The 57,671-nt window shown below is 66.1% G+C and carries 49 protein-coding genes (1 of these 49 running past the window's edge); 26 read left to right on the plus strand and 23 right to left on the minus strand.

What is annotated here, in order from left to right; translation table 11 throughout:
• Nucleotides 1-254: 254 nt before the first annotated feature.
• A complete protein-coding gene (locus tag B5X73_RS04530; protein ID WP_079520750.1) occupies nucleotides 255-2,150 on the minus strand; it encodes a M61 family metallopeptidase in 1,896 nt (631 codons plus the stop codon).
• A 139-nt stretch (nucleotides 2,151-2,289) separates the two neighbouring features.
• On the opposite strand from B5X73_RS04530, the gene B5X73_RS04535 reads away from it, so the two are divergent.
• Nucleotides 2,290-2,733 (plus strand): DUF4442 domain-containing protein, encoded by a 444-nt coding sequence (locus B5X73_RS04535; protein WP_036115314.1) that lies wholly within the window; start codon nucleotides 2,290-2,292, stop codon nucleotides 2,731-2,733.
• 37 nt (nucleotides 2,734-2,770) lie between these two features.
• On the plus strand, nucleotides 2,771-3,163 hold the full coding sequence (locus B5X73_RS04540) for an ester cyclase (RefSeq protein WP_036115311.1): 393 nt from the start codon (nucleotides 2,771-2,773) through the stop codon (nucleotides 3,161-3,163).
• Nucleotides 3,164-3,193: 30 nt separating this feature from the next.
• Here B5X73_RS04540 and trxA read toward each other — a convergent pair whose 3' ends face one another.
• The gene (trxA, locus tag B5X73_RS04545) at nucleotides 3,194-4,069 is read right to left on the minus strand and encodes a thioredoxin (protein ID WP_079520751.1); all 876 of its coding nucleotides are present in this window, start codon (nucleotides 4,067-4,069) and stop codon (nucleotides 3,194-3,196) included.
• A gap of 171 nt (nucleotides 4,070-4,240) precedes the next feature.
• Here trxA and B5X73_RS04550 point away from each other — a divergent pair, with 171 nt between their 5' ends.
• The 13 genes from B5X73_RS04550 to B5X73_RS04610 all read left to right on the plus strand — a co-directional run bounded on the left by B5X73_RS04550 (nucleotide 4,241) and on the right by B5X73_RS04610 (nucleotide 20,220).
• The gene (locus B5X73_RS04550) at nucleotides 4,241-4,852 is read left to right on the plus strand and encodes a paraquat-inducible protein A (protein WP_036115305.1); all 612 of its coding nucleotides are present in this window, start codon (nucleotides 4,241-4,243) and stop codon (nucleotides 4,850-4,852) included.
• The gene (locus B5X73_RS04555) at nucleotides 4,849-5,469 is read left to right on the plus strand and encodes a paraquat-inducible protein A (RefSeq protein ID WP_036115302.1); all 621 of its coding nucleotides are present in this window, start codon (nucleotides 4,849-4,851) and stop codon (nucleotides 5,467-5,469) included. Before B5X73_RS04550 ends, B5X73_RS04555 begins: the two co-directional genes overlap by 4 nt.
• On the plus strand, nucleotides 5,466-7,145 hold the full coding sequence (locus tag B5X73_RS04560) for a PqiB family protein (protein WP_036115299.1): 1,680 nt from the start codon (nucleotides 5,466-5,468) through the stop codon (nucleotides 7,143-7,145). Before B5X73_RS04555 ends, B5X73_RS04560 begins: the two co-directional genes overlap by 4 nt.
• Nucleotides 7,142-7,732: a PqiC family protein gene (locus B5X73_RS04565; RefSeq protein WP_036115296.1), complete on the plus strand. Its 591-nt coding sequence runs from the start codon at nucleotides 7,142-7,144 to the stop codon at nucleotides 7,730-7,732. Before B5X73_RS04560 ends, B5X73_RS04565 begins: the two co-directional genes overlap by 4 nt.
• Before the next feature lie 518 nt (nucleotides 7,733-8,250).
• Entirely contained in the window at nucleotides 8,251-10,998 is a 2,748-nt protein-coding gene (gene leuS / locus B5X73_RS04570; protein WP_079520752.1) for a leucine--tRNA ligase, read from the plus strand.
• A 2-nt stretch (nucleotides 10,999-11,000) separates the two neighbouring features.
• Nucleotides 11,001-11,558, plus strand: a complete 558-nt coding sequence (gene lptE / locus B5X73_RS04575; protein ID WP_079520753.1) for an LPS-assembly lipoprotein LptE — start codon at nucleotides 11,001-11,003, stop codon at nucleotides 11,556-11,558.
• A gap of 12 nt (nucleotides 11,559-11,570) precedes the next feature.
• Complete coding sequence (gene holA, locus B5X73_RS04580) at nucleotides 11,571-12,581, plus strand: DNA polymerase III subunit delta (RefSeq protein WP_079520754.1); 1,011 nt, start codon at nucleotides 11,571-11,573, stop codon at nucleotides 12,579-12,581.
• The gene (gene nadD / locus B5X73_RS04585; protein WP_043692708.1) at nucleotides 12,578-13,219 is read left to right on the plus strand and encodes a nicotinate-nucleotide adenylyltransferase; all 642 of its coding nucleotides are present in this window, start codon (nucleotides 12,578-12,580) and stop codon (nucleotides 13,217-13,219) included. Before holA ends, nadD begins: the two co-directional genes overlap by 4 nt.
• A 122-nt stretch (nucleotides 13,220-13,341) precedes the next feature.
• The gene (gene rsfS / locus B5X73_RS04590; RefSeq protein WP_036115271.1) at nucleotides 13,342-13,731 is read left to right on the plus strand and encodes a ribosome silencing factor; all 390 of its coding nucleotides are present in this window, start codon (nucleotides 13,342-13,344) and stop codon (nucleotides 13,729-13,731) included.
• A gap of 7 nt (nucleotides 13,732-13,738) precedes the next feature.
• On the plus strand, nucleotides 13,739-14,209 hold the full coding sequence (gene rlmH, locus B5X73_RS04595) for a 23S rRNA (pseudouridine(1915)-N(3))-methyltransferase RlmH (RefSeq protein ID WP_036115269.1): 471 nt from the start codon (nucleotides 13,739-13,741) through the stop codon (nucleotides 14,207-14,209).
• A gap of 10 nt (nucleotides 14,210-14,219) precedes the next feature.
• On the plus strand, nucleotides 14,220-14,777 hold the full coding sequence (locus tag B5X73_RS04600; RefSeq protein ID WP_079520755.1) for a Maf family protein: 558 nt from the start codon (nucleotides 14,220-14,222) through the stop codon (nucleotides 14,775-14,777).
• Nucleotides 14,778-14,832: 55 nt separating this feature from the next.
• Nucleotides 14,833-16,317 (plus strand): ribonuclease G, encoded by a 1,485-nt coding sequence (gene rng / locus B5X73_RS04605; RefSeq protein WP_079520756.1) that lies wholly within the window; start codon nucleotides 14,833-14,835, stop codon nucleotides 16,315-16,317.
• A 30-nt stretch (nucleotides 16,318-16,347) separates the two neighbouring features.
• Nucleotides 16,348-20,220, plus strand: coding sequence for a YhdP family protein (locus B5X73_RS04610; RefSeq protein WP_079520757.1), 3,873 nt, complete (start codon nucleotides 16,348-16,350; stop codon nucleotides 20,218-20,220).
• A gap of 44 nt (nucleotides 20,221-20,264) precedes the next feature.
• Here B5X73_RS04610 and B5X73_RS04615 read toward each other — a convergent pair whose 3' ends face one another.
• Complete coding sequence (locus B5X73_RS04615) at nucleotides 20,265-21,461, minus strand: sterol desaturase family protein (protein ID WP_079520758.1); 1,197 nt, start codon at nucleotides 21,459-21,461, stop codon at nucleotides 20,265-20,267.
• 154 nt (nucleotides 21,462-21,615) lie between these two features.
• Between B5X73_RS04615 and tldD the strand changes: the two genes are divergently transcribed.
• Together tldD and B5X73_RS04625 are read left to right on the plus strand one after the other, a co-directional pair.
• A complete protein-coding gene (gene tldD / locus B5X73_RS04620) occupies nucleotides 21,616-23,058 on the plus strand; it encodes a metalloprotease TldD (RefSeq protein ID WP_176167742.1) in 1,443 nt (480 codons plus the stop codon).
• 393 nt (nucleotides 23,059-23,451) lie between these two features.
• Nucleotides 23,452-30,585: a beta-1,3-glucanase family protein gene (locus B5X73_RS04625; protein WP_176167722.1), complete on the plus strand. Its 7,134-nt coding sequence runs from the start codon at nucleotides 23,452-23,454 to the stop codon at nucleotides 30,583-30,585.
• A gap of 489 nt (nucleotides 30,586-31,074) precedes the next feature.
• Here B5X73_RS04625 and yjgA read toward each other — a convergent pair whose 3' ends face one another.
• The gene (yjgA, locus tag B5X73_RS04630) at nucleotides 31,075-31,629 is read right to left on the minus strand and encodes a ribosome biogenesis factor YjgA (protein WP_043692717.1); all 555 of its coding nucleotides are present in this window, start codon (nucleotides 31,627-31,629) and stop codon (nucleotides 31,075-31,077) included.
• Nucleotides 31,626-31,874, minus strand: a complete 249-nt coding sequence (locus B5X73_RS04635; protein WP_036115254.1) for a DUF1653 domain-containing protein — start codon at nucleotides 31,872-31,874, stop codon at nucleotides 31,626-31,628. The genes yjgA and B5X73_RS04635 overlap by 4 nt, the downstream gene beginning before the upstream one ends.
• A gap of 123 nt (nucleotides 31,875-31,997) precedes the next feature.
• On the opposite strand from B5X73_RS04635, the gene pmbA reads away from it, so the two are divergent.
• Nucleotides 31,998-33,347: a metalloprotease PmbA gene (gene pmbA, locus B5X73_RS04640; RefSeq protein ID WP_079520760.1), complete on the plus strand. Its 1,350-nt coding sequence runs from the start codon at nucleotides 31,998-32,000 to the stop codon at nucleotides 33,345-33,347.
• A gap of 105 nt (nucleotides 33,348-33,452) precedes the next feature.
• Entirely contained in the window at nucleotides 33,453-33,893 is a 441-nt protein-coding gene (locus B5X73_RS04645; protein WP_079520761.1) for a DUF4870 domain-containing protein, read from the plus strand.
• Nucleotides 33,894-33,996: 103 nt separating this feature from the next.
• Here the strand turns inward: B5X73_RS04645 and ispA are convergent, their stop codons facing one another.
• From ispA to B5X73_RS04670, 5 genes are read right to left on the minus strand one after another with little or no spacing between them, the layout of a single operon-like run.
• Nucleotides 33,997-34,881: a (2E,6E)-farnesyl diphosphate synthase gene (gene ispA / locus B5X73_RS04650; RefSeq protein ID WP_139382664.1), complete on the minus strand. Its 885-nt coding sequence runs from the start codon at nucleotides 34,879-34,881 to the stop codon at nucleotides 33,997-33,999.
• Between the two features lies 1 nt (nucleotide 34,882).
• Complete coding sequence (locus tag B5X73_RS04655) at nucleotides 34,883-35,143, minus strand: exodeoxyribonuclease VII small subunit (RefSeq protein ID WP_036115247.1); 261 nt, start codon at nucleotides 35,141-35,143, stop codon at nucleotides 34,883-34,885.
• Between the two features lie 48 nt (nucleotides 35,144-35,191).
• Nucleotides 35,192-36,481: a tRNA lysidine(34) synthetase TilS gene (tilS, locus tag B5X73_RS04660; RefSeq protein ID WP_079520762.1), complete on the minus strand. Its 1,290-nt coding sequence runs from the start codon at nucleotides 36,479-36,481 to the stop codon at nucleotides 35,192-35,194.
• Nucleotides 36,478-37,218: an NYN domain-containing protein gene (locus B5X73_RS04665; RefSeq protein WP_079520763.1), complete on the minus strand. Its 741-nt coding sequence runs from the start codon at nucleotides 37,216-37,218 to the stop codon at nucleotides 36,478-36,480. Before B5X73_RS04665 ends, tilS begins: the two co-directional genes overlap by 4 nt.
• Before the next feature lie 52 nt (nucleotides 37,219-37,270).
• A complete protein-coding gene (locus B5X73_RS04670; RefSeq protein WP_079520764.1) occupies nucleotides 37,271-38,230 on the minus strand; it encodes an acetyl-CoA carboxylase carboxyltransferase subunit alpha in 960 nt (319 codons plus the stop codon).
• A gap of 251 nt (nucleotides 38,231-38,481) precedes the next feature.
• On the opposite strand from B5X73_RS04670, the gene B5X73_RS04675 reads away from it, so the two are divergent.
• Nucleotides 38,482-39,234: a hypothetical protein gene (locus tag B5X73_RS04675; protein WP_079520765.1), complete on the plus strand. Its 753-nt coding sequence runs from the start codon at nucleotides 38,482-38,484 to the stop codon at nucleotides 39,232-39,234.
• 36 nt (nucleotides 39,235-39,270) lie between these two features.
• On the opposite strand, the gene dnaE is transcribed toward B5X73_RS04675, so the two are convergent.
• Complete coding sequence (gene dnaE / locus B5X73_RS04680) at nucleotides 39,271-42,816, minus strand: DNA polymerase III subunit alpha (RefSeq protein WP_079520766.1); 3,546 nt, start codon at nucleotides 42,814-42,816, stop codon at nucleotides 39,271-39,273.
• Between the two features lie 298 nt (nucleotides 42,817-43,114).
• Between dnaE and B5X73_RS04685 the strand changes: the two genes are divergently transcribed.
• Complete coding sequence (locus tag B5X73_RS04685; protein ID WP_079520767.1) at nucleotides 43,115-43,756, plus strand: hypothetical protein; 642 nt, start codon at nucleotides 43,115-43,117, stop codon at nucleotides 43,754-43,756.
• Between the two features lie 48 nt (nucleotides 43,757-43,804).
• Here B5X73_RS04685 and B5X73_RS04690 read toward each other — a convergent pair whose 3' ends face one another.
• The 7 genes from B5X73_RS04690 to B5X73_RS04720 all read right to left on the minus strand — a co-directional run bounded on the left by B5X73_RS04690 (nucleotide 43,805) and on the right by B5X73_RS04720 (nucleotide 48,052).
• Nucleotides 43,805-44,389: an NUDIX hydrolase gene (locus B5X73_RS04690; protein WP_036115229.1), complete on the minus strand. Its 585-nt coding sequence runs from the start codon at nucleotides 44,387-44,389 to the stop codon at nucleotides 43,805-43,807.
• A gap of 61 nt (nucleotides 44,390-44,450) precedes the next feature.
• A complete protein-coding gene (locus B5X73_RS04695; protein ID WP_255364055.1) occupies nucleotides 44,451-45,341 on the minus strand; it encodes a 5'-3' exonuclease in 891 nt (296 codons plus the stop codon).
• A complete protein-coding gene (locus B5X73_RS04700) occupies nucleotides 45,338-45,910 on the minus strand; it encodes a nitroreductase family protein (protein WP_079520769.1) in 573 nt (190 codons plus the stop codon). Before B5X73_RS04700 ends, B5X73_RS04695 begins: the two co-directional genes overlap by 4 nt.
• Nucleotides 45,911-45,924: 14 nt before the next feature.
• Entirely contained in the window at nucleotides 45,925-46,503 is a 579-nt protein-coding gene (locus tag B5X73_RS04705) for a DUF3106 domain-containing protein (protein WP_051943903.1), read from the minus strand.
• A 5-nt stretch (nucleotides 46,504-46,508) separates the two neighbouring features.
• On the minus strand, nucleotides 46,509-46,886 hold the full coding sequence (locus B5X73_RS04710) for a hypothetical protein (protein WP_036115221.1): 378 nt from the start codon (nucleotides 46,884-46,886) through the stop codon (nucleotides 46,509-46,511).
• A complete protein-coding gene (locus B5X73_RS04715; protein ID WP_036118197.1) occupies nucleotides 46,883-47,464 on the minus strand; it encodes an RNA polymerase sigma factor in 582 nt (193 codons plus the stop codon). The genes B5X73_RS04710 and B5X73_RS04715 overlap by 4 nt, the downstream gene beginning before the upstream one ends.
• 141 nt (nucleotides 47,465-47,605) lie before the next feature.
• Nucleotides 47,606-48,052 carry a hypothetical protein gene (locus B5X73_RS04720; RefSeq protein WP_079520770.1) on the minus strand — a complete coding sequence of 149 codons (447 nt, stop codon included), beginning with the start codon at nucleotides 48,050-48,052 and terminating at the stop codon, nucleotides 47,606-47,608.
• A 194-nt stretch (nucleotides 48,053-48,246) separates the two neighbouring features.
• Here B5X73_RS04720 and sufT point away from each other — a divergent pair, with 194 nt between their 5' ends.
• Nucleotides 48,247-48,804: a putative Fe-S cluster assembly protein SufT gene (sufT, locus tag B5X73_RS04725; protein ID WP_079520771.1), complete on the plus strand. Its 558-nt coding sequence runs from the start codon at nucleotides 48,247-48,249 to the stop codon at nucleotides 48,802-48,804.
• 17 nt (nucleotides 48,805-48,821) lie between these two features.
• Here sufT and B5X73_RS04730 read toward each other — a convergent pair whose 3' ends face one another.
• Nucleotides 48,822-49,271, minus strand: coding sequence for a DUF4279 domain-containing protein (locus B5X73_RS04730; protein WP_176167724.1), 450 nt, complete (start codon nucleotides 49,269-49,271; stop codon nucleotides 48,822-48,824).
• A gap of 248 nt (nucleotides 49,272-49,519) precedes the next feature.
• Here B5X73_RS04730 and B5X73_RS04735 point away from each other — a divergent pair, with 248 nt between their 5' ends.
• Together B5X73_RS04735 and B5X73_RS04740 are read left to right on the plus strand one after the other, a co-directional pair.
• Nucleotides 49,520-51,373 (plus strand): M4 family metallopeptidase, encoded by a 1,854-nt coding sequence (locus B5X73_RS04735; protein WP_079520773.1) that lies wholly within the window; start codon nucleotides 49,520-49,522, stop codon nucleotides 51,371-51,373.
• Between the two features lie 229 nt (nucleotides 51,374-51,602).
• On the plus strand, nucleotides 51,603-52,949 hold the full coding sequence (locus B5X73_RS04740; protein WP_079520774.1) for a S8 family peptidase: 1,347 nt from the start codon (nucleotides 51,603-51,605) through the stop codon (nucleotides 52,947-52,949).
• Between the two features lie 37 nt (nucleotides 52,950-52,986).
• On the opposite strand, the gene B5X73_RS04745 is transcribed toward B5X73_RS04740, so the two are convergent.
• The 4 genes from B5X73_RS04745 to wrbA all read right to left on the minus strand — a co-directional run bounded on the left by B5X73_RS04745 (nucleotide 52,987) and on the right by wrbA (nucleotide 56,241).
• Entirely contained in the window at nucleotides 52,987-53,472 is a 486-nt protein-coding gene (locus B5X73_RS04745) for an asparaginase domain-containing protein (protein ID WP_036115212.1), read from the minus strand.
• 37 nt (nucleotides 53,473-53,509) lie between these two features.
• Entirely contained in the window at nucleotides 53,510-55,150 is a 1,641-nt protein-coding gene (locus tag B5X73_RS04750; protein WP_079520775.1) for an acyl-CoA dehydrogenase family protein, read from the minus strand.
• A gap of 93 nt (nucleotides 55,151-55,243) precedes the next feature.
• A complete protein-coding gene (locus B5X73_RS04755) occupies nucleotides 55,244-55,642 on the minus strand; it encodes a DUF2069 domain-containing protein (RefSeq protein ID WP_343124639.1) in 399 nt (132 codons plus the stop codon).
• On the minus strand, nucleotides 55,639-56,241 hold the full coding sequence (gene wrbA / locus B5X73_RS04760) for an NAD(P)H:quinone oxidoreductase (protein ID WP_079520776.1): 603 nt from the start codon (nucleotides 56,239-56,241) through the stop codon (nucleotides 55,639-55,641). Before wrbA ends, B5X73_RS04755 begins: the two co-directional genes overlap by 4 nt.
• Nucleotides 56,242-56,323: 82 nt before the next feature.
• Between wrbA and B5X73_RS04765 the strand changes: the two genes are divergently transcribed.
• On the plus strand, nucleotides 56,324-57,595 hold the full coding sequence (locus B5X73_RS04765) for a YihY family inner membrane protein (RefSeq protein ID WP_036115203.1): 1,272 nt from the start codon (nucleotides 56,324-56,326) through the stop codon (nucleotides 57,593-57,595).
• A protein-coding gene (locus B5X73_RS04770) for a TlpA family protein disulfide reductase (protein WP_079520777.1) crosses the window boundary here: on the plus strand, nucleotides 57,592-57,671 show its 5' portion. It continues 388 nt past the right edge of the window; the window shows 80 of its 468 coding nt (coding positions 1-80); its start codon is at nucleotides 57,592-57,594; its stop codon lies off the right edge, out of view. The genes B5X73_RS04765 and B5X73_RS04770 overlap by 4 nt, the downstream gene beginning before the upstream one ends.

Below are 57,671 nucleotides of genomic sequence, written 5' to 3' on the forward strand. Positions count from 1 at the left end.
GGAGCCCGACCCGGCCGAAGGCCATTGATACACGGCCGCGGTAGCGGCCTTTCATTGAGGGGTCGCCGCAGGCGTGGACGCGAGGGTGGCACCCGCCGGCTCTTCCATGCGACACCACACGCCGCGACAAAGCCAAACGCGAAGGCGACAGCCGAGCCCTAAAAAACGCCACCAGCGGCGCAAAAAAAAGCCAGAGCGAATGGCGGAACATACACCGCCATTCGCTCCGACCCTATGTCTCCCCGCGCGCCTCGTTACTTCTTAGGCGTAGCGATCGCGCCGATCAGGTCCTTGCCCTCACCACGCACGAGATGCGGATGCTTCAGCCCCTCGTGGTAATCGACCTTGATCGTGGCGTAGTCGTCGGTGCTCTTGATCAGGAACTCGATCGGTGTGCTCGTGCCCTTCGCCGCGGTCACGGCGTCCTTCAGGACCTGCGCCGAGTAATCCTTGCCGTTGATCGCGACCAGCTGCACGCCCGGCACGAGACCGGCCTTCGCGGCCACGCCGTCCCACTGCGCGTCGGTGACCGAGCCTTTGTCGTTCACGACGATGCCGAGTGAGTAGGCGAGGTTGACCGAATTGCGGATCTTTTCCGCTGTCTTCGCGAACGCGGTCGGCTTGTCGTCGTAGACGAGTTTCCAGCCACCGCCCTCGATGCCGTGCTCAGGCAGGGTGTCGCCCGTGTAATCGAGGCGCTGGCGCAGGAAGCTCGCCCAGTCGAACGGCTGGATGCCGTTGAGTGTCGAGACGACGTCCTCGAACGTATAGGTTTTCGGCGTGTAGCTGCCGTTGTCCATGCCGTAGAAGGCCTTCGCGAATTCGTCCAGCGTGTGCTTGCCGCCAGACAGGTCGCGCATCTTCGTATCGACGTCCAGCCAGAGCAGCTGGCCTTCCGGATAGTAGTCCGAGCTGCGACGCAGATTGCCCCAGCCCGGGCTGCCGCCACGCGAGGACAGCGGGATGCCGTCGGCCGTGTCCTGCAGCGAGCGCCACGAACGGCCCGTGCGTGCGGACATGTCGGCGGCGATACCCGCCAGCGAGTCACGCCACTGGTCGGTGGTCCAGATGCCCGAGCGGGCGGTCAGCACGCCGGCCCAGTAGTCGGTCAGCCCTTCGTAGACCCAGAGCAGGTCGTCCTGCATGGGCTCGGCGAAGGTCGGCGTCCACAGGTCCGCCGGACGACGGAACTTGCCGTTCCACGAATGGATGTACTCGTGCGGAAGGAGGGTGCCCGCGGCCACGTTGACGTCGGCGTCGGTGAGGAAGTTGGCGAAGAGGCGATCGTCGCTGGACTGGTGGTGCTCGAGCCCGAAATGGCCTGTGTGATCCGAGGTCACCAGCAGGAAGTCGTAATGACCGTAGTGGTGCGCACCGAACAGTTTGTTGGCCTGCACGATGAGGTTACGCTGTACTTCGATCTGCTTGTCGGTGGCCTTGACGCCCGCGGCGGTATCGCCGGTGATGTCGAGGTGCACCTGCGTTTCCTGGCCCGGAGCGAGGTCGATCCGGTTGAAGTACTTGCCGCTCATGACCGGCGAGTCGACCAGGTTCTCGTAGCTCACGGTCTTGAAACTGACCGTGTTGCCGCTCTGAGACGCGGTCTCCAGTGCGGATGCGTACTTCCAGCCGGCAGGCAGGGTCACGCTCGGATCGACCTTGATCTGGCTGGCGTAGTAGCCGGCCGGATAGAACGACACTTCATTAAAGGAGAGCGGCACGTAGTTCGGCGTCGCCGGGGCGAGATAAACGAACGAAAGCTCGAGCTTGTCGGTGCCTTCGGGTACGTCGACGTGGAAGGCATACATTTCCTGCAGGTCGCGACGCCACGGGATCTTCTTGCCGTTGGCGGTAACCTGGATGCCGGCGACGTTGGACAACGGGCCCGAAGGGCCGTGCACGCCCGGGATCCACTTCGGGTAGTGCAGCACCACGTGTCCGGCGGTCACCGGGATGGTTTCCTTCACCCGGAAGATGTTCTTCGCGGCGTCGGACAGGTCGACGTTGAGCGTGAGATTGCCGGCGTAAGGTTTGTCCACGGCGGCGGGAATGGGTGGCGAAACGGCCGGGGCTGCGGATGCGGCGGCGGAGATAGCCATCGCCGACAAGACGGCGGCGGCGAGGGTGGCACGACGAAGCGGCAGGCGCATGGCTCTGGGTTCCCCTTGGCGGACGAGATCGTTGTCGCCCGATAGTCGGGGCCGCGTTCCGGAGCGACCTGTGCCAAAGGTCATACCTGTTTTAAACGGGGTACTTCGCCCACCGCTCAGCCGCGGCTAGCATGGCGCCATGAAAGCATCGACCCTGCGCCGCATCTTCAATGCCTGGCCGCCCTTCCTGTTCGCCGGCATCCGCGTGGTGAAGATGGACGACTACCGCTACGTCAGGGTGAAGCTCAGGCTTGCCTGGTACAACCGCAATTACGTGCGCACACACTTTGGCGGCAACCTGTTCTCGATGACCGATCCGTTCTGGATGATCATGGTGCTCAAGTCGCTGGGGAGCGAATACATCGTCTGGGACCAGGCCGGCGAAATCCGCTTCGTCGCGCCCGGTCGGGAAGATGTCTTCGCGGAGTTCCGTGTCGACGACGCGCTGCTCGATGAGATCCGCGAGATGACCGCCGACGGTGAGAAGCACCTGCGCTGGTTCGACACCGACATCCGCACCGCGTCGGGCGAGCTGGTCGCTACGGTCCGCAAGCAACTGTACGTGCGCCGCAAGCGGCGCTGAGCTACGCTCGGTCGATATTCCCATCGGCATCGTGCTCATGAGTGAATCCGACACGCTTCGCGACCTCTATCGCGCGTACATCGACTGCCTCAATCGGCGTGCATGGCCCGAACTCGGTCGACACGTGCATGACGACGTGCGCTACAACGGCGAGTGCGTCGGCCTGCCGGGCTACCGGGCGATGCTCGAGCGCGACGTTCGCGACATCCCCGACCTGCGGTTCGACATCGCGTTCGTGATGGCGGAGCCACCGCATATCGCCTGCCGTTTGCGCTTCGACGTGACGCCCGCGGGCCGGTTCATGGGCGTCGCGGTCGATGGTCGGCGAATCGCTTTCAACGAAAACGTCTTCTATCGATTCGAGGCCGGCCGAATCGTCGACGTCTGGTCGGTGATCGACAAGGCGGCCATCGAAGCGCAATTGGCGTGAAGCGCGCGGCGAATGCCGCGCGGGTGTCGATCAGAAGACCAGCGACGCCATCTTCCGCCGGTAGACGCTGACCAGCGCCGCGTCGTCGAGGGTGGCGAAGGCGGCGAGCAGGCGCTTCTTTGCCTGGCCGTCCTGCCAGTCGCGCTGGCGCTTGAGGATGTCGAGGAACTGGTCGAGGCCAGCAGCACTATCGCCTTCGATCAGCAGACGCACGCCGAGCAGGTCGCGGGCTTCCCAGTCGTTGTCGTTGGTCTGCACGCGCTCGCGCAGGGCCTCGAGCGGCGGGGCGCCCTCGAGCGCACGAGCCAGCTCGAGCTGGCTGCGCAGGCGGACGGCCCGGGCATCGGTGGCGAGGTTGGCGGGCAGGGCATCGAGCTCCGCCTGTGCCGGGTGCACCTGACCGGCCCGCATCAGGGCCAGCGCGAGATCGAGCTTCAGCTCCGCGCGGTCGGGCTCGGCGGCGATCGCCTGCTGCAGGCGGTTGATCGCGTCCTCGGCGGTTTCCGGCGGGGCCACGTCCGCGGCGACGTCGTCATTGGCGGCTTCCGCCGGCTGGACGCCGTGCTTGGTCAGGAATTCGCGAATCTGGCCTTCCGGCAGCGCGCCGGCGAAACCGTCGACGACCTGCCCGCCGCTGATGAGGATCACCGTGGGGATGCTGCGCACGCCGAACATGGCGGCCAGCTGCTGCTCGGCGTCCACGTCGATCTTGGCCAGGCGGAAAGCGCCGTTGAACTCGCCCGCCAGCTTTTCGAGGATCGGGCCCAGCGACTTGCAGGGGCCGCACCATTCGGCCCAGAGGTCCACGAGGATCGGCGTTTCGAGCGAGGCCTGGATGACGTCGGTCTCGAAACCGGCGGTGGTCGCGTCGAAGACGTGTTCACTGCGGGTCGGGGCACTGCTCACGGGCTAACTCCTGGGACGGTATGTCGATGCCCCCAAGATCGGGGAAGGGCGGGAGCATATCAAGGTCGCACGCGCTTTTAGGATCAGACCTAGGGCGCTCGTCATGCGCCGTTTACGCGGATTTGCGATCATACGCCGGTGGGCCAGCCGGCCCGGAACCGCCGGGTTGGCATGCGTAAGGGTCAGGACCTCATCATCTGCGAGCATTGCGACTCCGTTTACCGGAAGCGTCCGCTGGCCCGTGGACAGGTTTCCGACTGCGTCGTCTGCGGGGCCGTGCTCGATCGCCATCAGTGGCTGAGCGTGGATGGCCAGTTCGCCCTGATCGTCGCCTCCCTTATCGTTTTCGTCATCGCCAACGTGTCACCGATCGTTACCCTGGGTCTTTCGGGGATGACCGCCGCGACCACCTTATGGGGCGCGGTGATCGCCATGTGGCAGGACGGGGCGCAGATCGTCGCGGTGCTGACGGCGCTGACCCTGTTCTTCTTCCCGCTGGCCCAGATCATGATCTTCGGCTGGGTGCTGTTCTTCGCCCGCGACGGTCGGCGGGCGCCGGGGTTCTCCCGGGCCATGTCGTCGCTGGTCCGGGTCAAGCCCTGGAGCATGATCGAGGTCTTCATGCTCGGCACACTGGTCGCCGTGGTCAAGGCTCACACCTATTTCGACGTGGTCACGGGGCCGGGTATCTGGGCGTTTGGCTTCCTTACGCTGCTGATCACGGTCTTCTCCACCCACGATCCGCGCCACCTGTGGGATGTCACGAAGGACGCCAACGCATGAACGCGCCACCCCGGGCCGTGGACATGGGCATCATGTCCTGCCACGTCTGCCGACTGGTCACCGCCTATACCGACGACAAGCACGCCCATTGCCCTCGTTGCGGCAGCCCGTTGCACGGTCGTAAACACGCCAGCGTCTCCCGGTCATGGGCCCTGCTGCTGGCCGCCGCGATGTTCTACATCCCGGCCAACATCTTCCCGATCATGCGCACGCAGAGCCTGTCCTCGAAGGACGACAACACCATCCTCAGTGGCATCATCGAGCTGTGGCGGGCCGGGTCGCCGGGCCTGGCGGTCATCGTCTTCACGGCGAGCATCATCGTCCCCATGCTCAAGTTCATCATCATGGGCTACCTGCTCGTCTCGGTTCAGCGATCGAGCGACATGGTGGCCCGCCAGCGGTCGAAGCTGTATCGCTTCGTCGAGCTGATCGGGTACTGGTCGATGCTCGACGTCTTCGTCGTCGCGATCCTGTCCGCGCTGGTGCATTTCAAGATACTGAGCCGCGTCGAACCCCTGCCCGGCGTGGTGTATTTCGGCATCGTCGTCGTGCTGACGATGCTGGCGGCCATGAGTTTCGATCCCAGGTTGATCTGGGACAAAAGGAAATCGCAATGAGCGACACCCACGAGGGAAACACGCCGTCTCCCGACGAACTTCCGCAGCCGGAGGTGCGCAAGTCCAAGCTGGGCTTCTCGCTCATCTGGCTGGTGCCGATCGTGGCCGCCCTGGTCGGTATCTCGCTGCTGGTCAGCCACGCGCTGTCCGCCGGCCCGCAGATCACCGTGACCTTTCTGACCGCCGAAGGCATCGAAGCGGGCAAGACACAGGTCAAGTACAAGAACGTGGTGATCGGTAAGGTCACGACGATGCGCCTGTCGAAGGACCGCACGCATATCTCGGTCGTAATCGACCTCGAGAAGGATGCGAAGGCCTTCGCGACCAAGGGCACCCGCTACTGGGTCGTGCGTCCGCGTATCGGGGCCAGCGGCGTGTCGGGCATCGACACGCTGCTTTCCGGCGCGTTCATCGGCGCCGACGCGGGCGACTCAGAGGAAGACCAGGCCGATTTCACCGGCCTCGAAACGCCGCCCGCCGTGACCCACGGCGCGCCAGGCCGTCGCTTCGTGCTTCATTCCTCGGATCTGGGCTCGCTGGACATCGGTTCGCCTGTCTATTACCGCCGCATCCAGGTCGGCCGCATCGTTTCCTATGAGCTCGACAAGGACGGTAAGGGCGTTTCCCTGCAGTTGTTCATCGACGGTCCCAACGATCGCTTCGTCAGCAAGGATGCCCGTTTCTGGAACGCCAGCGGTGTCGACGTGTCGCTCGGCGCCGACGGGCTCAAACTCAACACGCAGTCGATCGCCACGGTGATAGCGGGTGGCGTGGCCTTCCAGTCCGCACCGGGTCCGCACGACGAGACGCCGGCCGACGAGATGGCCGAGTTCACCCTCTTCAACGACCAGCAGACCGCGCTGGCGCCGCCCGATGGCAAGCCGCTCTACATCCGGATGACCTTCCAGCACTCCCTGCGTGGCCTCGCACCGGATGCGCCGGTAGAATTCCTCGGGGTGAAGGTCGGCCGCGTGGTGTCGGTCAATCTCGACTACGACCCGGTCAACAAGACCTTCCCGGTGGTCGTGGGTGCCCTGGTATACCCGCAGCGCCTCGGCAAGGCCGACGAGAAACTCCGCGCGGCGGTGGGCGGCAACGAGGAGCAGCAGATGCCGCGCATCCTGCACGGCATGGTCGACCACGGGCTGCGTGCGCAGGCACGCACCGGCAACCTGCTCACCGGCCAGCTCTATATCGCGATCGACTTCGACAAGAAGGCGCCGAAGGTCGCGTTCAACGAAAGCACCAAGCCGCTCGAAGTACCCACGATGGCGGGCGATTTCGATCACCTGCAGGAGCAGATATCCAGCATCGTCGACAAGGTCGAGAAGATCCCGTTCGACTCGATCGGCAAGAATCTCGACGGCAGCCTGCAGGAGCTGCACGGCACGCTGAAGCAGGTAAACGGCGAACTGTTGCCCGAGGCGAAGAAGACCCTGCAGGGTGTGAACAAGACGGTCGGCACGGCCAACGACGCGCTGTCCGAAGACTCGCCGCTGCAGCAGAACATCGCCAATACGCTCGAGGAGTTGCAGCGCACGGTACGTTCCGTGGGCGCCCTCACCGACTACCTCGGCCGTCACCCGGAAGCGCTGCTGCGCGGACGCGGTGCCGATGCGCCGCCGAAGGTCATCCTCCCGTCGACTCCGAAGCAGGGCAAGGACGTACAGCCATGATCCGCACATTCCGCCTCGCCACCGCCGTCACCCTGCTGGGCACGCTCGCCGCGTGCTCTTCGGCGCCCACGCATTTCCATACGCTGATCCCGCCGTCCGCGGCGCTGGCGTCCGCCGCCGCCCCGTTCGTCATCGACGTACAGGCGGTGGCCGTCCCGCCGCAGGTCGACCAGCCGGCCCTGGTGCTCCGTCAGGGTGCCAGCGGCATCGCCGTGCTCGACGGCGAACGCTGGGCGTCGCCACTGGGCGACGAAATCCGCGGTGCCCTCGCGGCCGACCTGTCGACGCGCCTCGGTACCCATGATGTCCATGGGCTGCCGCGCGCCAAGGACAGCAAGGTCGTCCGCGTGCAGTTCGATGTCCGTCGTTTCGATTCGGAGGTGGGCGGCAATGCCACCCTCGAGGCCAGCTGGTCGGTCCGCGCCGCCGATGCCGCCAGCACGTGCGCTTCCCGCGTCAGCGAGCCGGCCGGCAGCACCTACGACAGCCTGGTCGACGCTCACCAGCGCGCGCTGGCCAAGGCCGCCGACCAGGTCGCGGCGGCCGTCAGGGCCGTGGCGGCGGGGCAGGCGGGGGCTTGCCAGTAACGGGGGCGGTTAGCCTCGGCTGCGCCGTCGGGCTTGACGCACAGCGCGTCGAGGCATGGGCGCCGCCGGGTGCCATTCTCGTCGCTAAGTCCTCCTCCGGCCTTCGCCTACGTGCGGAAGCGCTCCGAGAACGACACCCGGCGGCACCCTCCGACCGGTGTCGTTTCGTGTCGAAAAGCTGACGGGCGCAGGGCCCTCATGCGCTCTGGGATTGCGACGACCTCAGGCCGGAGCCGCGCTCGTCGCCGCCGGGCGAGGCACCCATCGTGCCTTGCTCGCCTCGCAACCTGCTGTAGCGCCGGAAGGGGGCGTGGGCTGCCGTTCCTGGAGCGCTTCCGCACGAAGGCGAAGGCCGTAGGAGGACTTAGCGACAGGAATGGCAGCCCACGCCCCCCCTTGCCTCAGTCCCGACGCACCAGGCGCTTTTGCCTTGAACACCCCCCGTAAGCTAGTCTCCCGCGATTGAGCGCCGCGCTTTTTCGTGCGGCCACCTGAGCATCCGACCGGTACCGAACACCATGCAGGACACCCAAGACCAGGGCACGCGCGAGCAGGGCGGTTATACGCCGGCCGCCGTCGAGACCGCCGCCCAGCACTTCTGGAATGAAACGCGTGCCTTCGAAGTCGTCGAAGACGCCGGCAAGCCGAAGTTCTACTGCCTCTCGATGCTGCCGTACCCCTCCGGCGCGCTGCACATGGGCCATGTCCGCAATTACACGATCGGCGACGTGATCAGCCGTTTCCAGCGCCAGCAGGGCAAGAACGTGCTCCAGCCCATGGGCTGGGATGCTTTCGGTCTGCCCGCTGAAAACGCCGCGATCAAGAACAACACCGCGCCGGCGAAGTGGACGTACAAGAACATCGATCACATGCGCGAGCAGCTCAAACGCATGGGCTTCGCGTACGACTGGACCCGCGAGGTCACCACCTGCCGTCCGGAGTACTACCGCTGGGAACAGCAGATGTTCACCCGGCTGATGAAGAAAGGCCTGGTGTATCGCAAGAACAGCGTCGTCAACTGGGACCCGGTCGACCAGACCGTGCTTGCCAACGAGCAGGTCATCGACGGCAAGGGCTGGCGCTCGGGCGCCGTGGTCGAGAAACGGGAGATCCCCCAGTGGTTCCTGAAGATCACCGCTTACGCGCAGGAGCTGCTGGACGGCCTGGACACGCTGCCGGGCTGGCCCGACGCGGTCAAGACGATGCAGCGCAACTGGCTGGGTCGCTCCGAAGGCCTGGAAATCACCTTCGACGTCGACGGTCAGGCTGAGCCGCTGACGGTGTTCACCACGCGTCCGGATACCCTCATGGGCGTCTCGTACCTGGCGGTGGCCGCCGAGCACGCGATCGCCACGCGCGCCGCCGAGGGCAATTCCGGCCTCGCCGAATTCATCGAAAGCTGCAAGGCCGGCGGCGTGTCCGAGGCCGAGCTGGAAACACAGGAAAAGCGCGGCTACTACACGGGCATCGATGCCACGCATCCGCTCACGGGCGAGAAGGTGCCCGTGTGGGTCGCCAACTTCGTTCTGATGGGCTACGGCACCGGCGCCGTGATGGCCGTGCCCGGTCACGACGAGCGCGACTGGGAGTTCGCCCAGAAATATTCGCTGCCGATCAAGATGGTCGTCGTGGATCGTGGCGTCGTCGACGCCGTCGCCGAGCTCAGGCGCGACCTCGCCGCCGACGGCACCGACACCGTGCAGAACGCACTGGACGGCGGTTCGTCGGACGCTTACCAGTCCTCGGCCGCGGTCGAGACGATCAAGACCTTCGAAACCAACATCCAGACGGCCGGCGCCTATACGGATTACGGCACGCTGATCAACTCGGGCGAGTTCGACGGCCTGGAATTCAGGGAAGCGTTCGAAGCCATCTCGGCGAAGCTGGCTGCGGCGGGTCGTGGCGAGCGCCGGGTCAACTGGCGCATCCGCGACTGGGGCGTCAGCCGCCAGCGCTACTGGGGTTGCCCGATCCCGGTGATCTACTGCCCGAACTGCGACGCCGTGCCGGTCCCCGAGGATCAGTTGCCCGTGGTGCTGCCCGAGGACGTCGCGTTCTCCGGCGTGCAGTCGCCGATCAAGGCGGACCCGGAATGGCGCAAGACCACCTGCCCGAACTGCGGCGGTCCGGCCGAGCGCGAGACGGATACGTTCGATACCTTCATGGAATCCAGCTGGTATCCGGCGCGATACACCAGCCCGGGTGCCGACGCCATGGTCGACGAACGCGTCAATTACTGGATGCCGGTCGACCAGTACATCGGCGGCATCGAGCACGCGATCCTGCATCTGCTGTATTTCCGCTTCTACCACAAGCTCATGCGTGACGAGGGCCTGGTGAACAGCGACGAGCCGGCCACCAACCTGCTCTGCCAGGGCATGGTCATCGCCGAAACCTACTTCCGCAAGGCGGACGACGGTCGCCTGACCTGGTTCAACCCGGCGGATGTGGACGTGCAGCGCGACGAGCGCGCGCGCATCGTGGGCGCGATCCTGCGCACCGATGGCGAGCCGGTGGAGATCGGCGGCATCGAGAAGATGGCCAAGTCGAAGAACAACGGTGTCGATCCGCAGTCGATGGTGGAGAAGTACGGCGCCGATACGGTGCGTCTGTTCTCGATGTTCGCCGCGCCGCCGGACCAGTCGCTGGAGTGGAACGAGGCGGGCGTGGAAGGTATGGCGCGCTTCCTGCGCCGCCTGTGGCGGGACGTCTCGGCTCACGCCGAGGCCGCTGCTGGCGATCAGGGCGATAACCCGGCCGGCGAGTCGGTGCGCAAGACCGTCCGTCGTCAGCTGCACGAAACGATCCAGAAAGTCACCGACGACATCGCCCGTCGCCAGTCCTTCAACACGGCGATCGCCGCGCTGATGGAGCTGCTGAACGCCCTGAGCAAGTTCGACGATGCCAGTGTCGCCGGTCGCGCGCTGCGCCAGGAGGCCTTCACGGCCATCGTCCAGCTGATCAACCCGTTCACCCCGCATCTGTCGCATGCGCTGTGGCAGGTGCTGGGTCACGGCGAGACCCTGGTCGAGGACGCGGGCTGGCCCGCCGTCGACCCGGCCGCCCTGGTCCGCGACTCCCTGACCTACGCGGTGCAGGTCAACGGCAAACTTCGCGCTACCATCGCGGTGCCGGCTTCGGCCTCGAAGGATGAGGCCGAGACCATGGCCCGCGCCGAGCCCGCCGTGGCGCGGTTGCTGGAAGGGCAGACCGTGCGCAAGGTGATCGTCGTGCCCGGCAAGATCGTCAACATCGTCGCAGGATAATCATGAGCCCGAACCCGCTTCGCTTGCTTCGTGTCGCCGCCCTTGTCGCCATCGTGGGACCGCTCAGTGCCTGCGGTTTCCACCTGCGACAGTCCGCGGCGCTGCCGCCCGGCATGCAGAAGATCCACCTGACGGTGGCCGGTGGCGGCCGACTCGAGCGCGAACTGTCCCGCGCCCTGTCGAACGCCGACGTCACTGTGGTCGACCATGCGGCGATCGACGCGGCCGAGCTGGCCATCACGTCGAACAACTTCCGCACGGATTCGCTCACTGTCAGCGGCACCGCGCGTGTCACGGAATACGCCGTCCGTTACCACGTCGACTTCAATGCGAAGGCGGGCGACGGCACGGTCATCATCGCGCCGCAGGGTGTCGATATGTCCCGTGAATTCAGCTACGACGCCACCAATACGATCGGTACCGCCAGCCAGACCGAAGAACTGCAGCGCAGCCTGATCGGCGACATGGTCCAGGCCATCCTGTTCCGGCTTGAAGCGGCCACCGTGCATCCGGCGGCGGCAGCCGCGGGTGCGCCGGCCGCGCCCGCATCGTCGAACTGACCGGGTAGCGACGTGCCGTTCAACCCGGCCCAGTGGCAGAAACATCTTGCAGGCGACCGGATGGCTCCGGTCTACCTGCTCGCCGGCGAAGAGCTTCTCGTCCTCGAGGCGGCCGATGCCGTGCGCGCGATGGCGCGCAGGCTGGGCTACAGCGAGCGCGAAGTCCTGGAAGCGGACAGCCGTTTCGACTGGGACGATCTGGCCCGCTCGTCCGCGGGTCTGTCCCTGTTCGCTACGCAGCGTCTGCTTGACCTGCGTCTGGCCGGCGGCCGCGCGGGCAAGGACGGCAGTGCGGCGATCAGCGAATTCGCGGGCCATCCGCCGCCGGATACGACGCTGCTCATCACGGCTACCGAGTGGAGCACCAAGCACGAGGCGGTCTGGACGAAAAACGTGGACCAGGCCGGCATCCAGGTGATCTTCAATGCGCCCCGGCCGAACGAATGGGTGCAATGGGTGGGTCATCGTCTTGCCTCGCGGGGGGTCAAGGCCAGTCCTGACGCCGTCGCGCTGCTTGCCGAGCGTGTCGAGGGAAATCTGCTCGCCGCCGCCCAGGAGATCGACAAGCTGGTCGTCCTCGCCGGCGATCAGCGTCTCGACGCCGCCGCGCTGGAAAGTATGGTCGCGGACAGCGCTCGTTTCGATGCCTTCAAGCTCACCGATTCGGCGTTCGCGGGCGAGGGCGGGCGCGCGCTGCGCATTCTCGCCGGCCTGCATGCCGAGGGCGACGAGCTGATCGCGCTGATGGGCTGGATCGTCAACCAGCTGCAGCTGGCGCTCCGTCTGGCCAATGCCCGCGATTTCGCGGCGCAGGCCAAGGTCGAGCGCCTGTGGCCCGCGCGCGAACAACTGTTCCGCAAGGCGCTGCGTCGTGCGCCGCGCGAGCACTGGATGGCCTGCCTTGCCCGTGCCGCGCGGATCGACCGCATGGCCAAGGGTCGCGAGCAGGGCAATCCCTGGCTCGAGGCCGAGCGGCTCATCGCGGCCATCGCCGAGCCGCGCGCCGCGGTGGCGTTCGCATGAGCGAGGCGCGACCGCTCGCCATTCTTGGCGGCACGTTCGACCCGATCCATAACGGTCACCTGCGTGCCGCCTGGGAGGCCGCCGAAGCCCTGGATGCCGAGGTTCGTCTCGTGCCGGCCCGCACGCCGCCGCACCGTCCGCCGCCGGTCGCGGATGCGGCCGGCCGGGTGGCGCTGTTGCGGGCAGCGCTTTCCGGTCAGGACCGGCTGCGCATCGATACCCGCGAACTCGACCGGGACGGTCCCTCGTACAGCGTGGACACCCTGGCGTCGCTGCGCGCGGAGATCGGCCCGGATCGTCCGCTGGTGTTGCTCGTCGGCGCCGACGCCTTCGCCGGTCTGGCGTCGTGGCACCTCTGGCGCGAGTTGTTCACGCTGGCGCATGTCGGGGTGCTCAACCGGCCGGGCGTCACGCATGAGCCGTCGGCCGAACTTTCGGCGTTCATCGCCGATCGCCGCGCTCCGCGGCCGCATGGGCCCGCGGGACGGGTGCTCGATATCGCCATCACGCCGCTGGATATCGCCGCGACGGCGATCCGGGAGTCGTTCGCGGGCGGGAACGAACCGCGCTTTCTGATGCCGTCGGAGTGTTTTGCCGAAGACGCGTTGCTGGCACCTTACCGAGCCCTCGGGCGCTGATCGCCCGCCAGCTGGGCCCCGCCGGCGCTGCTTTAGCTGCCAAGGCATTTGACGCGCCCCGTGCCCGGCGGAGGTATACTCCGCCCCAGCGCCGGCATTCCGCCGTACGAGGTTTTCGCATCTTGAGTTCGTCCGCATCCCGTAAGGCCAAGTCCACCGTCAGCAACGAGCACCTCCGCCAGCGCGTGGTCGCGGCCCTGGAAGACCTCAAGGCCAAGGACGTCCGCGAAATCGACGTCCGTGGCAAGACCTCCATCGCCGACATCCTGTTCATCGCGTCGGGCACCTCGGCCCGTCACGTCAAGTCGATCGCCGACGAAGTCATCAAGTTCGCCAAGGAAGCGGGCGTCATGCCGCTGGGCGTCGAAGGCCAGACCGAGGCCGAGTGGGTCCTCGTCGACCTGGGCGACATCATCGTCCACGTCATGATGCCGCGTATCCGCGAGTTCTACGGCCTCGAGCGCCTGTGGACCGTCGGCGACGACGGCTACGAAGCCTCGCACCACGCCTGAGTCCGTCGTGCGGGCCCGCCTCATCGCCGTCGGCGAGCGCATGCCGGCCTGGGTGGCGGAGGGCTTCGCCGAATACCGCAAGCGGCTCTCCCACGAGCTGCCCCTGGATCTGACCGAGATCAAACCCGGCACGCGTGGCAAGGGTCGCGATGACGTGCGTGCCACGCTCGACGAAGGCGCGGCGATCCTCGCGGCACTGCCGCGCGACATCCACGTCGTCGCACTCGATGGCCGGGGCAGGACGTGGTCCAGCGAAGACCTCGCCCGGCAGCTCGAACAATGGCGCATGGGCGGTCGCGATCTGGCCTTCCTGATCGGCGGTCCCGACGGCCACGCGCCCGATGTGCTGGCACGGGCCGACCAGCGCTGGTCGCTCGGCCCGCTGACGCTGCCGCACATGCTCGTCCGCCTCGTGCTCGCGGAGCAGCTCTACCGCGCGACCACGCTCGTGGCCGGTCACCCATACCACCGGGCCTGAAGGAACCGCCGTGCTGTACCTGGCTTCGCAATCCCCGCGCCGTCGGGAACTTCTCGCGCAGATCGGCGAATCCCACCGCACCCTCGACGTCGATGTCGAAGAAATCCGTCAGTCCGGCGAATCGCCCGACGATTACGTCTCCCGCGTCGCACTGGACAAGGCCCGTGCCGGTTTCGCGCGGGTGGCCGCGGAGGCGGGCGCCCGTGTCCTGGGCGCCGACACCGAGGTGGTGCTCGGTGACGACGTCTTCGGCAAGCCCCGCGATGCGGCCGACGCGGCCGACATGCTGAGGCGGCTTTCGGGTACCGAGCACCGTGTGGTGTCCGCCGTGTGGCTCGTAGAGGCTGTCGGCGAGCGTCGGGTGGTGTCGGTATCGACGGTGCGCTTCGCGGCGCTCCCGGAGGCCGACATCGCGTCCTACATCGATACGGGCGAGTGCTTCGGCAAAGCCGGCGCGTATGCCATCCAGGGACGTGCGGCCGCTTTCGTGGAACATCTTTCCGGAAGCTACACGGGCGTCATGGGCTTGCCTTTGTTCGAAACGTCCCGACTGCTTCGCGGACCGTGACAGGCGCGGGACGCGCGGGCTATAAAGCACGATGACTCAAGGAAAAGGGCGCGCGGTGAGCGAGGAAATCCTGATTAATGTCACGCCGCGTGAGACGCGCGTGGCCGTTGTCGAAAACGGCATGTTGCAGGAAGTCCACGTCGAACGTGCGACCAAGCGCGGCTATGTGGGCAACGTCTACAAGGGCCGGGTGCAGCGCGTCATGCCCGGCATGCAGGCGGTGTTCGTCGAGATCGGGCTGGAGCGCGCGGCGTTCCTGCATGCTTCCGACATCGTCCGTCCGTCGCTGCCGCCGACCGATGCCACCGAAGGCAAGTCCAACGGCCACGGTCCGGTGCCGCCGATCAGCGAACTGGTGCACGAAGGCCAGGAAATCGTCGTTCAGGTGGTCAAGGATCCGATCGGCAGCAAGGGCGCGCGGCTGTCCACGCATCTCTCCATCCCGTCGCGTTATCTTGTGCTGCTGCCCCATTCACGCACGCTGGGCGTATCCGTGCGCATCGAGGAAGAAACCGAGCGCCAGCGGCTGAAGGACATCATCCTTCCGCTGATTGGCGAGAACCACCTCGGTTACATCGTGCGGACGAATGCGGAAGGCCAGTCGGAAGAATCGCTGGCGTTCGACGTGACCTACCTCAGCAAGGTCTGGCGCGTCGTGCAGGAGAACATTCAGAAGGCGAAGGTCGGCGAGCGCGTCTACGAGGAACTCTCGCTGCCGCTGCGCTCACTGCGCGACTCGCTCAACGACGGCATCGAGAAGGTACGCGTCGATTCACGCGAAACCTACGAGAAAACCGTCAAATTCGTGGCCAAGTTCATGCCGGTGCTGTCCGACCGCATCGAGCACTATGCGGGCGAGCGTCCCATCTTCGATCTCTACGGCGTGGAGGACGAGATCCAGCGCGCGCTGCGCAAGGAAGTCCCGCTGAAATCCGGCGGTTACCTGATCGTCGACCAGACCGAAGCGATGACCACCATCGACGTCAATACGGGCGGCTACCTCGGCAGCCGCAACCTCGAGGAAACGGTGTACCGCACCAATCTCGAGGCGGCGCAGGCGGCCTCGCGCCAGCTGCGCCTGCGCAATCTTGGCGGCATCATCATCATCGACTTCATCGACATGATCGACGACGAGCACAAGCGGCAGGTGCTGCGCATGCTCGAAAAGGGCCTGGTCAAAGACCACGCCAAGACCACGGTCTATCCGATGTCGGCGCTGGGTCTGGTCGAGATGACCCGCAAGCGCACCACGGAAAGCCTGGAGCGGCAGCTGTGCGAACCATGCCCCGCATGCAGCGGCCGCGGTACGCTGAAGACGGCCGAGACCGTGATCTACGAGATTTTCCGCGAGATCACCCGCGCCGTGCGCCAGTTCAATGCGCAGAAACTGCTCGTCATGGCCAGCCCGAAAGTCGTCGGCCGCATTCTCGAAGAAGAATCGGCGGCGGTGGCCGAGCTCGAGGAATTCATCGCCAAGAGCATCCGCTTCCAGGCGGAAGAACACTATTCGCAGGAACAGTTCGATGTCGTTCTTCTTTAAGCCCGGCGATCGTCGCCGGAACGTCGGCCGGTGAGTGCCGGCTGGCGCCATCGCCTGAGACGCCTGCGGTTCTTCCTTCTGGGTCTGGTCGCGAGCGTGCTGGTCGTGCTCGCGCTGATCATGGCGCTTGGCCAGCTGTTGCTGCCGCTGGCGGCGCGGTATCCCGATCGTGTCGCGGCGATGCTGAGCGACGCCTTGCACAGGCCGGTTCACTTCGCGTCCCTGGAAGGATTCTGGCGACCTTCCGGGCCGTTGTTCGTGATGCGCGACGTGACTGTGTCGCCCACCGACGGCGGTGAACCGCTGCGTCTGCCCCAGGCGGCGGTCAAACTCGATTTCGGTGCCTTCATCCTTCCGTCGCGTCACCTGATCAACCTGCGGCTCCGCGATCTGCGACTGGGGCTGCGCCGTGCGCCCGACGGTCGCTGGAGCATCGACGGTTTCGCCACCGGCGGCGGCACGCAGAAAGTCTCGCTGGATAACCTTTCAGCGGACCTGTGGCTCAGCAACCTGCGCCTCGACATCAACGACGAGACCACGAAACGACACTACGGGCTGATCGCCGATCAGCTGCGTGTCAGTCTTGAGGACAACGCGTTGCGCATCGGCGGCACCCTGCGCCGTGAAAACGTCAGCACGGTGCTCACGGCCGCGGGGCGGTTCGCCGCCGATGGTTCGCATGGCCGGGTGTATGTGAAGGGCGCGGACGTGGATTTTGCCGCGCTCACCGGCGACTTCGAGGCCGGTGGCTACGCACTCGCCGGCGGCAAAGGAAATATCGAGACCTGGCTGGACTGGCGCGACGCCAGGGTCGTGCGCATGACGTCGCGTATCGATCTCGATGGTCTCGCGGTACGTGGGCCCGCGCGAACGGTAACCACGGCAGGCCTGCACGGTATCGTCAGCCTGCATCGCACCGCCAACGGTCAGCGCGTGGACTGGGCGGGGCGTGACGGTGGCGATCTCGCGCTGCTGCTGAACACGGTCGGCGACCGGACGGATGGCACCCTGGCGGGGCGCCGTGTCGATCTCGCGCCGCTGCTGCCGTGGGCGGGGATCCTTCCGCAGATGTCGCCCTCGCTCGCCCGATGGCTCGGCGAAGGGCACCCGCGCGGTCGCTTCGACGACCTGCGTGCCGACTGGAATTCCATCGACGGTATCGAATTCGTCCGCGCCGGCTTCTCCGGACTGGGCATCGACGCGAGCGGTACGCTGCCCGGCATCGCATCGCTCAAGGGCGAAGTGCTTGGCGACGCCGAGGCGATGTCGCTCAGCCTCCCGACGCAGACGACGACGATCGACGCCACCGGCATCTTCCGCAAGCCCTTCGTCATGAAGTCACTGGGCGGCGACATCGCCGTGTACAAGGACGAGGGCGACTGGCACATCGGTGTCGATCCGCTCGATTTTCGCGGCGAAGGCTTCGGCGGTCAGGCGCGGGGGGAATTCGTTCTGCCCGCCGCCGACACGGGGCCTTTCATGGATATGTACGTCGCGCTGGGCGAAGGCGACGTGGCCGCGGCGAAGCTGTTCTGGCCGATTCACTCGATGTCGGAAGGCTCGCAGAACTGGCTCAACCGCGCGATCGTTTCCGGGCGTATCGAAAGCGGCTCGGCCCTCATTCGCGGCAACCTGCGCGAGTTTCCGTTCAGGAACCACGAGGGGCGCTTCGAAGGTCGCGCCGTCATCGACGACACCGTGCTCGACTACGGCACGGGCTGGCCACGTGCCGAAGGCATTTCCGCGGTCGCGAGCTTTGTCGACAACGGCATGTCGATCGACGCCACGGAAGGCCATTCGCTCGGCAATGCCATCAGCGCGGCATCGGCGGTGATCGCCGACTTCGGTGAGGGCGTGCTCGATCTGAAGCTGAGCGGCGCCGGGACAGGTGGCAGCTACCTCGATTTCGTGAAGAACAGCCCGGTCGGCACCAGCAGCCGCGAAACGCTGGACAAGATGAAACTCGGTGGCACCGGTGAATTCGGATTCAACCTGCTGTTGCCGCTGAAGGATACGAAGGACTTCACCCTCGACGGCAGGGCGACCATCAAGGATGCGGATCTCGTCGCCGACGCGTGGAAGCTGCGCCTGGATAAAATCACCGGCCCCATGAGCTTCGACGGTAAGGGGTTCACGGCGCAGGGTCTGAAGACGCTGTTCCGCGGCCAGCCCGCGAACCTCGACCTCGCCATCGCGGGCGGCACCGGCGATCCGGCGAAGATCGTCGACGCGACGGTCACCGGCGCGTTCACGATGGACGAACTGGTAGGCCAGTACGAAAACCTCAAATGGTTGGCGGACATCGCCAGGGGCCGCGGCACGTTCCGTGTCGGTTTCGACCTCAGCAAGACAGGGCAGGGGGATGCCACCGCGCAGACCCTGACGGTCGACTCCGACCTGCGCGGCGTCGAGCTGCTGATGCCGACGCCGGTGAAGAAAGCCGCCAGCGTGCCCCAGCCGCTATCGGTGCGCGTCGGTCTGCCGGTCGACGGTGCGCGTCTCGATGTCGCCATCGGCGACGTCGTGCGTGGGCGCCTGCGTCTGCCCACCGACAAGGTTCCCATCGCCGCCGCCTTCAATCTCGGCACCAGTGTGCCGGCCGCCCTGCCTGCACAGGGTTACCTCATCGGTGGACATGCCGCGAAGCTCGACGTATCCGGATGGGTGCAGTACGTCGTGGGCCTGTCGACGGGCGGGACAGGGCCGGGACTGAGTTCGCTCGACCTGGTTACCGATGATGCCGAGGTTTTCGGCCAGCATTTCGCCGACATGCATATCGTCGCCAATCCCGGTCCGCAGGCGCTGTCGCTCAAGGTCGAGAGTGAGGCCCTCGCCGGCCAGATGACCGTACCTAACGAAGAAATGCGGCGCCGCGGTATCACGGCGCGGATGGATCGCATCTGGTGGCCATCGGCCGACGATGCCGCGGACGCCGCGAAGAAGGGCAAGGCCGCCGCGGGTGCGGCCGCTACGGTCGCCTCCACGGCGGCCAAAGCCGAAGAAGCAAAAGACAATGCCGCTGCCGCCAGGAAGCCGGCCGATGCGAACGAGGCGGGTGTCGCGCCGTCCAGCCTGCCACCGATGCATCTGCAGGTCAGCGATATGCGTCTGGGTAAGGCGAAGCTCGGCGAAGCCCGGCTGGAAACCTGGCCGACGGACGAAGGCATGCACATCGACCAGCTGCGCGCGCAGTCGAAGAACGTACAGATCACCGCGTCGGGTGACTGGAACGGTGACGAAAAGCGCAGCAGGACGCATCTGGCGATGGATTTCGCCTCCGAGGACGTGGCGCGCATGTTCGACGCGCTCGGTTTCGCAGGCATCCTGCAGGGCGGGCGCACGTCGGCACGGCTCGACGCGACGTGGCCCGGTGGCCCTTCAGCGCTTGCGCTGGCGAACATGGACGGCACGCTGAAGGTCGACGTGGCCAAGGGCCGGATCCTCGAAGTGCAGCCCGGCGTCGGTCGTCTGTTCGGGCTGGTTTCCGTGACCGATCTGCCGCGTCGCATGGCGCTGGACTTCGGTGACGTGCTCGGCAAGGGCTTCGCGTTCGATTCGATCACCGGCGACTTCCGCTTCGCCAACAGTGACGCGAGCACCAGCAATCTCAAGATTCGCGGTCCCGCCGCGGAGATCACGATCACCGGCCGGGCGGGCCTGAAGGCACGTGATTACGATCAGGAGGTGCTGGTGGTGCCGCACCTCGGCAACAGCCTGCCGGTCGTCGGTGCGCTGGCCGGCGGTCCCGTCGGCGCCGCGGCGGGTCTCGCCGTTCAGGGCATCCTTGGCCGCGGTCTGAACCAGGCGGCGCGCAAGCGATACCACGTCACGGGCAGCTGGGATAAACCCGTGTTCACCCCGATCGAGAAGGGCGAGCCCTCCACGGCCACCAAGCCGTTGTAGGAGCGCGCCCTGCGCGCGAAACGCATGCCGGATGCGGACGCGCTTCAGGTCTTCGTTTTGCTGAACGGAAACAGCTGCTGCCTCACGAACCCATCCGGCATGTAGTCACCCACCACGCCGTATTTCTCCGGAAACTGCTTCGTCGACTTGACGGCGGTACCGAACGCATAGTCGATGAAGGCGTAATGCGCCGCATAGTTCTTGTCGATCGCTTCGTCGTCCGACGCGTGATGCCAGTGATGGAAATCAGGTGTCACGAGGACGTACTTCAACGGACCCCACGGCAGATGCACGTTGGCGTGGTTGAACACCGCCTGGAAGCCGACCACCAGAATGTACGCGTTGGTCACCGCTTCGCTGAAACCCAGCACGTAAAGCGGAGCCAGCACGCAGACGCGGGTGAACAGCAGTTCCAGCATGTGCTGGCGTGAACCGGCCAGCCAGTCCATCGTCTTCACACTGTGGTGTACGGAGTGGAAGCGCCAGAGGAAAGGCACCTCGTGATACGCGCGGTGCGTTGCATACTGCGCCAGGTCGGCGACGAGAATGCACAACAACAGCTGGGGCACGAAATGGATGCTCGCGACCATGCGCTGGAAGTCGCTGTTCACCAGCCAGGTGAACGCGTGGTGGATCAGGAAGTTCACCACGAGCAGCGCGAGGCCCACCGCAAAGTGATTCACGGCGAAGTGCTTCATGTCGGTCTGCCACTCGAAGCGAAACACCGACTGACCACGGTAAAGCGGAAACAGTTTTTCGATCACGACGAACAACACTGTCGAGCCGAGCAGGTCGAGGATGAACCAGTCGAGGCCGATGTAGGGCGTGTGGTCGGGGAATGCGCCTACCGGCACGCGCGACCCGCCGAGCGCGACGGCGGCGAGTACCATGGCGAACGCGGCGATATTGAGGTTGCGGCGGCGGCCGAGGATGACGTTCGCCAGCGACAGGCCGCCGGCGATCAGCAGCGCACCCAGCAGTGCCTGACGCAGGACATCCACCGAATACTTGTGCCGCAGATCGGGCGTGGTCAGGTACTGGGGGAAATGAAAGGCAATGACGGCCAACAGGCAGAGGAAGCCGAGCGACAGCGCAATCGCCGTGCTGACCATGGCCTTGCGGGGGTCGAGGTGACCGCTTTTGTTCAGCAGGTCGCGTGTTTCGTCGACGACCGCTTCCGCACGACGGACAGGCGCCGTCGCGACACGACGGGCGATGGCCCGCTTCTTTCCCCTGCTCATGGAGGCTCCGTTCCGGTGAGTTTGGACGAATCCTAGCACCCGGCCGGCCTGGGGGCTGCCTGGGCCGTCCGCCGCCGGTGACGCAGGAGGGACCAGGGTTTAAGCTGACCCCATCCGACCCCACCTGTGGGGTTCCCCATCTCTACCGGCGAACCTGATGGATTCCCTGATTTCCCTTGCCGAACGGCGCCTGCTCACCCCCGGCGGCCTGGCTTCCACCGACCTCGATCGCGTCTTTTCCCAGCTGATGGGGCCATCGATCGACGCGGCGGATCTGTATTTCCAGCATTCCCGCAGCGAGTCGTGGGTGCTGGAGGAAGGCATCGTCAAGGATGGCAGCCACTCGATCGAGCAGGGTGTGGGCGTGCGCGCCATCTCCGGTGAGAAGACCGGTTTCTCCTATTCGGACGAAATCGTGCTTCCGCAGCTGCTCGAAGCCTCCCGTGCCGCGCGCGCGATCGCGCAGGGCGGAGCGGGTGCCGGCAAACCGCTCGCCATCGCGACAGGGCGCGGGCTGTATCCGGCCATCGACCCGGTCGAGAGCCTGCCCAACGAAGCCAAGATCGCGCTCCTGCGCGAGGTGGATGCCTATGCGCGTTCGCGCGATCCGCGCGTCAGGCAGGTCATCGTCAGCCTGGCGGCCACGCTCGACACGATCCTCATCGCCGGCTCGGACGGCACGCTGGCCGCCGACGTACGTCCGCTCGTGCGTCTCAACGTCCAGGTCATCGCCGAGCAGAACGGCCGCCGCGAGCAGGGTCATTCCGGTGGCGGCGGTCGTTACGGCTATGGCGAACTGATCGAGAACGGTCGCGCCCACGCCTTCGCCGAGGAAGCGGTGCGCCAGGCGCTGGTCAATCTCGAAGCGGTGGATGCGCCGGCCGGCAACATGACCGTCGTGCTTGGCCCGGGCTGGCCGGGCGTGCTGCTCCACGAGGCCATCGGCCATGGCCTCGAAGGTGACTTCAACCGCAAGGGCAGTTCCGCCTTCACCGGTCGCATCGGCCAGCGTGTCGCGGCCGACGGAGTGACCATCGTCGATGACGGCACGCTGCCGGGTCGCCGTGGCTCGCTGAGCATCGACGACGAAGGCACGCCGACCGAATGCACCACGCTGATTGAGAACGGCATCCTCAAGGGTTACATGCAGGACAAGCTCAACGCGCGGCTGATGGGTGTCAGGTCCACCGGTAACGGTCGTCGCGAGTCCTTCGCGCAGCTGCCGATGCCGCGCATGACCAACACCTACATGCTCGCCGGTAACCGTGAGCCGGAGGAGATCATCCGGTCGGTCAAGCGTGGCCTCTACGCCGTGAACTTCGGCGGCGGTCAGGTCGACATCACCAACGGCAAGTTCGTCTTCTCGGCGAGCGAGGCCTACCTCATCGAAGACGGCAAGGTCACGCGTCCGGTCAAGGGTGCCACCCTGGTGGGCTCCGGCCCCGAGGTGCTCACGCGCGTCTCGATGATCGGCAACGACCTCGCGCTCGACGAAGGCGTGGGCGTGTGCGGCAAGGACGGGCAGAGCGTGCCCGTCGGTGTGGGCCAGCCGACGTTGCGTGTCGATGGCATGACCGTCGGCGGCACCGCGGCCTGACCGCCAATACGTTGACGTGGAACGTTTTCGTGACATACCTCGCAAGAGGTATGTCACCAAGGAACGCATGCAACGTGCGTTCCGGTCTTGATCGAAGCAATCCTCTGCCGGGCAAACCGGACGTCCGTCACGGAATGCGAACTCACTCTGCGAAAAGTCGTGCTTCGAGCACCCTCTAGTATTGTGAGTGACATTCAGCAAGCGGAAGATTCGCGCTGACAGCGTATGGATGGCTAAAGCCCGGGGCAAGGCGGGTCCACCTCCACTTACCGCGAAACGAACGAAGACCGCCGGCGCGATATGCGCTGGCGCACGCGTTCGTGCGCGATGGGAAATGTGCTGTCGATCACGCGGCTCACCTCACACGTGGCACATACAGGGGACCTCTCGTCCATGAAGCGACAACCCAGATCACCCCGCGGTACGCCGAGGCTGGCGAGGCTGTCCGCCTTGCTCGCCATCGCGCTCCTGGGCGTGACCGCGACGGCGCAAGCCGTCACGCTCGCGCCCTCGGACCGGCAGGACATCAATCTCGGTGCCCGGCCCTGGAAATACACCAAGCAGGCCATCGCCAACCCGAATGACCCGGTGACCTACGCGCCGCTGCCCAACGGCGACGACGGCGCCCTGGTCAACTACAACGACAGCGCGTGGCTGACCGTCGGCATCCCGCACGCGGCCAACGACTTCACCACCTTCATCAACCAGGAGTCCGGCGGTGGCCAGGGCAGCCTGGACGGCGAGACCAGCTGGTATCGCGTCAGGCTCGACGACTCGGCGAAGTTCGCCGGCAAGAAGGTCATGGTCGAGTTCGAAGGTGCGCACACGGGTGACCGTGTCTACATCAACGGCCATTTCGTTCCCGGCACCGGCGTGCTCAACCAGCCAGGCCAGAAGGATGCGCAGGCGACCCACGTCATCGGCTTCGTGCCGCACATCGTCGACCTGACGCCTTTCCTCAAATTCGACGGCACCGACGTGCTGGCCGTCAAGGTCAGCCGCAGCGGCGGCGGTTTCTTCGAGGATCCGGGTTTCTCCGGTTCCTTCCGTTTTGGCCAGGCCGAAGCGGGCCTGTTCCGCCCGGTAAAGCTGCACGTCACCAACTTCGTGCACATCCCGGAAAACGTCTACGCGGGTCAGAACACCTGGGGTACCTACGTCGGTACGCAGAGCCTGAGTGCCGACCACACCTCGGCCGTCGTACGCGTGCAGACCAACGTCGCGAACGAAACCGCCGCCGCGAAGACGGTCACGCTGACGACCCAGATCGTCGACGCCGACGGCAACGTCGTGACGTCGGACCAGCAGCAGAAGTCGCTGCCGGCCAACTACGTGCCCAGCGACCAGACGCCCGTTTTCGACGAAACATTGCAGGTGAGCAACCCGCACCTGTGGTTTCCAAACAACAGCCTGGACGGCAAGCCGTACCTGTACAAGGTGCTGCACACGGTCAGTATCGACGGCGTCGTGGTCGATGCGAAGCAGAGCACGCTCGGCATTCGCGTGATCACCTGGGACAAGGACTTCCCGTACATCAACGGCAAGAAGCAATACATGTGGGGCGGCTCCGGCCGCTACGACTACCCCGCGCTCGGCTCGTCCGTGCCGGAAGAACAGCAGTGGCGCGATCTGCAGCAGCTGGCCGCCGGTGGCGGCAACCTGTGGCGCCCGGGTCACTCGCCGTCCAGTCCCGAATTCGTCGAGGCGGCGGATGCGCTGGGCGTATTCATCGTGCAGCCCAGCGGCGACGGCGAGAACGGCTTCGCCACGCCCTGCGCGACCGGCGACCGGGCGTGTAACGACATGTGGACGATCAAGCGCGAGGTCCATCGTGACATCGTGATCCGCGATCGCAGCCACCCGTCGATCCTCGCGTGGGAGCACGACAATGGCGTGATGTCGACACCGTTCGCGGTGGAACTTCGCGCGCTGGCACGCACGTGGGACAGCATCGCACCGCGCGCCGCGGCGGACCGCACGCCCGATGCCGCCAATGGCGACATCCTCAGCTGCTCGAAGGCCGGTTGCGAAACCTACCTGCATTCGAACGAATTCCCGAACAAACCGGCCTGGGGCGCGGAATACTGGGGTCCGGGTACGCTGCGTCATTCGTACGACTACGAGCTGGCCTTCGCGCTCAACTACCTCGTGCCGTATTCGCAGGCGCGCAAGGTCGGTACGTTCGGCATGGCGCAGTGGTACATGTCGGATACGCCGGGCGAAGTCATCGAGATGGTTGAAGGTCTCGAGGACGCGACGCACTGGACCTACCAGCGCAACCCGGACGGCAGTATCGCGACGCACGCCGACGGCAAGCCGATCAAGGGCTTCCGCCACAACGTGCGCGGCAACAACGCATCGATGACCGATGCGAACCGCTTTCCGCGCATGCTGTACTACATCTACGAATCGGTGTGGGTGCCGTACGAACTGCGGCCGGTGGTCAAGCTGGCCAATCACTGGAATCGCCCCGGCAATATCCAGGTGAATGCGTTCAGTAACTGCCCGAAGGTGCGCCTGCTGGTGAACGGCGTGCCGCAGGGCAGCGATCAGGTGCCCAATACCTGGGACACCATCGACGAAGCGTCTTACGCGCTCGAGAACGGCCCGGTCGACGAAGAAACCGGCAAGATGGTCGGTGCCGACAAGGCGCAGGCCACCACGAAGCTGCCCGGTCAGGTGCACTGGAACCTCACGTGGCAGTCGGGTACCGCGACCGCGCAGTGCCTCGACGCACTGGGCAACGTGCGCACCGATGCCAATGGTCAGTCCGTGCAGGATACGCTGACCACGGCAGGCACCGCCGATCACATCGAGCTCGACGTCGTGCCGAACGTGGTCAAGCCCGATGGCTCGCGCTTCCAGGTCACCGCCAACGGCTCCGACGCCGCGTTCATCGTGGCGAAGGTGGTCGACAAGAACGGCGTCGTCGTACCGACGGCGGCGCAGAAGGTGACCTTCGAAGTCACCGGCGGCGCGTCCATCGTGACCTATCAGGGCGGTACGCAGCAGTACGTCGATTACAGCGCCGGTGAAGTGCCGGACAACAATGGCGGCATCCCCGAGCCGATTCACAGCTATCACTCACCGGGTTCGCCGGAGCTGCAGTTCGAAGGTGGCCTGCAGAAGATCGCCCTGCGCTCGAAGTTCACCGCCGGCCAGGTCACGGTCACCGCCACGGCGGCCGGCCTCACGGCAGGCACGGCGACGTTCAACATCGTCGACGTTCCCGCGGCTCCGAATGCTTCGGGTCCGCCGTCGATCATCGCGCAGCCCATCGGGCAGGACGTGACGGAAGGTGATGTGGGTCACTTCTCCGTGACCGCGTCCGGCACGCCGCCGCTCACGTTCACCTGGAAGAAGAACGGCGTCGCCATCGCGGGCGCCACCAGCGCGAGCTATGTGACACCGGCGTCGACGCGTGCGGATGACGGCAGCAGCTATACGGTGGTCGTGCACGGACAGGGCCCGGATCAGGAGTCGGCCCCCGCGCTGCTGAAGGTGTTCGCCTTCGGCCCGGTGACCATCACGACGCAGCCCATCGCGCAGAACGTCGACGAGGGCCAGCAGGCGCACTTCCAGGTGGTCGCGTCGGGTTCGCCCACGCTCAGCTACCAGTGGATGAAAGGCGCGGCGGAGATCCCGGGTGCGAATGGCCCGAGCTATGTCACGCCGAGCCTGACCGTGGCCGACAACAACGTGAACTACGCTGTCGTCATCAGGAACTTCGGCAGCAATGCGTCGTCGGTGCCCGCTCACCTCACGGTGAATGCCGCGCGTCCGCCGGTGTTCACCGGTGCGCTGGCCGATGTGCGTGCCAACCCGGGTCAGCCGGCGACGTTCGATGCGTCCACCCTCGTGGCGGGCACCTCACCGTTTCACTACAAGTGGTCGGTTGGTGGCGTCGCGGTGGGCGACGATCTGCCCACGCTCACGTTGCCCTCCGTGCAGCAGAGCGATGTCGGCACCTATACCGTGTCGGTGACCAACATCACCGGCGTTGTCGCGACCGCCTCGGCGAAGCTCACACTGGCACCGCCGGGCGCGAATCTTGCCCGCGAGAAGGCGACCTCGTCCACGGAGGTGGAGAACGTCAACGGCACCGCCGCATGGCAGGCGGTGGATGGTGACGAGACCACCCGCTGGGGTTCGAAGGTCGGCGACGACAACGCGAACATCACGGTCGATCTCGGCTCGTCACGGACGTTCAACCGTGTCGTGCTGAAGTGGGAAAACGCGCACGCCAGCGAGTACAGGATCCAGTACTCCGACAGCCCCGACGGCGGCTTCCAGGACGCGTATCACACCGATACGAGCAACGGTGGCACCGAGGACTTCACCTTCGACCACCCGGTGAAGGGTCGCTATGTCCGCATGCAGGGCGTCAAGCGTGCCACGGACTACGGTTACTCGCTGTATGAGTTCGAGGTGTACAACTCGCCCGGTTGCTGCGCCATCACGGATCGCTACACGTCCGCGACGGGCTCGACGCTGGTAACGGACAACCTCAGTGGCCTGCAGTGGGATCGCGTGCAGCGTGGCTTCGCCGACCAGGGTGCGCAGTTCACGCAGTCCATCGCGATCCAGACCTGCGCGCAGGACGGCATGCGTCTGCCGACCGTCGACGAAGCGCTGGCCATCAGCGGCCAGCATTACTCCAGCGCCGCGTTCCCGGGCGCATGGAATACGTGGACCGATGGCAAGGACCCGACCGACGCGACGTTCGCCTTCCAGGTGAGTTCGCTGGGCGATATCCGTCGCGAAGTGGCCGAGAACAATCCGGGCCATGTGCTCTGCGTCAAGGGCACGAAGGTGGTCGCGCCGAGCATCACTGCTCAGCCGGGCGCCCAGAAGGCCGGTGTCGGTCGTTCCGCGCACTTCGCCGTGACGGCGACGGGCGTGGGTCCGCTCAGCTACGACTGGTACACGGTGACCAGGGACGCCAACGACCAGGACGTGCTCACGTTCGTCTCGAGCACGGCCGACGGTACCTATGCCACGCGTGCCCTCACGGCCGCGCAGAATGGCACGGTGTATCGCGTCAATGTCGTCAGCGCGCAGGGCATCACCGCGGCAAGCAACAACGTCGTGCTGACGGTCGATAATTCGACGGCCGGCTTCGAACCGCCGGCATGGGCCGGTCCGGTGACGCAGCCGGGTGGCGGCAACGACAACGGCGGTGGCAATCCGGCCAGCCCGGGTAAGCCGGGTGACGGCAAGGGGGGCGTGAACATCGCGCTCGCTTCCGCCGGTGCGTCCGCGTCGTCGTCCCTCGGTACGGAGCGTCCGGACCTGAGTCCGTCCGCCGCGATCGATGGGGACTTCGATACGCGCTGGGGTTCGGTGCAGCAGGTGGATCCGGTCGACCTGGTGGTCAACCTGGGGTCGGTGAAGAGCTTCGACCACGTGATCATGCGCTGGGAGAACGCGTCGTCGGCGCAGTACACCATCGATGTCTCCAGCGACGGCAAGTCGTGGAACACCATCGTGGGTCCGGTTGTGGGCAAGGGTGGCGTCGACACGCAGACGTTCCCGGTGCAGACGGCGCAGTACGTGCGCATGAACAGCCTGAAGCGCAACACCGGTTACGGTGTCTCGATGTTCGAGTTCGAGGTGTATGCCGCCGCGCCGCCCCCGTCGTTCATCACCCAGCCGCAGTCGCAGAGCGTGACCGCGGGCCAGGCGGCGAGCTTCGGCGTCAGCGTCAAGGCGAGTAGCGCGGTCAGCTATCAGTGGCGACGTAACGCCGCCTCGGTGGCCGGTGCGACGTCGGCGACCTTCGGCTTCACCGCGACGACCGCGGACGCGGGTAGCTACGATGTGGTCGTGACCGATGCGTCGGGCCGCAGCGTCACCAGCAGCGCGGCGACGCTGACGGTGCAGCAGCCGGTCGCCTCGCAGGATCCGGCACCCGCCAGTGGCAACCTGGCACTGAATCGACCGGTGCTGGCATCGGATACCGAGAACGCCGTGGCGTTCAAGGCAGCCAACGTCAACGACGGTGACGCCGGTACGCGCTGGTCCTCGGGCTTCACGGACGACCAATGGATCCGCGTCGACCTCGGCTCGGTGAAGTCGGTGAACAAGGTGGTACTGAACTGGGAAAACGCGCATGCCATCAAGTATCTGATCGAGGTGTCGATGGATGGCCAGTCATGGAGCACCGCGTACGCGAAGGCCGGCAGCACGGGTGGGGTCGAAACGCTGACCTTCCCGGCCGTCTCGGCCCGATATGTGCGTATGCACGGCCAGACGCGTTCCACGCAGTACGGTTACTCGCTGTGGGAGTTCGAGGTGTACGGTGCGGATGCAGGCACGACGCCGACCGATCCGTCCAATCCGGGCACCGGCACGAACGATCCGTCGACGGGCTTCGACTACGACGTGTACCCGGGCTTCATCGGTACGCAGCTGCGCAACGCGACCAACGGCAAGTGGCCCGACGACAAGGTATTTGTCGCCGTCATCGGCCGCGACCCGACCACCAACGTGTTCTCGTGGGTGAAGCCGGACGGCACGACCGTGCCGCTCGCCGTGGAGGACAACGATGCTACGGGTCACCTGACCAAGAACGGACAGAACTATCCGAACTACTTCTTCACGCTCGCGCAGTCGAAACTGCTCAAGCTGCCGAAGCTGAGTTCGGGGCGTATCTTCGTCTCGGTCGGCGAGCCGATGTACATCAAGGTGCTCAAGGCGGCCGATAACACCATCGGTTTTGCCGGTCCCAACCCGCTCAACGCGACGGACCCGAACATCGACGTGTACTACGACTGGTATGAGTTCACCTGGAACGACGATGCCATCTTCATCAACACGACGCAGGTGGATCAGTTCTCCATCCCGCTGTCGCTCGATGTGTACGGCGGTAACAAGACCCGTCACGTGAACTCGGGTATCACGCAGACACGTGCGCAGATCTTCGCCGAGTACAACCAGGAGGTGCCGGCGGAGTTCCAGATCGCCGATGCCGATCCGATCCGGATCCTGGCCCCGGGTAAGGCGGCGTTCGATGTGGGCAAGCCGCACGAGCATTACTTCGACGATTACATCGACCAGTCGTGGACGTACTACCAGTCCAACGTGCTGCAGATGAGCATCGGTGCCAAGCAGTTCGAAGGTTCCGTGGTCGATGGCGTGCTGGTGTTCAGACACACGAACTGGGCGGACACGCACGAGCCGGACGAGCCGCAGGGCATGCTCTTCAAGGTGCAGAAGCCGACCACGCAGGATGTGCTCGAAGGTAAGGGCACGCTGGCGCGATCGAACGATCCGTGGGGCGTGGAAGGCCAGCTCGAGGCGCAGATCTGTGCGGCGTTCAACCGTCACGTCATGGAAGACAACAGCGAGTGGAAGGACGCCGGTGCGTTCTACCTGCAGTCGCCGGCGAACTACTACGCGCGCTTCTGGCACCTGCATGGGGTGAACGGCAAGGCGTATGGCTTTGCGTATGACGATGTGTCGGATCAGAGCTCGACGCTGATCGAGACCCAGCCGGAGCATCTGGATCTGGGGATTGGTTGGTAAGTTGAGTACGTGAAAAAGAAAAAGGGCGGCGGAGTGATCCGTCGCCCTTTTTTTGTCTTTCTCTGGACGGCTCGGCTCGGCTCGGCTTCGCCATCGCGATTCGTTTCGGAGCGTTCGCACTGAGGGAGGGCGCCGCCGGCTGCCATTCCTGTCGCTAAGTCCTCCTACGGCCTTCGCCTTCGTGCGGAAGCGCTCCAGGAACGGCAACCGACGTCACCTCCGGTCGGTGAGGTATACCGAGCTGAAAGCGACCGCTTGCTCACCCGCTGCCGTCCGCCTGCCACCGCCCGCCCGCCACCGCCCGCCACCGCGCACCCGCTACCGCTGTTGTAGGAGCGAGCCTGCTCGCGACACGGGATTACCGCAGCCCCCGAAATCAGCCGCATTTTTCGGAATTGCCCCAAAGTCAGGGCGCGATCCATGCCGTCATGCATGAAACCAACACACGAACACCTCAAAGAAAAAGCCCGGCATCGGCCGGGCTCATCTTCATTCCGCAGCGTCGTCCGCCTGCGAAGCTTCCAGCTCTTTCAACAACCGATAAATCTCGCGGAACGCATGCAGCGGCTTGTTCGCGTCGCGCTCGACGCGTGCCTGACGCACGATCGATCGTACGTGCTGGCGATCGAGATCTGGGTACTTGTCGAACAGCTCGCCGAGCGCTTCGTCACCACCGGTCAGCAGCTTTTCGCGTGCGGCCTCCAGGCGATGCATGTGCGCGGCTTCCTGACGCTGGCGATCACGGTCTTCACCGAGCGCGGCGCGGGCGTCGACGAAGGCGGCGTCGCCATGGCGGCGCATCTGCTTGGCCAGGTAGGCGAGCTGACGCTTGCGGGCGATGTGCGCCGTGATTTTCCGGGTGCGGCCGATCTCGTCGACGATGTCATCGGGCAGCTTCAGCTTGGGGATGCGGCTGGGCGGCAGGTCCATCAGCTGGCCGGCAAGCTTCAGCATATCGAGCGCGTTGCGGCGCAGTTCGCTGCGGCTGGGGCCGAAGTCTTCTTCTTCCTCGTCCGTGCGCGGACGGTCGTCATGCGGCCTCATGCCTGGGTCTCCTGAATGGCGAGCGGATCGGTGGCGTCACGCTCGAAGGCGAAGCGCGGTACGGTGTTGCCGTCGTGCTGGACGGTCTCGGCGAACATGCTGGCCGGGCGTACCCAGAGGCCGTGTTCGCCATAGAGGGCCTGATAGACGACGAGTTCTTCCATCGTCTCGCTGTGCCGGGCGGTGCCCAGTACGCGATAGGGCATGCCCTTGAAGTGGCGGTAGTAGCCGACACGGATGCTCATAACGGTTCCATGGCACCATGGACGGTGCGCTGCGTTGCTTTTGATCGGGTCACGCGGCCCCATATCCGATGGGTTGGCCGCGTGCGGCCCGTCATTCTAACCCAGCCCTCCGGGAAGCCCTAAGTGAGCCTCGTTTCCACCGCCGACAGCAGCCAGCAGGACCTCGACCGCCTCGCCACCCTCGCCGAGGACACCATCCGCCGGGCCCGCGCGGCCGGCGCCAGCCAGGCGGAGGTCTCCGCCAGCATCGACACGGGACTCAGCGTCAACGTCCGTCTGGGCGAGGTCGAGACCGTCGAGCACACCCGTGATCGCGGCTTCTCGCTGACCGTGTACTTCGGCCAGCGCAAGGGCTCCGCGAGTACGGCGGACCTCAATCCGGACTCGATCCAGGCCACGATCGAGCAGGCCTGCGCCATCGCCCGGTTCACCGAGGAAGACCCGGCGGCCGGTCTGGCCGACGCCGACCGTATGGCCACGAGCTTCCCCGACCTGGACCTCTGGCATCCGTGGGACCTCGACGTGGACCAGGCCATCGCGCTGGGCCAGGCCATCGAGGACGGCGGTCGCGAGGTGGCGGGCATCACCAATTCCGACGGTTCCAGCGTCAACACGGGCCGGAGCCTGTCGGTCTACGCCAACTCGCATGGCTTCCTCGGCCGCGAGCGAGGCACGCGCCATTCGCTGTCCGTCGCGCTTATTGCGGGCGAGGACGACGCCATGCAGCGCGACTACTGGTACGACAGTGGCCGCCGCGCGCAGGACTTCATGGACCCCGCCGAGATCGGTCGCAAGGCCGCCGAGCGCACGCTGTCGCGCCTGAATGCGCGTCGCCTCGGTACACGCCAGTCGCCGGTGCTGTTCGCACCGGAAGTCGCCCGCGGCCTGCTCGGGCACCTGCTCGGCGCGATCAGCGGCGGATCGCTCTACCGCCGGTCGAGCTTTCTTGTCGACCACGCGGGTAAGCAGATCCTGCCGTCGTGGTTCCGGCTCGATGAGAAACCGCTCATTCCTCGCGGTCTGGGCTCGTCCGTTTTCGATGCCGAAGGCGTCGCCACGGTCGAGTCGCCGCTGGTCGTGGATGGCGTGTTGCAGCGTTACATCCTCGGCAGCTATTCGGCACGCAAGCTGGGTCTGCAGTCCACCGGCAACGCTGGTGGCGTGCACAACCTGGTCGTGAAGACGGGCGACGACGACTTCGCCGGCATGCTGCGCCAGCTCGGTACCGGCCTGCTCGTCACCGAGGTGATGGGGCAGGGTGTGTCTATCGTGACGGGTGATTATTCCCGCGGCGCGTCGGGTTTCTGGGTGGAAAACGGCGAAATCGCCTACCCGGTCGAAGAGATCACCATCGCGGCGAATCTGCGTGACATGTACGCCGGCCTGGCGGCGGTCGGTGCCGACGTGGACCGGCGCTCGCACGTGCTGACCGGGTCCTGGCTCATCGAGAAGATGACCATCGCCGGCGAATGAGCGGGTCCGGGCCGTCGTGACGGACGGCCCGACCCTGCCGGAAGTCTGCTTGACAGGCTCACGGCGCTCTCCGACAGTGGGCGCGACATCTTACGGAGCAGCGCCATGAGTACGCCGTCCGACCACATCCCGCCGACACCGCCGCCGCCGACACCTCCGCCGCCGTCGCCGCCCCCGTATGGCGCCCCGCCGTACGAACCGGTGCCGCCCGCCTCCGCGCACACCAACGACGACAAGAACCTGGCGATGCTCACGCATCTGTCCGGGCTGATCCTCAGCATCATCGTGCCGCTGGTCGTCTGGCTGATCAACAAGGACAAGGCGGACAAGGGCTACCTGGTGGCCGAGGCCAAGGAAGCGCTGAACTTTCAGTTGACCGTGCTTATCGGTTACGTGATCTGCTGGATTCTCACGGTGATCCTCATCGGTGCCTTCCTGCATCTGGTTCTGTGGATCGTCAACATCGTCTTCTGCATCCTCGCCGCGATAAAGGTGAGTCAGACGGGAACGTATCGGTATCCGTTCGCCTTGCGGCTGGTGAGCTGATTCGAACCGTTGTGACGGAAAGAAAAAAACCCGCTCAGGCGGGTTTTTTTCGTTCGGCGGCAGGGCAGGCCCTCACCGTCGCGTTGCCTCGCGCCGTGGGCGGTTAGTGGCCGCGGTTGGCGGAATAGCGGGCGAGGTCCGCCAGCCATTCGGCACGAGGACCGAGCGGGGCGATGGCGTCGAGGGCATCGTCGACCAGGGCGGTCAGGTGCGCCTTCGAGGCATCGAGGCCGATGATCGACGGGAACGTCGGCTTGTCGGCTGCCGCGTCCTTGCCGGCGGTCTTGCCGATGACGGCGGATTCGCCCTCGATATCGAGGATGTCGTCGCGGACCTGAAACGCCAGTCCGACGGCATGGCCGTAACGGTCCAGTCGTTGCAGCAAGGCGTCGTCCCGGCACCCGGCCGCGAGGGCGCCGAGGCGAACCGAGGCGCGGATCAGGGCGCCGGTCTTGTAGGCGTGCATGCGCTCGAGCTCATCGAGCGACAGCCGGGTACCCACCGCCGAAAGATCGAAGGCCTGGCCGCCGGCCATACCTTCGGCACCGCAGGCCGCGCCGAGGGTGCGCAGCATGGCGATCCGTGACATGGCGTCGTCCTCGGAACCGAACGGCGTGGCCAGAATCTCGAACGCAAGCGCCTGCAGCGCATCCCCGGCGAGGATCGCCATGGCCTCGCCGAAGACGATGTGGCAGGTCGGGCGGCCGCGACGCAGGTCGTCGTCGTCCATGGCCGGCAGGTCGTCGTGCACGAGCGAATACGCGTGGATGATCTCCACGGCACTCGCGGGCGCGTCGAGGATCCCGCCGTCGCAACCGAGGGCATGGCCCGCCGCGTAGACGAGCAGGGGGCGCAGACGCTTGCCACCGCCCAGCACCGCGTAGCGCATGGCGCGATGGAGTTCGGTGGGGGCGAGGTCCTCGGCGGGCAGCGCGCGCGCGAGCGCGTCGTCTGCACGGCCGACCAGCGCCTTGAGCGGCGCGGGCAGGTCAGTCGGTGCGGGAGTCAAAGGCTTCGGCGGTTTCGGGGGCTTCGGGATCGAGCAGGAGTCGCACGCGCAGTTCGGCCTGCTCCAGCGCCGTCTGGCAGTGGCGATAGAGGCCGATGCCGCGCTCGAAGGACTTGAGGGACTCGTCGAGACTGAGTTCGCCGCCTTCCATCCGTGTGACGAGTTGCTCGAGTTCGTCGAGCGAATGCTCGAACTCGGCGATCGAGGGAGTGGCGGCGACAGGGGCGGACGACTTCGGCATGGCCGCAAAACTAGCTCACATAGGCGTTTTGATCAATCGGGCGACGAATCAGGCGTCCTCATCCCACGTGAGGACGCCACCCGCTTCCTGGAACAACCGTCGGCCGCGTTCGCTCATCCAGCGTGATCCGACGGCGACCAGTTCCTTGCCTGACCACAGGAGAGGCATGCGCGGACGGCGCCATGGCGGCACCGCGCCCTGCTGGAACAGGTCACGCAGTTCGCGGGTGTGACGGTCCCCGTCGGGACGCAAGGTTTCGCCGCCGGAGCGATAGCGCACCTGTAGCGGCTCCCGTAGTCGCGCGGAGCCCAGGGTGAGCGTGCCTCCACCGGGCAGCGCCAGCGGCTCACCGGACCACGTCGAGGACCATTCGGTATCGAACGGGGGCAGTCGCCGCATGGCCCACAGGCGGCCGCGCCAGACACGCACCTCGGTATCCAGCCAGCCGACCAGCGGAAGCTTTTCGGCGCCACCTTCGCAGGCCTGACGTTCCAGTTGCAGTCGCTGTCCGGTCGTGGGGGCGGACAGGCCCTGCGTGTGCAGCCAGTGCTCGAGCAGCGGCGTCCGCCACGCCGGCTGAAGCGCGAGCCAGCCTTCGGCGTCCAGCGTTCCCTCGGGGCGGCGCACGGTTTCCAGTGCATCCATCCAGGCATCGCGCAGGCTGTCGGCCGCTTCCATGCATAGCCGCGCGCTGTGCGCGATGCTGGTGCCAGCCTGAGGCCAACGTTCGAGAAGCACGGGAAGCACGCTGCCGCGCAGGTAGCCACGGGCGATCGACGGGTCGTCGTTGGACGGGTCGTGAATCGTCGACAGGGCATGCGTGGCGACATGCTCGAGCAGCGCGTCGCGCGGCAGGTCGAGGAGGGGCCGCCAGAGCATCCCCGCGCCTGACGGACGCAGCGGACGCATGCCGCCCAGGCCGTCGGGCCCCGCGCCACGCAGAAGTTTCAGCAGCACGGTCTCGACCTGGTCGTCCCGATGATGTGCCAGCACCATGCGCTCGCCGGGACGCAGCGATGCAGCGAAGGCGGCGTGCCGCGCACGTCGCGCGGCGGATTCGACCCCTTCGCCGCGACTGAGATCCACGGAGACACGGGCTACCTCGAGAGGTATTTCCAGACCGTCGCAGAATCGTCGGCAGTGGGAAGCCCACGCGCCGCTTTCGGCATGCAACCCGTGATCCACGTGCAGCGCACGCAACGGCGGGCGTGGCGAATGGGTCGCCAGGGCGTGCAGGAGGGCGCTCGAGTCCGGCCCGCCACTGAACGCGACGACGAGCGCAGCCCTGGGCGCGTCACTAAGAGCGCTCGCCACGTGATCGGTCAGGGAACGACTCATTTGCCCTTGCTTCGCATGCGCACGTAAAGGTGTTTGGCGTTGCCGAACTGACGCTCGTCCACGTCGAACAGGCCGATGCCGTTGATCAGGCCGCTCAGTTTGGCGTAGCCGTAATTGCGTGAATCGAAGTCGGGTGAGCGCTTGCTGAGGATGCTGCCGATGCCGCCGAGCGCGGCCCAGCCATTTTCATCGGAGGCGGCTTCCACCGCGTTGCGCAGGCGATTGACGAGCTTGGTATCGCCGCGCAGTTCGCTGGCGGACTTCGGTGCGGGCGCTTCATCGCCCTCGTTTTCGCTGGCGCCCACCAGCACCTCGGTGTAGATGAACTTGTCGCACGCGGAGACGAACGGTTTGGGTGTCTTCAGTTCGCCGAAGCCATAAACGATCAGCCCCGCCTCGCGAATGCGCGACGCCAGCCGCGTGAAGTCACTGTCGCTGGAAACGATGCAGAAGCCATCGAAGCGTTCGGAGTACAGCAGGTCCATCGCGTCGATGATCATCGCGGAGTCCGTCGCGTTCTTGCCGGACGTATAGGCGAACTGCTGGATCGGCTGGATCGAATGATCGAGCAGGGCGGCCTTCCATCCGTTGAGGTTGGGGCCGGTCCAGTCGCCGTAGATGCGCTTCACGTGCGCGGTGCCGTACTTCGCCACTTCGGCGAGCAGGCCATCGACGATGGCGGGGCGGGCGTTGTCGGCGTCGATCAGGACGGCGAGTTTGACGAGAGCGTCGGCCATGGCGCATGTCCGCTGGGGATATGCGCCGATGGTAACCGCAATGCCGGGACGATCAGCCCTCGGTGAAGGCGCCGTAGCCGCGCAGGCGCTTGTAGCGGTTTTCGAGCAGGGCTTCGACCGGCTGCGCTTCGAGGGCGTCCAGCTCGTTGAGCAGCACGGCCTTGAGACGCACCGCCATCGACTGCGGGCTGCGATGCGCACCGCCCAGGGGCTCGCGGACGATCTTGTCGATCAGGCCGTTCTCGAGCAGGCGCGGCGCGGTGAGGCCCATGACCTCGGCGGCATCCTTGGCCTTGTCGGCGCTCTTCCAGAGAATGGACGCGCAACCTTCGGGCGTGATGACCGAGTACGTCGAGTACTGCAGCATCAGCGTGCGGTCGCCTACGCCAATGGCCAGCGCGCCGCCGGAGCCGCCTTCGCCGGTTACGGTGCAGATGATCGGCACGCGCAGCTCGGCCATTTCGAGCAGATTGCGGGCGATGGCTTCGGACTGACCGCGTTCTTCCGCATTGATGCCCGGCCACGCGCCGGCCGTATCGATGAAGGTGAAGACCGGGATCCTGAACTGCTCCGCCATCTTGAACAGCCGCAGCGCCTTGCGATAACCCTCGGGGCGCGGCATGCCGAAGTTGCGCTTCACCTTGGACTTGGTGTCGCGGCCCTTCTGGTGACCGACCACCATGACCGAGCGGCCACTGATACGGGCAAGGCCGCCCACGATGGCCTGGTCGTCCGCGAACATGCGGTCGCCCTTGAGCTCGTGGAATTCCTCGCACATCGCCTGGATGTAATCGAGGGTGTACGGACGTGCCGGATGGCGCGATACCTGGCTGATCTGCCACGGGGTGAGATTGCGGAAGATCTCGTTGGTCTTGATCTTCAGCTTTTCACGCAGACGGCCCACTTCCTCGTCGATGTTGAAAGCCTGCCCACTGCTGGCATGACGAAGCTCTTCGATCTTCGCTTCCAGCTCGGCAATGGGTTGTTCGAAATCGAGGAAGTTGGGATTCATGAATACGAAGCATCCGGACAAGACCGCTGATTATACCCAGTGGCGCCCTGGGACGTGTGCGCGAGGGTACGGTCGGCCCCGGACGTAAGAATTGCCCGAAATTCATGTAGGTACAACGGGCGCACGCGTCAGACGGCCCCCCCCGGGCGTGTGATCTTTGATTGAATGCGTCGGCGGGCACGGCTGCCCGCGGCCCTGCCTCGACCTTCGCGTCGACGGGAGGATCACCTCTTCTGACGAAAGGAATCATCATGCCCGGTGCAATTCACCGTATCGCAAAACGCCGCCGCTTCTCGCTTCTGATGGTCGGCCTGGTCGCCAGCGTCTCCGGGGCGAACGTGGCGTTCGCCGAGATCCCCGGCCCCTACGCGATCCATCGCATGCCCGAGTGCGACATCGCCGCGGAAGGCCAGATCTGCCGGCTCACCGTGCCAAACGGTGACTTTGAAGGCGTAAACGACGCCTTCTGGCATGGCGAGTACCAGTGGTTCGGGTTCAACACGAAGCGCCACGCGATGGCCGGTCACCTGGCGCCCTGGGTCTTCGAAGGACCGGGCGCCGACAGGTACAACGCGTCGCTGGCGCTCTACGACACGGCGAATAACCGTTATCGGACGGTGCGCCTGGCGGAGCCGGAAGACAGTGTGACCCAGTGGGTCGCCCTCCCGCCCGCCGACGCCGACGATTTCGTCTACACCGTCCACGCGCATGTCGGTGCCGAGCAGGGCGGTGCCACGGTCCTCATAGCCACCGCGTTCGACGACGGCGACAAGAAGTGGAACGCGGCGCATAAGACACAGGCCATCAAGGGCGAGTTGAACTCGGGGGGCTGGCCCTCGGGCGAACTTGTCGACAGCGTCCTCGTCCCGGCAGGCTCGCATGTCCGGCATATCGGCGTGAGGATCCAGAAAGTCGACGGCGTCGGTGCGATCAAGGCGGACGATGTCGTCGTCGTCCGTTCCTACCCCGGCCAGATTCCCGTCCAGCTGTCGGCGTCCGAATAGGCGGCGTATCGCCCGGCCGGCAGGAGCGGCCGGCGCTCAGTCGGCCGGCCGTACCATGCGCAGCTCGGTCCCCAGAACACCGGGGATCGTGCGCAAGGTGCGCACGAGGTCGGGGAGGGCGCGCACGCGCCACTGATCGCCCAGCTCCAGGCTGGCCTGGCCTTCCGCGTTGCGGTAGCCGGCCAGCATCAGTGGGGTACGTCCCCCGCGATAACCCATCAGGGCCTGACGCAGGTGCTGCGGGAAGTCCGGACCGACGCCGTTGAGTTTCAGCGTGAGCAGGCGGCCGAAGTGCTCCATGGCATCGGACAGCGCGTAGGCCTTGCGGGCACGCAGCTGATAGCCGCCGGCGAAGTCGTCGATACGCAGGCCCCCTTCGACCACGATCATGCTTCCGCGCGTGAGCAGGGGGGCGGCGTCGGTGAACACGTCACGAAAAAAGCTGGTCTCGAGCACGCCCGTCGCGTCCTCGATCTGGACGAACGCATCGCTGTCGCCACGCTTGCGCATGCCCACCACCATGCCGGCCACGGTCCACGGCGTATCCGGGCCGCGACGGAAGCGGTTGGCGTTTTCGTCGTCGTCGTTACGGCGCGGTTTGGGCGGCTGGTAGCGCTGCGGAATCTCGCCGATGGGGCAGCTGCCCAGCTGCGCCAGTTCGGCCTTCCACGGGTCGGTGGGGTGACCGGACAGGTAATGGCCGAGCGTGTCGTGCTCGCCCTGCAGCAGCTGTTCGAGCGGCCACTCCGGCACTGAACCGGAGAGTTCGATGATGCTGGGGGCTTCCGCCTCACCGAACGCGTTGCCGAAGATATCGACCTGTCCCGAAGCGCGGTTCTTCGCTTCCTGGTCGGCGGCGCGCATCGCTTCGGGAATGTGCTTGACCAGGGTGGCGCGGTTCTCGCCGAGCGCGTCGAGCGCGCCGGACTGGACCAGCGCTTCCATGGTGCGCTTGTTGAGCTTGCTCGAGCCGACGCGCTGGCAGAAGTCGACCAGTCCGCGGAACGGCCCCTTCGCCTTGCGTTCGGCGACGATTTCCTCGCAGATACCCTGGCCGACGCCCTTGATCGCGCCAAGGCCGTAACGCACCACGCGCGGTTCCACCGCTTCGAACATCCAGTCCGACGCGTTGACGTCGGGCGGCAGCACCTTGATGCCGATCGCCCGCGTTTCTTCGAGGAAGGTGACGGCCTTCTCGGTGTTGTCCATGTCCGACGAAATCGTCGCGGCCATGAATTCGGCGGGATAGTGCGCCTTCAGCCAGGCGGTCTGGTACGACACCAGCGCATACGCGGCGGCGTGCGACTTATTGAAGCCGTAGCCGGCGAACTTCTCCATGAGGTCGAAGATCGCATCGGCCTTGTCGCCCACGATCCCGTCTTTGGCGGCACCTTCGCGGAAGGTCGCGCGGTGCTTGACCATTTCCTCGGCTTTTTTCTTACCCATCGCACGGCGGAGCAGGTCGGCGCCGCCGAGCGTGTAACCGCCCACGATCTGCGCCATCTGCATCACCTGCTCCTGATAGACCATGATGCCGTAGGTCTCTTTCAGGATGGGTTCGACGCGCGGATCCGGGTACTCCACCGCTTCGCGCCCATGCTTACGCGCGCAGAAGCTGGGGATCAGATCCATCGGGCCGGGGCGGTACAGCGCCACCAGTGCGATGATGTCTTCGAAACGGTCGGCCTGGGCCTCTTTCAGCATGCCCTGCATGCCGCGCGACTCCAGCTGGAAGACGGCGACGGTCTGCGCTTTCTTCAGCAGGTCGTAGACCTTGATATCGTCCAGCGGCAGCGATTCGATCACCAGCGCGTCCGTGCCTTCCTTCGCCCGGCGCTTGTTGATCGCCTTGACCGCCCAGTCGATGATCGTGAGCGTGCGCAGGCCGAGGAAGTCGAACTTCACCAGGCCGACCGCCTCGACGTCGTCCTTGTCGTACTGCGTGACGACGCCTTCGCCGCTGGCTTCGCAGTACAGCGGGGCGAAGTCGGTCAGCGGTGTGGGCGCGATGACCACGCCGCCCGCGTGCTTGCCGGCGTTGCGGGTGAGGCCTTCGAGGCTGAGCGCCAGGTCGATCAGCTGGCGCGGCTCTTCTTCCTGATCGTAGACGTCGCAGAATTCCTTGACGATGCGATCGGGTTCTTTCCTGGCTTTTTCCGTACGACCGAGTGCGTCGCCGAGGGTGAGGTCGAGCGGACGGTTGGGAATGAGTTTGGCGAGACGGTCGACCTGACCGTAGCCCATGCCGAGCACGCGACCGGAGTCGCGCAGCACGGCCTTCGCCGCCATCGAGCCGTAGGTGATGATCTGACTGACGTGATCGCGACCGTACTTGCGCGCCACGTAGTCGATCACCTCGTCGCGGCGATCCATGCAGAAGTCGATGTCGAAGTCGGGCATCGACACGCGTTCGGGGTTGAGGAAGCGCTCGAAAAGCAACTCGAACTGCAGCGGATCCAGGTCGGTGATCTTCAGCACCCACGCCACGAGCGAGCCCGCGCCCGAGCCTCGGCCCGGGCCCACCGGAATGCCGTTGTCCTTCGCCCAGCCGATGAAGTCCGCGACGATCAGGAAGTAGCCGGGGAAGCCCATCCGGATGATGACGTCGACTTCGCGATCCAGGCGCGCCTGGTAATCCTCCAGCGTCTTGCCGGCGGCGATGGGATGCTGGCTGAGGCGTTCTTCGAGTCCCTTCTGCGCGAGATCGCGGATGAAGGTGTCGAGCGTGTGGCCTTCGGGGACCGGGAAGTTGGGCAGGTAATACGTGCCGAACTCGAGCACAAGATTGCAGCGCTTGACCAGTTCGACCGTGTTTTCCAGCGCCTCGGGAATGTCGGCGAACAACGCCTCCATGTCCTCGGGCGACTTGAAGTACTGCTCTTCGCTGTAATCCTTCGGACGCTTCGGATCGGCGAGGACGCGGCCCTGGTTGATGCAGGTGCGGGCCTCGTGCGCATCGAAGTCTTCGCGCAGCAGGAAGCGCACGTCGTTGCTCGCGATCACGGGCAGTTCGTGATCGCCTGCCAGCGCCATGGCGGCGCGCACCCAGTTTTCTTCGTTCTCACGGCCCGTGCGGGTCAGTTCGAGGTAAAGACGGTCGGGGAACAGGCGCTGCAGGAAGCTGAGGCGCAGGGTCGCGGCGGGAAGACCCGCCGTCAGCGCGACGCGTGCGACTTCACTCTCGCGACCGGCGATGGCGATCAGGCCGCGTACGCTCTCGGGATGCATCCAGGCGGCGTCGACGAGCGCGCGGCCGGTACCCTGGCCTTCGCGCCAGGCGCGTGAGACCAGCCGGGAGAGATTGAGGTAGCCGTCGCGATCCTGGCAGATCAGCGTGAGACGCCAGGGGCGCGGATCATCGGGGCTTGAGACCCAGATGTCGCAGCCACCGATCGGCTTGATGCCCGCCGCCGTGCACTGCTTGTAGAACTTCACCAGCCCGAACATGTTGTTCTCGTCCGTCAGCGCGACGGCGGGCATACCCGCCCGCGCGCAGGCGGCGACCAGCTGCTTGATGCGGATGGTCGAGTCGACCAGCGAGTACTCGCTGTGCAGGTGGAGATGGGCGAAACGAACAGACATGGGCGGCGCCGGGCAGAGCAGAGGGAAGGCTACGCCGGGAAGGGGGCGGGGACAAGAATTGACAGGACGGATTTGTCCGCCGGACAGCCATCTGGCGGCCTCGGCACGTGATACAGCGGGGTCGTGTAGGCGGTCGCCGCGAGGTTGCTGCGGTCTACGCCGTCAGGCCTGTCAGCGGGCCACAGTTTCCTGGGCAATCGACCGACAATCCCGTCGGCTGGCGCCTGAGCTATCCCCCTCCCTCGCCCTGGCGCCAGCGTACGTACTACCCCTCATCACTCACAAAGGAATGTAAGTCATGCGCAAGCACCCTTCTCACCGGCGGTGGGTCGCCACGGCGGCGATCGCGACTCTGCTGTTCAGCGGTCAAACGCTGGCGGCTCCGTCACTGGAAAATCTCCCCGGTTGCCGCGGCTCGATCGATGCCATGGCTCAGGCAGCCTGCCGACTGCGGACCGACCACGGCTTATTCGAGCGGACCTCGATGTGGCAATCGTTCGGCCACCCTGGCGAGCAGATCGACGGAGGCGTAGGCCCGGCGTGGCACGCTCCGACCATGACGGTCCGTGGGTTCACGCCGCTCGGTACGACGTATTACGGCGGCGACGTCAGTTACACCGTCCAGTTCAACGCAGGTCTCACGCAGGTCGAGGGCGGCGCCCTCGGCAAGCTGCGAGTGAATTTCTGGCTGGGCGACGACCAGGGGCGGCACCGGCTGGACCTTGGCGAGAAAAAGGCGACGTTCGGCGGCGATACCGCCGGCACGTTCCGCTTCACGGTGCCGGGTCAGAACGTCGGGTTCGATCCCAACTTCCTGTATGTCGACATCCACTCGGAGGAGCGGGTCTCGACCCCGGGAGGCCATGAGATGTGGATGGAAGGCGGCTCGGTGTCGATCCAGAACGTGCACGTCAGCGTCCAGCCGACCGCGGCGAATTGATCGTCACCCACTCCGGCCACCCGGCCGGAGTGGGTTTGCCGCTAGCTGTCAGCGCATGTGCGCTTCGGGATGCTCGATGAACCAGAGCCCTGCGAACAGCTTCGCGTCGATGGAGAAACCTTCCTTTGCACGGTCGAACAGCCACTTGCCGGCTTCGGCACGTGGCACTTCGTGAACGATGATGTTTTCCGTCTCGTCACCGCCGCCCTTGCCCACCCTGGACAGGTCCCAGGCGCGCGCAAAGGCGATCATCTCCGTGCTCATGCCGGCCGACGACGGGCCCTCATGCACGAACTCGATGCTGCCGCAGGCGTAGCCGGTTTCTTCTTCCAGTTCGCGGCGAGCGGCCAGCAGTACGTCCTCGTCCTCGGCACCGGCAAGATCGCCGACGAGGCCGGCGGGCATCTCGATGGTGTTCTTCAGGATCGACACGCGGTACTGCTCGACGAAGACGACCTTGTCGTCGGGCGTCACCGCGAGAATGATCACCGCGCCACCCGGATTGTTACGTTCGGCGTATTCCCAGCGGCCGCGCTTCTTCAGGGTCAGCCACTTCGCCTTGTGCAGGACCTCTTCCGGCGCACTGGCGTCATCGGGGATCGGCGAGGCATGGGGCAGCGGACTGGTCTGCATGGCGGGTTCCTTGGAGGGATAAGGGATTATCCGACCAAGGGTATATCGACTGGGTGACGTATTACATCAAGGCGCGCAGGCGTGACCGGGTCAGCGGTCCGAAGCGCAGGCGCTCGCACAATTCGTCGATCGTCGCGGCCTCGCCCTGACGGCGGCTCAGGGCATCGGCGGTCTCGGCGACGGCGATATCCAGCGCGATGCGGGTGAGGCGACGGCACAGCAGCGCCTGTTCCGCATGTTCACGCAGACGGACCGCACAGGCCGCGGCGCCGCGGATGCGCAGGTACGGCACCTCGTCGATGCGATCGAGCAGGTTGTCCAGGCTACCGAAGTGGGCGAGCAGGGCGGCCGCGGTCTTCGCGCCGATGCCAGGCACGCCGGGGATGTTGTCGACGGCGTCACCGCACAGCGCCAGATAATCGGCGACCTGGTGTGGATGCACGCCGAGCTTGTCAAAGACGCCGGAAGGCCCCCAGCGCACGTTCTTCGCGAAATCCCATTGCTCGTCGTGCTCGCCGAGCAACTGACCGAAGTCCTTGTCGGCGGAAACGATGACGCCGCGGAAGCCATGCGAGCGCAGGCCCCACAGCGCGCTGCCGATCAGATCGTCGGCCTCGTACTGGTGATCGTTGAGCACGGTGAGTCCAAGGGCCGCGGAAATCTCGCGGCACAGCCCGAACTGGCGGACCAGATGGGGCGGTGGCAGGTCGCGGTTGGCCTTGTACGCCGGATAGATCGTGTTGCGGAACGAGGTGGTGAGCGACGCGTCGAACGCCACCGCGATGTGCTCCGCACGGCTGCGCTCGAGCAGCTCGCAGAGGAATCGCGTGAAGCCGTGCACGGCGTTGACCGGCTCGCCTTCGTGGTCGTGAAATTCGTCGGGCATGGAGTGCCATGCGCGGAACACATAGAGGCTGCCGTCGACCAGGTGGACGAGGGAGTCGTCGCTCACGGCGACCACACGCTCACGATGTCGTCGTACGACGGACGATCGCGCTCCGGCGCGTCGATGGCGGCCGTGCCGATGTGGATGAAGCCGACGATGTGTTCGCTTTTCTTCATGTCGAGCAGCTTCGCGACTTCACGGTCGTAGGCGGCCCAGCCGCTGAGCCACTGCGCTCCGTAGCCGAGCGCCTGCGCGCCGAGCAGGATGTTATAGGCGACGCAGCCGGCGGTGAGGTCCTGCTCCAGCTCGGGGACCTTGCTGTCGGTGTCGATCTTCGCGGAAACGACCAGGACCAGCGGGGCGAATTCGTAGCGGCGCTGTTCTTTCTCGCGCTTGGATTCGGACAGGTCCGGATTGGCTTCGACCGCCAGCTTAGCCAGCTTGCGGCCAAAGGCCAGTTTGGCCTCGCCGCGCAGCACGCGGATGCGGAAGGGTTCGAGCTTGCCGTGGTCGGGCACACGGATCGCGGCCTCGAGGAGGCGGCGCAGCGTGGCGTCATCGGGGGCGGGTTCGCCGAGCTGGCGCGAAGGCACCGAACGGCGGTCGTTGAGGAAAGCCAGGTCGTTTTCGGTCATGGCCCCAGTTTAGCTCACTCCCCCGGAGGGGGAGGCGGCCGGCGATCGCCCGGGCCGTCGGGGCCGCCCGGACCGCCGTGGGGCGGGGGCACGATGTCGTTCGGGCCCGCGTGGTCCACCGCGTCGCGGCGCTGATCGGGTGTCATGTTGCGCCACTTTTCGATCAGCGCATGCCGCTGGTCGGGCGTGAGGCTCCTGAAACGCTCGAAGGCGTCGTGCAGGCGGGCGCGCTGATCGGGGGAGAGGTCCTGGAACTTCTGCTGGTTCCGGCGTGCCTCGGCGCGCTCCTCCGGCGTCATGTGCTGCCAGCGTTCGATGCGGTCGCGGATTTCCGCACGACGATCCGGCGGCAGCCCGCGCCAGCGCTGGGCTTTCTCGAGCATCCGCGACTGGCGCTGCGGCGGGAACGTGTCCCAGTCATGCGCCAGCGGCGCGAGGATGTCCTTTTCGTCGGCCGACAGCGCGCTCCACGGACGGGGCGGCGGCAGCGGCATCTCACCGCCGGGCGGCGGTGGGGGGCGATCCTGCGCGCTCGCCGTCAGCGGCGCCGCGAAGGCCATGAACAAGGCGAGGACGAGCGGAAGGCGGCGCATGGGGCTCACTTGCGGGACGGGGACGAGGGCGCGTCGTTGTAGGCGAGCCAGCTGTAGAACTGCATGTCCTTGTACAGCGCGGGGTCCGCGCTGTCGGCATCGGGCGGCAGATCGCTGGGCTCCGCTTCCGCGGACTGCTGCGTGGCTACGGGCATGTCCGAAGGGGATACCCGCGGCTGCCAGATCATCAGCGAAGCGAGAGCGACCACGGCGAAGGCTCCCGCGGGGAGCAGCAGGCGTCGCGTCATGGACGGTTGCGGACGGGCGAGCGCGGTGCGCCGCGCCGCGCGCAGGCGCCCCGCGGTGGCCGGATCCACGTCGCGGCTGGCCCGCAGGTACAGGTCCCGGGCGCGACGTTCGAGTTCTCGATCGTGCTGGCTCATCGCCAAGCCTCCAGTTGATCGCGCAGCGCATGCATCGCGCGCGAAAGGTGGGTTTTCACGCTGCCGTCCGAGCAGCCCATCGCGGCGGCCGTCTCGGCCACATCCAGGCCTTCCATGATGCGCAGCGTGAACGCTTCGCGCTGGCGCCGGGGCAGCTTGCGCACGGCCGTCACGATGTCGCCGTAGGCCTGCGTGTCCTGCAACCGGGCCGAGGGATCCGGCGCGTCGTCCGCCGGCTCCCACATCGGGAGTTCGTCGCCTTCGTCGTCGCGACCGCCGCCCATCCAGCTGACGACGATGGACCGGACCTTCCGGCGCCGCTGCAGATCGACGATGCGTCGGCGCAGGATGCCCCAGAACAGCGGCGTCCACTCACCGGCGGGCTTACCCGCGTAATGATTGACGAGTCGCAGCATGGCGTCCTGGACGGCATCCATGGCGTCGTCCTTGTTGCCCAGGTGGATTTCGGCCATGCGCCAGGCGCGTCGCTCGATACCCGCCAGGAAGGCGTCCATGTTCGCCGGGACCTCGCGCAGATCCTCGAGCGATGCGCTGTCGAGTGCGAGGGAGCCGTTCACGGCTTTCTCCGCATCGTCGTGTTTCGCATCCTCGTGCTCCATATCGCCAGATTCACTCCGGTAAACGCGGTCATCGACCGCCGGTTGACTGTTACTTCCCCGCAATATCTTTCCCGTAGGGGGATTTACCGCTTATGAAAGTCAGTCGCCGCGCGGCTTCCCCCGGCCCAGCGGCCAGGCGGTAAGGGCCGCGATCAGGGCTCCGGTCAGGTAGAGCGACAGGTCGACCGGGCGCTGCGCGAGACGGGCGAGGTCCAGCAGCATGGCCGGTCCGGCGTCGGCGATGGCCTGGCCGAAGCCGATGCCCATCATGCCGGAGATCGTGGCGGCGGCCACCAGGCACGCCGTGTACAGGGCCGCCAGCACGGTGGCCGCAGCCGCCAGTACGGCGCCTGCCAGGCCGCGAAAGTGCAGCCAGCGGCGCACGACGAGGCCAAGCCCCCATCCCACCGGCAGCACGAGGGCTGGAATGGCGCGGCCGAACATCATCGAGGGGAGCATCCAGACAGCGCCCGCGGCGAGGCCGAACATGGCCGCGCAGAGCGCACCGAAGAGGAAACCGGGAAGGCCTGTGCGCTCAGCCGGCATGGATTTCGGTCAGGTCGCGCATGGGATCCCGGGTGCGGCAAAAAGGGGGCCATCATAGCGGGGCAAGGGGCCGGGCGCTCTTGTGCCCCGACGCGTGCGCCCCGACGTAAAGCCGGTAGGTGCCTACCCCCGCCTCGCGGGCGGGCGCATAATCGACGACTTTGCGGCCGCGGCGCGGCCTTTACAGGACAGCAATGAGCGGTTTCAGCCTCAGCAGCGAGCCCTTCACCCTCGAACGTGACTGCCAGGCAGTCATGGTGCCGCAGGGTGAGACGGTGACGCTTCCCGCCGGGCAGATCGGCTACATCACCCAGGCCCTCGGCGGCAGTTTCACCGTTTACGTGGAAGGCAACCTGTTCCGCATCGCCGGCGACGACGCCGACGCGCTGGGCAAGGAGCCGCCGCGCCCGATCGAACTCGAGGACGGCGCGACGGACGACGACGTGGAGAAGCTGGTCTGGCAGCAGCTGCGCACCTGCTTCGATCCCGAGATCCCCATCAACGTGGTGGAGCTGGGTCTGGTCTATGACGTCAGCCTCGAATCCACCGAAGAGGGCTCGCGCCGCGTTTACGTGAAGATGACGCTGACCGCGCCGGGCTGCGGCATGGGTGACATCCTCGTCGACGATGTCCGCACCAAGGTCGAGCTCATTCCCACGATCGTCGAGGCCGATGTCGACCTCGTGTTCGATCCACCCTGGAATCACTCGATGATGTCGGATGCGGCGAAGCTCGAAACCGGGATGCTCTGATCCCGGCGACGCCGTCTTCAGCCGTTCGGCTCGGCGAGATGGATTTCCGTGCCAAGCGACGCACCGTATGTCGCGATGGCTTTGACGTTGGCGGGTGACAGGTAGCCGGTCGGGATGCGGTCTTCATAGATGTCGGTGTCGAGCGCGACGTGTGCGTCGAGTTCGAGTGTCCTGGTCAGCGCGAGGATCTCGTCGCGATGCGGCGCAAGCGCGTGCAACAGCTCCGTCAGCGCGTCATCCAGCATGTAGGTGCGTTGCGGCGGCAGCTCGAAGCACCAGCCGTTGGTCCGCCGCTGCAACGCCGTCGAGGCGATGCTTTCGCCCTTTTGCCAGGTGACGGCACCCTCGATGCCGACCTCTCTCAGCAGATGATCCAGCGTGTGCCGCTCCGACGTGAGACGGAACGCGGCGCGCACCGTCGGCGTCAGTCGACGCAGGTCAAGGTCCAGATCCGATAAACGCGCCATGCGTCGCCCCCTTCGCAAGTTCGTGTTCGCAATTCGTGCGTAGCATCGCGTTTTTTGCCGCCCTAGGGAAATCCCTAGGTAGTCGGTCGCGAATTCTTGCGCTAGGTTGGTGAGGACTTCCGGTTGGGGGACCGGTCGTCGCGACATAAAACGGGCATCGCGCCGCGGCGCGAATTCAAATCGTTCGGAGTGTGGTCCTCACGGTCCGCCATAGCGGAGTGCGGCCCATTCCTGGAGGAGGAACGTTAATGGCAACTCATGTTCGCTTGAAACTCCTGGTCGCATCCCTCGGGATCGCCGCCACCTCGGTCGCATCGGCGGCTACCGAACAGGCACTGCGTGCGCAGAGCCTGGGTGCCGTACCGGCCAACCAGCTGGCGACAAAACTGGGACTTTCCGCCGACAACGGATTCGTCGCACAAGCCTCGCTGCCCACGGTAAAGGGCACGCAGACCGTCCGCATGCAGCAGACCTTCAAGGGCGTTCCGGTCTATGGCCGCAGCATCGCCGTCGAGCAGGACACGCAGGGGAATGCGCTGGTGGCCAACGGTGCGGTCACGTCCGACCTGCAGGTCGATATCGCCTCGGTCACCCCCAGGCTGGACGGCACGCGCGCCGTCGCCTTGCTCAGCAAGCAGGCGCCGTCGCTGGCCGGCGTCGCCACCGTCAAACCGGAGAACGTCAAGGCGGATCTGTACATCTATCCGGGTGACGGCGCTCCCGCGCGCCTGGTCTATCTCACCTCGTTCTTCTCCGGCGGTGACCATCCCACCCGCCCGACCGCCCTGATCGACGCCAACACCGGCGAGATCATCGAGCAGTGGGAAGGTCTGACCTACGCCGAGATCGATGCGACCGGTCCGGGCGGCAATCAGAAAACCGGACAGTACACGTGGGGTGCCGGCGGCAAGCCCGCGCTGCGCGTGACGCAATCCGGCACGACCTGCACGGCGCAGAACGCCTACGTGAAGTCGTACAACATGAAGAAGGCGACGTCGGGTAGCGGCACGCTGTGGAGCTTCACCTGCAGCGCCGGATCGAGCGGTGACGCGGTCAACGGCGCCTACGGCCCGATCAACGATGCCCACCACTTCGGTGGCGTGGTGCACGACATGTACACCTCGTACACCGGCGCGGCGCCGCTGAACCAGGTTCTGATCATGAAGGTGCACTACGGCAGCTCCTACGAGAACGCGTTCTGGGACGGCAGCTCGATGACCTTCGGCGACGGTGCCAGCACGTTCTACCCGCTGGTCGCCCTGGACGTGACCTCGCACGAGATCAGCCATGGCTACACCGAACAGCACTCCAACCTGGCCTATAGCGGACAGTCGGGCGGCATGAACGAGGCCTACTCGGACATCGCCGGTGAAGCGGCCGAATACTACGACCGCGGCAGCAACGACTTCCTCGTCGGTGCCGACATCGTCAAGACCAGCGCCGGTATCGGTAACGCGTTGCGCTACATGTGCACGCCGTCGCAGGACGGTGGCTCGATCGACAATGCGTCCGATTACTACAGCGGTCTCGACGTGCATTACTCGTCGGGTGTCTACAACAAGGCGTTCTGCCTGCTGGCCAAGACCAGTGGCTGGGACACGGTGAAGGCATTCAAGGTGTTCGCCCGCGCCAATGCCCTGTACTGGACCGCCAGCTCCACGTTCAACTCCGGTGCCTGCGGTGTCGCCAGCGCGGCGACCGATCTCGGCTACTCCGCGACGGATGTCGCCACCGCCTTCACCGGCGTGGGTGTCAGCTGCTCGACCGGCGGCGGTGGCGGTACCGGTGGCACGGCGCTGCAGAACGGTGTGGCCAAGACCGGCCTTGCCGGCAGCTCGGGTACCGAACTCAGCTACACCGTCGTGGTGGCGGCTGGCGCGAAGAACCTCAGCATCGTCACCAGCGGTGGTACCGGTGATGCGGATCTCTACGTCAAGTTCGGTTCCGCACCGACCACCTCCAGCTACAACTGCCGTCCGTACGTCTCGGGCAACAACGAAACCTGCACCTTCGCCACCACCCAGGCGGGCACGTATTACGTGAAGGTCCGCGGTTACTCGACGTTCTCGGGCGTCTCGCTCAAGGCAACCTGGACGCCGTAAGCGACCCCTCTCGCTTGCTGCGTCGGGGCCCGGACGGAAACGTCCGGGCCCTTTTTTGTGCCCGCGTCGGGAGGATGCCCGTCTGCACACTTCGCTGCTCGCAAACCCTTCAACGTGCATCCCCATTTCGCCTACATGCCTTGATGAGCGTCGGCGCGTACTAGCCGGGAACGGATCGTCCTACGTTGTACCGACTGCGGCGTCGCCGCGTTTTCCCAGGGTGTCCGAGATGCGATCGTTGACGTATCCCCGTTTAGCTTTACTCGCCGCCGCGGCCTGCGTGCTCGTACCTGTCGCCATGGCTGGCGAGATGCCCGCCGATCGATACATCGTGCACTTCAGCGACAGGGTGAGTGCGGCAGCCGCAAGGCATCCACGTCTATCGCACGCGCGTTCCACGCGCATCGCCCAGCCCGTGCATGTGCGCACCCTTGCGGCGGGCGGCGAGGTTTTCGACGTGCACGGCCTGGATCCGGCTGTGCTCGCATCGATGGCGGGTGTCATCGATATCGAAGAAGACCGCATCGTCACGCCCGCAGGCCGCCTTACGACGTTATGGCATCGGCAGTGGTACATGCACGATCCTCGTGTCGGCATCGACGCGGAGGTGGCCTGGCGTTACACGAAAGGCGCCGGATCCGTGGTGGCCGTACTCGACACCGGCATCGCACCGCATCCGCAACTCGTCGGTCAGCTTTTGCCGGGCTACGACTTCGTCAGCGATGCCGCCGCGGCACGCGATGGTAACGGGCGCGATGCGAATCCCGCGGACGAAGGCGACTGGAGCGACGCGGGTGAGTGTGGATCGTCAACGGCGTCCGAATCATCGTGGCATGGCACGCATGTCGCCGGACTCGTGGCGGCGAGGTCACCCGACGGTCGCGGGATGCTGGGCGTCGCGCCCGAGGCGAAGGTGATCCCCGTGCGGGTGATGGGCAAGTGCGGGGGCCGTCTCTCGGATGTGGCGGACGCGATCGTCTGGGCGAGCGGTGGTGAACTGCCGGGTGTTCCCGCGATCGCCCGCCGCGCCGACGTCATCAACCTGAGCCTGAGGACGCCCGGTGCCTGCGGGACGGCGCTGGCGACGGCCATCGGACAGGCGCGCTCGCGTGGTGTCGCCGTCGTAGCGGCGGCAGGTAACGACGGCATCCGTGCCTCCGCGGTCTCTCCATCCAATTGCGCGGGCGTCGTGAGCGTGAATGCGCTGGCACGCGACGGATCGATGGCCTGGTACTCGAACCACGGCGACGGCGTCACCCTGGCTGCGCCCGGTGGCTCGCTTACGACGTTCGGTGCCGACGACATCCTGTCGACCGTCGATGGCGGCAAGCGCGGCAGTGAGGGCAGGCCTCTTCTCAAGTACTACGCGGGCACATCCATGGCAGCGCCCCAGGTTTCCGCGCTGGTGGCCCTGATGCGATCGGCGGATCCGGCGATCGGTGTGGAAGCGATCACGCGTCAGCTCGTCGACAATGCGCGGCCTTTACCCGGTCCCTGCCCGAAAGGCTGTGGTGCGGGCCTGATGGATGCGGGCGCCACGGTGGACGCCGTCGTCGAAGATCGTGGCAAGCCCTGACCGGCGCGTTCAGGCCGGCGTATCGGATCGCTTCGAATCAGATGGCTTCGAAGCGGTTCGCGTCGCGGTTCTTGCGGACGCTTTCCGGGTTCCACACGCGGCCGTTCATGGCGATGTAGACGCCATCGGCCAGCGTCTGTACCGCGCCGACCGCGCAGCCGATGTTGAACACGGCGTCCGACCCCTGAAAACGAGCCGGGTTCAGAGCGCCGGTCAGCACGATCACCTTGTTGGGGATGCCGGCCAGTACACGCGCGGTTTCCACCATGGTGTCGGTGCCGTGGGTCACCAGCACATGACGATGCGGCTGGGCCTCGATGGTGCTGCGCATGAGCGCACGGTCCTCGTCCGTCACGTGCAGGCTGTCCTTGCGCAGGATCGGAATCACGTCGAAGCGGAACGCGACGCCGAGCTGGGTCAGGATGTCGCCGATTTGCGGGGAGCCGATCTGGTAATCCGACTTGTCGTCGAAGTAGACCTTGTCGATCGTGCCGCCGGTGGTGACGATGGTGAGCTGCTGCATGGTTGACCTGGGAAGCCGGGTGAAACGGGCGCCTATCTTACATGCTGCCGGCGAGCAGGCTGTCGCCCTCGTTGTCGGGAAGAGCCAGACGATCGAGGCCGCGGGCGACGAACCGGCGGAGAGCGGCTGCCGGGCGGGCGTCGCCGGCCGAATCGCCTGCCCGTGCGGCACGGGCGAGCAGGGCCGCCGCCATGCAGCGTGCGAGGGTGAAGGCGATGCCTCGCGCCGACGCCTCGAGGGACGCCCGGTCGGCTACCACATCGCCCAGAAGGGCTTCGGTCGCATCGAGCGTCCTGTCGATGGCGCGCCGTTCGGGGCTCCCTTCGTCGGCCAGCGCGGCGACCGCGCCGCGGATCGGGGCGACGCCGACGCTGCCCAGCGCGCGCAGCATGTCGAGCGACAGCACGTTGGTGGTGCCTTCCCAGATCGCGTAGACCTGCGCGTCGCGCAGGAGCTGTGGCAGGCCGGTGTCTTCGATGTAGCCCGCGCCGCCGAAACACTCGAGCGCTTCGGAGACGACGCGGATGGACACCTTGGCCGTCCAGAGTTTGGCCAGCGGCGTCAGCAGCCGGAGCAGGGGAGCGTCCAGGGGGCCGGCCTGGCCATGCTCGACGTGGCCGAGCAATTCGGCCACGTGGAAGGTCAGGGCGAAGGCGGCCTCGTACTCGGCCTGCATGTCGGCCAGCGTGCGCGCGTGCAACGGGTGGTCGATGAGACGCGCGCCGAAAGCGTATCGGCGTGTCGCGTAGTCTCGCGCCAGGGAGATCGCGCGGGCCATGCTCGCAACCGCGCAGACGGCGTTCCAGGTACGGGTGACGTTGAGCATGGGTGCGATCTGGCGCACACCGTGGTCGACGGGGCCGACCGGGGTGGCCGGCAGACCGTTCAGATGGATCTCGGCGGTGGGCAGTTCATGGGTGCCGAGTTTCTTCTTGAGCCGGTCGATGGTGATCTCACGCCACGCACCGTGGTCGTCCTTCGTTTCCACGTAGAAGAGCCCCAGCGCGGCGGTGCCCGGCCCAGCGCCTTCGGGGCGCGCAAGGGCAAGCGCGGCCTCGCCGACGACGGCGGAGCTGAACCACTTGCGGCCGTAAAGCCGCCACTGACCGTCCGTGTCCTGCCGGGCGACCGTCTCGGTACGGCCGACGTCCGAGCCGCCGGGCGTCTCGGTCATCCACTGGCCGGAGAGCCAGAAGGAGGCCGGGTCGCGGCTGAGGAAGTGCGGCAGTGCCCGCTCGATGAGCGCGGCGTTGCCCGAGGCGCGGATCGCCGTGGCGGCGCCGTCGGTCATCGCCAGCGGGCAGCAATAGAACTCGCTCGACACGTGGTAGATGTAAACCCGGAAGAACTCCTCGACGCGCGCCCAGGGCGAGGCTTCGTGACCTGACGCGAGCACCGCGTGGCGTGTGGTGATGCCCGGGCCTTCTTCCCACGCCGGCGTCAGGGCGATCCGGTCGACGCGGTTACCCCACGCATCCCACGAGGTGAGCACCGGTTCGGTGCGCGGGGTGCGGTTACGCCGTTCCCAGGCCATGACGGCGTATTCGCCGAGGGCATCGAGGTCCGGCCGCACGGCCGCGGCGCGCTCCGCGGGAAGCCGTTGCGCGAGCCATGCCTGGAGCACGCGATCATGCTGAAACGGGTGCGCCAGCTGCGGCGCGTGCTGCACGAATGCCATCGTGACGTCCTTGGCGTGTCGATCGGATAGCCAAGCCTGCATCCTGCGGACGCCCGCGTCGATACGCGGAGCAGCATGACGCCCGGTTGGACCTTATCGGCGACGGCGCACACCTGCGCCGAGGGTGCCGATCAGCAGCAGTGTCACGACGATTTCTAGGATGCCGAGCCAGCGATCGTTCGCGGAGCTCCAGGTTTCCGCCACGCCGTGGCAGAAGTAGAACAGCGCCAGGATGCCCACCCAGAGCAGCGCGCGGGTGACGCGGGGCAGGGACATCAGCGGGAGCAGCAGCGGCGGAACGGTGATCGCGAAGGCCACCCAGGTCGGTATCGAGACCGGCGGATACAGCGAGTACCAGAGCAGCTGAATGACCATCAGTGCCGCCCAGGCGGCCAGCCCGGTCTTCTGGCTGGCGCTGAGGCTGTTCATCCCGCCCGCGCGCGCCGTGCGATGCCCGGCTGAGCCGCCCGTGCCCTGTGGCGTTTCGTTCATGCCGGGGTGCCGAGCCGCCGCGCGATGTCGGCCAGACGCTTGCCCAGCGCGCGGGCAAGGTCGCGTTCGTGCTCGCTGATCGCGTTGTCGCCACGGGAACCGGCAACGTGGCTGGCGCCGTATGGCGTGCCACCGGTGGTCGTGCTGGACAACGCCGGCTCCGTGTAGGGCAGGCCGACGATCACCATGCCGTGGTGGAGCAGGGGCAGGGCCATGGTCAGCAGGGTCGATTCCTGTCCGCCGTGCATGGTGCTGGTCGAGGTGAACAGCGCGGCGGGCTTACCGGCCAACGCGCCGGATGCCCATTCGGCGCCCGTCGTGTCGAGGAAATGCTTGAGCGGGGCCGCCATGTTGCCGAAGCGGGTCGGGCTGCCCATGGCCAGACCGACGCACTCGACCAGGTCCGTCCGGCTGACGTACGGCGCGCCTTCCTCGGGTTCCGGCGGCGTGGCGGTTTCGGTCACCGGGGCCACGGGAGGTACCTGGCGCAGCCGGGCGCGCATGCCGGGGACTTCCTCGATGCCGCGGGCAACGAGTCGGGCGAGCTGGGCCGTGTGGCCAGTGCGGCTGTAGTAGAGTACGAGAACGTCGTGGGACATGGATGAGTGCCTTTGCGAAGGCACTAGTCTCGCAGAACTGTTTACGTTCCCAAACCACCGGGACCAGGATTCAAGGACCACCATGCCGCTGCGCTTCGACCGCGACCGCGCCCTGAGCTTCACCCGCTTCACCTGGCTGCGTTTCGTCGACGACAAATGCTTCGAGACCGCGGGCGCACTGTCTTACACGACGCTGGTCTCGCTGGTGCCGCTGACGGTTGCGATCTTCGCCATCCTTTCGGCCTTCCCCGTGTTCGCGGAATGGCGCGGCTCCCTGGCCAACTACGCATTCCAGAACTTCGTGCCGGCCACCGGCATGAAGATCCAGGAGTACATGCTGGCCTTCGCCGACAAGGCCAGCCAGCTGACCGGCATCTCCATCCTGGTCATGCTGTTCAGCGCGGTCTCGATGATGATCAGCATTGAGGATCGTCTCAACCGGATCTGGCGTGTGCGCAAGCCGCGCGGCTGGACCTCGCGGCTGCTGCTTTACTGGGCGGCGCTTACCCTCGGGCCGATCCTCGTCGTCGGCGGTCTGGCCCTGTCGTCGTATATCACCGCGTTTCCGCTGCTGCATGCGGCGGCCGATCAGATCGCCTCGCAATTCCGGCTGATCAGTCTGCTGCCCTTCGTCATCACCTTCGTGACGCTGGTGCTGATGTACACGATGGTGCCCAACCGCCGCATCTCGTGGCGGCACGCGGCCATCGGTGCGCTGCTGGGGGCGATCCTGTTCGAGTTCGCGCGCTGGGGTTTCACCCAGTTCATCCGCAACTCGCCCAACTACGAGGAGATCTACGGCGCGCTCGCCGCGATCCCGATCTTTCTGCTGTGGATCTACCTGTCGTGGATCATCGTGATCCTCGGCGCCTCCATCGCCGCGTCGATTTCCGCTTTCGAGTACGTCGTACCGACCGAAGCCTTGCCGGAAGGCGCGGAGTTCATCGGTCTGCTCGTCGTGCTGCAGCATTTCGTCGAGGCGCAGCGTCGCGGTGACAGCGTCGATCCGGCCATCATCCGCCTGCGCGAGCCGTACCTTCCATCCAGCGCGATCGCCTGCTATTTCGAAGACCTGCAGCGCGCCGACATGATTCAGCGTGGCGAGGCCGGTGGCTGGTTGCTCAGTCGCAGCCTCGATACGACCGAACTCCTGCGTGTGTACCGTTGCACGCAGTACCGTCTGCCGTTGCGCCCGCGCGAGCAGGTCGAGCGCATGGGCATCTACCTTCCGCCCGACCTGCTGGTGTTGCTGGACAACCTGGCGGCGGCGCTCGACGCCACGCTCGGTGCGCGACTCGACCAGCTGTTCCCTCCGACACCCGCACCCGTTTCCATCGAGGATTCCCCCGCATGATCCTGCGCACACTCGCCGTCGTCGCCCTGGCACTCGCCGCGCCCGCGATGGCAGCCACCGCCGCCAAACCCGGGCT

Origin of the sequence: Luteibacter sp. 22Crub2.1 (genome assembly GCF_900167995.1) — a bacterium.
GTDB classification, from domain to species: Bacteria; Pseudomonadota; Gammaproteobacteria; order Xanthomonadales; family Rhodanobacteraceae; genus Luteibacter; species Luteibacter mycovicinus.

Excerpts from the sequence above, each read along its gene's own strand:
- B5X73_RS04530 (WP_079520750.1), bottom strand. The coding sequence starts at position 2,150 with ATGCGCCTGCCGCTTCGTCGTGCCACCCTCGCCGCCGCCGTCTTGTCG.
- B5X73_RS04535 (WP_036115314.1), top strand. The coding sequence starts at position 2,290 with ATGAAAGCATCGACCCTGCGCCGCATCTTCAATGCCTGGCCGCCCTTC.
- B5X73_RS04540 (WP_036115311.1), top strand. The coding sequence starts at position 2,771 with ATGAGTGAATCCGACACGCTTCGCGACCTCTATCGCGCGTACATCGAC.
- B5X73_RS04550 (WP_036115305.1), top strand. The coding sequence starts at position 4,241 with ATGCGTAAGGGTCAGGACCTCATCATCTGCGAGCATTGCGACTCCGTT.
- B5X73_RS04555 (WP_036115302.1), top strand. The coding sequence starts at position 4,849 with ATGAACGCGCCACCCCGGGCCGTGGACATGGGCATCATGTCCTGCCAC.
- B5X73_RS04560 (WP_036115299.1), top strand. The coding sequence starts at position 5,466 with ATGAGCGACACCCACGAGGGAAACACGCCGTCTCCCGACGAACTTCCG.
- B5X73_RS04565 (WP_036115296.1), top strand. The coding sequence starts at position 7,142 with ATGATCCGCACATTCCGCCTCGCCACCGCCGTCACCCTGCTGGGCACG.
- leuS (WP_079520752.1), top strand. The coding sequence starts at position 8,251 with ATGCAGGACACCCAAGACCAGGGCACGCGCGAGCAGGGCGGTTATACG.
- lptE (WP_079520753.1), top strand. The coding sequence starts at position 11,001 with ATGAGCCCGAACCCGCTTCGCTTGCTTCGTGTCGCCGCCCTTGTCGCC.
- nadD (WP_043692708.1), top strand. The coding sequence starts at position 12,578 with ATGAGCGAGGCGCGACCGCTCGCCATTCTTGGCGGCACGTTCGACCCG.
- B5X73_RS04615 (WP_079520758.1), bottom strand. The coding sequence starts at position 21,461 with ATGAGCAGGGGAAAGAAGCGGGCCATCGCCCGTCGTGTCGCGACGGCG.
- B5X73_RS04625 (WP_176167722.1), top strand. The coding sequence starts at position 23,452 with ATGAAGCGACAACCCAGATCACCCCGCGGTACGCCGAGGCTGGCGAGG.
- yjgA (WP_043692717.1), bottom strand. The coding sequence starts at position 31,629 with ATGAGGCCGCATGACGACCGTCCGCGCACGGACGAGGAAGAAGAAGAC.
- B5X73_RS04635 (WP_036115254.1), bottom strand. The coding sequence starts at position 31,874 with ATGAGCATCCGTGTCGGCTACTACCGCCACTTCAAGGGCATGCCCTAT.
- B5X73_RS04645 (WP_079520761.1), top strand. The coding sequence starts at position 33,453 with ATGAGTACGCCGTCCGACCACATCCCGCCGACACCGCCGCCGCCGACA.
- B5X73_RS04655 (WP_036115247.1), bottom strand. The coding sequence starts at position 35,143 with ATGCCGAAGTCGTCCGCCCCTGTCGCCGCCACTCCCTCGATCGCCGAG.
- tilS (WP_079520762.1), bottom strand. The coding sequence starts at position 36,481 with ATGAGTCGTTCCCTGACCGATCACGTGGCGAGCGCTCTTAGTGACGCG.
- B5X73_RS04665 (WP_079520763.1), bottom strand. The coding sequence starts at position 37,218 with ATGGCCGACGCTCTCGTCAAACTCGCCGTCCTGATCGACGCCGACAAC.
- B5X73_RS04670 (WP_079520764.1), bottom strand. The coding sequence starts at position 38,230 with ATGAATCCCAACTTCCTCGATTTCGAACAACCCATTGCCGAGCTGGAA.
- B5X73_RS04675 (WP_079520765.1), top strand. The coding sequence starts at position 38,482 with ATGCCCGGTGCAATTCACCGTATCGCAAAACGCCGCCGCTTCTCGCTT.
- dnaE (WP_079520766.1), bottom strand. The coding sequence starts at position 42,816 with ATGTCTGTTCGTTTCGCCCATCTCCACCTGCACAGCGAGTACTCGCTG.
- B5X73_RS04685 (WP_079520767.1), top strand. The coding sequence starts at position 43,115 with ATGCGCAAGCACCCTTCTCACCGGCGGTGGGTCGCCACGGCGGCGATC.
- B5X73_RS04690 (WP_036115229.1), bottom strand. The coding sequence starts at position 44,389 with ATGCAGACCAGTCCGCTGCCCCATGCCTCGCCGATCCCCGATGACGCC.
- B5X73_RS04700 (WP_079520769.1), bottom strand. The coding sequence starts at position 45,910 with ATGACCGAAAACGACCTGGCTTTCCTCAACGACCGCCGTTCGGTGCCT.
- B5X73_RS04705 (WP_051943903.1), bottom strand. The coding sequence starts at position 46,503 with ATGCGCCGCCTTCCGCTCGTCCTCGCCTTGTTCATGGCCTTCGCGGCG.
- B5X73_RS04710 (WP_036115221.1), bottom strand. The coding sequence starts at position 46,886 with ATGAGCCAGCACGATCGAGAACTCGAACGTCGCGCCCGGGACCTGTAC.
- B5X73_RS04720 (WP_079520770.1), bottom strand. The coding sequence starts at position 48,052 with ATGCCGGCTGAGCGCACAGGCCTTCCCGGTTTCCTCTTCGGTGCGCTC.
- sufT (WP_079520771.1), top strand. The coding sequence starts at position 48,247 with ATGAGCGGTTTCAGCCTCAGCAGCGAGCCCTTCACCCTCGAACGTGAC.
- B5X73_RS04730 (WP_176167724.1), bottom strand. The coding sequence starts at position 49,271 with ATGGCGCGTTTATCGGATCTGGACCTTGACCTGCGTCGACTGACGCCG.
- B5X73_RS04735 (WP_079520773.1), top strand. The coding sequence starts at position 49,520 with ATGGCAACTCATGTTCGCTTGAAACTCCTGGTCGCATCCCTCGGGATC.
- B5X73_RS04740 (WP_079520774.1), top strand. The coding sequence starts at position 51,603 with ATGCGATCGTTGACGTATCCCCGTTTAGCTTTACTCGCCGCCGCGGCC.
- B5X73_RS04745 (WP_036115212.1), bottom strand. The coding sequence starts at position 53,472 with ATGCAGCAGCTCACCATCGTCACCACCGGCGGCACGATCGACAAGGTC.
- B5X73_RS04750 (WP_079520775.1), bottom strand. The coding sequence starts at position 55,150 with ATGGCATTCGTGCAGCACGCGCCGCAGCTGGCGCACCCGTTTCAGCAT.
- B5X73_RS04755 (WP_343124639.1), bottom strand. The coding sequence starts at position 55,642 with ATGAACGAAACGCCACAGGGCACGGGCGGCTCAGCCGGGCATCGCACG.
- wrbA (WP_079520776.1), bottom strand. The coding sequence starts at position 56,241 with ATGTCCCACGACGTTCTCGTACTCTACTACAGCCGCACTGGCCACACG.
- B5X73_RS04765 (WP_036115203.1), top strand. The coding sequence starts at position 56,324 with ATGCCGCTGCGCTTCGACCGCGACCGCGCCCTGAGCTTCACCCGCTTC.